Below are 57,671 nucleotides of genomic sequence, written 5' to 3' on the forward strand. Positions count from 1 at the left end.
CGACTGCCCGAGCGCAGGCCCTTCGCGGACTACGCCGCCTGGCTCGCCGCCCGCGACCCGGCCGGCGCCGAGGAGCACTGGCGCGCCGTGCTGGCGGACCTGACCTCGCCCACCGCGCTGCCCTACGACCGCAGGCCCGCCCAGGACAGCACGGCGCGATCCGGGAGCTGGCTGTCGCAGCGGCTCGGCGACACCGAGACCCACCGGCTCCAGGAGTTCGCCCGGCGGCACCGGATCACCCTCAACTCCCTGGTGCAGGGCGCCTGGGCGCTGCTGCTGTCGCGCTGGAGCGGGGAGTCCCGGGTGTGCTTCGGCACCACCGTGTCCGGCCGTCCGGCCGACCTGGCCGGCGCCGACACCATCGTCGGACTGTTCATCACCACGCTGCCCGCCCGGGTCACCGTCGACGGCGCGGCGCGCTGCGGCGACTGGCTGCGCGCGGTGCAGGAGGCGGCGGCCGAGGACCGCCGCTTCGACCATATGCCGCTGACGGGGGTACAGGCCCTGAGCGGGCTGCCCGCCGGGACGCCGATGTTCGACAGCCTGGTGGTCTTCGAGAACTACCCGGTCGGCGAGACCACCGCCGGTGCGCACGGCCTGCGGATACGGGACCTGGACGCCAGGGAGGCCACCAACTACCCGCTCACCGTGGTGGTCTCGCCCGGCGACCGGCTCAGCGTGGAGCTGGGCTACGACCCGAGGTACTTCGACCCCGGCACGGCCGCCTCGCTGGCCGACCAGCTGCTGCACACCCTGTCCGCGCTGGCCGACTCGGACGGCAGCACCCGCCTGGACGAGGTGGACGTGCTGCCGCCCGGGGAGCGCGAGCGGGTGCTGCGCGGGCCGGTGCGCCCGCCGCTCGGCCCGGTGGCCGCGGCCACGCTACCCGCCCTGGTCGAGGCCGCGGTGGACCGGTGGCCGACGGCGGCTGCGCTGAGCGCTCCGGGTCTTGAGCTGTCCTTCGCCGAGGTCGAGGACCGCGCCGACCGGCTGGCGCACCGGCTGATCGCCCGGGGCGCGGGGCCCGGCGACATCGTCGCCCTGCTGCTGCCGCGCTCGGCCGACATGGTGCTGGCCCAGCTGGCGGTGGTGAAGGCCGGCGCCGCGTTCCTGCCGGTCGACCCCGGCTACCCGGACGCCCGGATCGAACTGATGCTGCGTGACGCGGCGCCCGTCCTCACCCTGGACGCCAAGGAGGTGGCCGGGCTGCTGGCCGCGCCGTCGGGCGATCTCCCGGCCCACCGGCCCAGCGATGCCGACCGGACCCGCCCGCTCGACCTGGACGACCCGGCCTATGTCATCTACACCTCCGGCTCCACCGGCACCCCGAAGGGCGTGGTGGTCACCCACCGCGGGCTGGCGGCCTTCGCCGCGGCCGAGGCCGCGCACTACCAGGTGGCGCCGGGGGACCGGGTGCTGGCCTTCGCCACCCCCAGCTTCGACGCCTCGGTCCTGGAGCTGTGCATGTCGCTGCCGCACGGCGCCCGGCTGCTGGTGCCCGCCCCCGGTCCGCTGCTCGGCGCCCAGCTGGCCGAGGTGCTGCGGGAGGAGCGGATCACCCACACCCTGCTGCCGCCGGCCGCCCTCGGCACCCTGCCGTCGGACACCCCGGGCACGCTGCCCGGGCTGAAGACACTGGTGGTCGGCGCGGACGCCTGCGGCGCCGAACTCGTCGCCCGCTGGGCCCCGCGGCACCGCATGGTCAACTCCTACGGGCCCACCGAGGCCACCGTGGTGGCCACCTGGTCCGCGCCGCTGGTCCCGGACGGAGCGGCGCCGCCCATCGGCCGCCCGCTGCCCGGCACCGGCGCCTACGTCCTCGACGCGCGGCTGCGGCCGGTCCCGGACGGCGTGCCGGGGGAGCTGTGGCTGAGCGGACCGTCCCTGGCCCGCGGCTATCTGGGCCGGCCCGGCCTGACCGCGACCCGCTTCACCGCCGACCCGTTCGGGCCGCCCGGCACCCGGATGTACCGGACGGGCGACCTGGTGCGCCGCGACTCCGCCGGGGAGCTCTCCTACCTGGGCCGCAGCGACCACCAGCTCAAGCTGCGCGGACACCGGATCGAGGCGGGCGAGGTGGAGACGGCCCTGGTGCGCCACCCGGCGGTGCTGGACGCGGTGGTGAGCGTGCGGGAGGACGATCCTGGGCTGCCGAGGCTGGTCGCCCATCTGCTCGTGGTCCCCGGCGCCGAGGCTCCGGCCGGTGCCGAACTGCGGGCGCTGGTGGCCCACTTCCTGCCGGGCTGGATGGTGCCCTCGGCCTTTGTGGTGCTCGACCGCTTCCCGCTGACCGAGAACGGCAAGACCGACCGGGCCGCCCTGCCCGCGCCGGAACCGGCCGCCGAGGAGCCGGTCGGCCACACCGCGCCCCGCACACCCACCGAGCAGGCGGTGGCGGCCATCTGGGAGGAGACCCTCGGCACCGCCGTGGGCGCGGAGGACGACTACTACCTGCTGGGCGGCGACTCCATGCGCGCCCTGCTCATCGCCTCCCGCGCCAACGACGCCTTCGGCGTCACGCTCACCCCCCGCGACGTGCTGGTCGGCCGCACCGTGGCCGCACTCGCGGAGCTGGTGGAGGAGCAGGTCCTGAGCGAACTCGAAGACGCCGCGAGCGGCGGCCCCGACCATGACGAACGGTGAGGACCCGACCATGACGTCTTCGAAGCGAGACCGCGCCGCCGCCCTGCCCGGGGACCTGCAGGAAGCCCTGCGCCGCCGGCTGGCCGGACGGGCCGGTGGTGGGGCCGCCGCCGACCGGTCGATCCCGCACGCCGACCGCAGCCGCCCGCTGCCGCTGTCCTTCGTCCAGCAGCGGCTGTGGTTCCTGGACCGGCTGCGCCCCGGCGACTCCCGCTACAACAGCGCGGTCGCGGTGCGGTTCACCGGGCCGCTGGACCGCGAGGCGCTGGCCGGGGCGCTTGATCTGGTCGTGGTGCGGCACGAGGGGCTGCGGACCACCTTCGAGGAGACCGACGGGCTTCCGGCGCAGATCGTGCGACCGGCGGAGCCGCTGCCGGTTCCGGTCCGGGAGCTCGGCGCGCCGGAGCTGCTCGACGCGGTGCTGCTGGAGGAGTACTCCCGTCCGTTCGACCTGCGCCGGGGGCCGCTGCTGCGTGCGGTGCTGGTGCGCGAGTCGGCGGACTCGCATGTGCTGCTGCTGACGGCGCATCACATCGTGACTGACGGCTGGTCGATGGGCGTGGTGCTGGACGAACTGTGCACCGCCTACGACGCGCTGGCGCGGGGTCTCGAACCGAGCCTGCCGCCGGTGGCCACGCAGTACCCGGACTTCGCGGTGTGGCAGCGCAAGGAGCTGTCCGGTGCGGTATTGGAAAAGCAACTCGCTTATTGGAAAGCCCAGTTGAATGGCGCGGTGGCGCCGGAACTGCCGCTGGACCGGCCGCGGCGGGGGGAGGAGGCCGGGCCCGGGGCGGTGCACAGCTTCACCGTCCCGGCCGAACTGACGGCCCGGCTGCGGGCGCTCGCCACCCAGCAGCACACGACCCTCTACGCCGCGCTGGTGGCCGCCACCCAGGCGCTGCTGGCCCGCTGGTCCGGCCGGCAGGACATCACCGTCGGCTCGCTGACCTCCGGGCGGTCCCGCACCGACCTGGAGCGGGCGGTCGGCTGCTTCGTCAACACGGTGGTGCTGCGCGGTCGGGTGGACCGGTCCGGGTCCTTCCGCGAGCTGCTGGCAGCCACCGCCGACACCGTCAACGAGACCTTCGCGCACGGCGACACGCCCTTCGAGCGGATCGTGGAGGCGGTGCGGCCCGCGCGCGAGGCGGGACGCAACCCGCTGTTCGACGTGATGGTCCTGCTGCACCCGGCCCCGCCCGCCGCCAACGCTCCTCAGGGGCTGGACACCACTCTGGTCGCGGTGCCCCGGCAGGCCGCCACCTTCGACCTGAGCGTGGAGTTCGTGCCGGAGGGCGAGGGGCTGACCGGGCTGCTGGAGTACCGCAGCGACCTGTTCGGGCCCGCCACGGCGCAGCGGACGGCGGAGCAGTTGCTGCGGCTGCTGGAGGGACTCGCCGCCGAACCCGACCGGCCCCTGGGCAGTCTGCCGCTGCTCTCGGCGCAGGAGGTCCGCCGGGTGACGCGGGAGTGGAACGCCACCGCGCTGCCGGTGCAGGACCTGACGTATCCGCAGATCCTGGAGCGCCGGGCGGTGTTGACCCCGGACGCGCTTGCCCTGGTCGCCGGGGCCGAGCGGCTGGACTATGCGACGCTCAACGCCCGTGCCAACCGGCTGGCCCACCATCTGATCGCCCAGGGAGCCGGGCCGGAACGGCTGGTCGGATTGCGGCTGCCGCGCACCGCCGACATGGTCGTGGCGATCCTCGCCGTCTGGAAGTCCGGCGCGGGTTACCTCCCACTGGACCCGGCCCTGCCGGCCGAGCGCATCCGCTATCTGCTGGAGGACGCGCGACCGGCGCTGGTGCTGGACCAGGCCGCGCTGCGCGCGGTGCCGGCCTCGCTGCCGGACACCGACCCCGGCGACGCCGACCGGCTCGCCCCGCTGCATCCTGACAACACCGCCTACGTCATCCACACTTCCGGTTCCACCGGCCGCCCCAAGGGCGTGCTGGTGACGCACCGCTCGATGGCGCACCTGCTGGCCGCGCACCGGGCCGGCTTCGTCGCCGACGCGGGCGGCGGCCCGCTGCGGGTGGCGCTGACCGCGTCGTTCTCCTTCGACACCTCGCTGGAGGGCGTGCTGCTGCTGGCCGACGGCCACCCGCTGCACCTGGTGGACGAGGTGACCCGGATGGACCCGGCCGCCCTGGTCGAGTACGTGGTCCGGCACCGGATCGACTTCCTCGACGTGACCCCGTCCTACCTCGGTCAGCTGCTGCCCGCCGGGCTGCTCACCGACCCCCGGCACAGCCCGCGGGTGCTGATGATCGGCGGCGAGGCGGTCGGGCCGGGGCTCTGGCGCGAGCTGGCCGGACACCGGGGCGTGGCCGCCTACAACTTCTACGGACCGACCGAGTGCACCATCGACGCGCTGGCCTGCCGGATCGAGGGCGAGGACCGTCCGCTGGTGGGCCGCCCGCTGCCCAACGTCCGGGCCTACGTCCTGGACGGGCGGCTGCAGCCGGTGCCGGTCGGGGTGGGCGGGGAACTGTATCTGGCGGGGCAGCAGGTCGCTCGCGGTTACGCCGATCGTCCCGGCCTGACCGCGGCGCGGTTCCTGGCCGACCCGTTCGGCCCGGCCGGTACCCGGATGTACCGCAGCGGCGACCTGGCCCGGTGGACCGCCGACGGGCGGTTGGACTACCTCGGGCGCGCCGACGACCAGGTCAAGGTGCGCGGCCACCGGATCGAACCGGGGGAGATCGAGGCGGCGCTGCTGGAGCTGCCGGGGGTTGCTGCGGCTGCGGTCGTGGCCGTTCCCGACGCGCAGGGCCACAGCCGGTTGGCCGCCTATGTCGTATCCGGTACCGCGCCTTCCGAGCTGCGGGCGGCGCTGCGGGAGGTCCTGCCAGACCATATGGTGCCGTCCTCGTTCACCGCGCTGGACGCGCTGCCGCTGACCGTCAGCGGCAAGCTGGACCGTCGTGCGCTGCCCGCACCCGATCTCGAAGGGGAGGGCAGGACAAGGGAGTTCGTCGCTCCGCGCACTCCCGACGAGGAGACTCTGGCCGGGATCTGGACCGAGGTGCTCGGTGTGGCGAGAGTGGGGGTCACCGACAACTTCTTCGAGCTGGGCGGCGACTCGATCCTGAGCATCCAGGCCGTCTCCCGGGCCCGTGCGGCCGGTCTGCGGCTCAGCTCACGTGATGTCTTCCGGCACCAGACCGTGGCCGACCTCGCGGCGGCGGCCGGTCAGGTCACTGCTCCTGCCCCTGCGCGGAGGCCGAGCGAGGACGGTCCCGCGCCGCTGACACCCGTGCAGGAGTGGTTCCTCGCCACCCACGGCCTGCTGGGCCACTTCAGCATGTCGATGCTGCTGGACCTGCCGCGCGACCTGGACGAGCGGGCGCTGCGGCAGGCGCTGGAGGCGCTGGTGGACCAGCATCCCGCGCTGCGCACCCGGTTCACCCGCAGCGGGGACGGCTGGCGGCAGCAGGCGGTGGCCGGTCCGGCCGCCGGGCTGCTGAGCCGTCATGAGTCGGCCGACGGCGAGGACGTCCGGGCGGCTCTGGACCCGAGCACCGGCGCGCTGCTGCGCGCGGTCCTGGTCCCGGGGCCGGTCCGGGCCCAGCTGTTGGTGACGGTGCATCACCTGGCCGTGGACAGCGTCTCCTGGCGGGTGCTGCTCACCGATCTGGCCTCGGCCTATCAGCAGGCGGTGGCCAGGGAGTTGCCGCGGCTGGAGCCCGAGCACATCGCGTTCACCGACTGGGCCGTCCAGCTGGCCGAGCGGGTGCGCGCCGGGGACTTCGACGACGACCTGCCGTACTGGACGGCCGAGGCGCTGGCCCCGCCCACCCCGCTGCCGGTTGACGGCCCCGGGGTTCCCCTCGCCGGGTCGGTGCGCACCGTCCGCAGCCGGGTGGACCGCGCCACCACGGAGGCGCTGCTGCGCCGGGTGCCCGGGGTCTACCGCACCCAGGTCAACGATGTGCTGCTGAGCGCGCTGGGCCGGGCGCTCGCCGACTGGGCCGGCACCGAGCGGGTCACCGTCGCGCTGGAGGGCCACGGCCGGGAGGACCTTTCCCAGGACATCGACCTCTCCCGGACGGTGGGCTGGTTCACCACCCAGTACCCGGTCACCCTGGTCCCGGCCGGTCCGGCCGACGCGCCGGACTGGGGCGCCACGCTGAAGGCGGTCAAGGAGCGGCTGCGGGCCGTGCCCAGGCGCGGGCTCAGCTACGAGGCGCTGGCCCGCCTCGGCTCGCCCGACCCGGCCGCCCGTGCTCTGCGGGAAGTGCCGCTGCCGCAGGTGTCCTTCAACTACCACGGGCAGTGGACCGCTGCCGAGGGCGGGGACTTCGCCCCGGCCGGGGAGGCACCGGGCCCGGACGTCGCCCCTGACGAGCCGTTGGACCACCTCCTCGATGTGACCGCCGTGGTGGTAGACGGCCGACTGGAGATCACCTGGCACTACAGCGACCAGGTCCACGAGGCGGAAACCGTCCGCGCCCTGGCGGACGCCATGACGGCCGGGCTGGCCGCCATTGCCGCGCTCTGCGCCCGTCCCGACGCGGGCGGGCGTACTCCCTCCGACTTCCCGCTGTCCCGGCTGGACCAGGCCGGGGTGGACCGGCTCGTCGGCGACGGGCGGGAGGTGGAGGACGTGCTGCCGCTCACTCCGCTCCAGGAGGGGATGCTCTTCCACCGCCTGGTCGGCGGAGCTGACGACGTGTATGTCGACCAGGCCGTGCTGTTGCTGGAGGGCGTGGACGACCCGGAGGCCCTCGCCGCTGCCTGGCAGCGGGTGGCCGACCGCACACCGGCCCTGCGTACCTCGGTGGTGTGGGAGGGCGTGCCCGCGCCGCTCCAGCTGGTGCACCGGGCGGTGCGGGTGCCGGTGGCCCAGCTCGACCTGCGGGCGGCGGACCCGCGGCAGCGCGCCGACCGGCTCGACCGGCTGCGCGCCGACGACCTGGCCCAGGGCGTGGACATCGGCGCGGCGCCGCTGATGCGGCTCACCCTGGTCCGGCTGCCCGACGCGCGGATGCAGCTGCTGTGGACCTCGCACCATCTGATCCTGGACGGCTGGAGCCTGGCCCAGGTGCTCACCGAGGTGTTCGCGGAGTACGCGGCGCTCACCACCGGCGCGTCGGTCCCACCGCCCGTGCGCAGGCCCTACGGCGACTATGTGCGCTGGCTGGCCGGACAGGACGGCGACGCCGCCCGCGCCCACTGGCGCGAGGTCCTCGGCGGCTTCGCCAGTCCGACCCCGCTGCCCGTGGACCGGGTCCGGCGGGAGGTCCACCGGGCCCGGTCGGCGGAGGTGCACACGGCCGGTCTTTCCGACGAGGTGTCAGCGCGGCTGGCCCGCACCGCCCGGCGGGCCGGGCTGACCATCGGCACCGTGCTCCAGGGCGCCTGGGCGCTGCTGCTGGCCCGCTCCAGCGCGGAAACCGACGTGCTGTTCGGGACCACGGTCTCCGGGCGGCCCGACGAGCTGCCGGGCGTCGAGTCGATGATCGGCATGTTCATCAACACCCTGCCGACCCGGGTCCGGGTGGACGCCGACCGCAGCGCTGCCGACTGGCTGCGGGAGCTGCAGGAGGCACAGGCCGAGGCGCGGCGCTTCGCCGCGGTGTCGCTGGCCGAGCTGACCGGCTTCAGCGAGGTGCCGTCCGGCAGCGCGCTGTTCGACAGCATGGTGGCCTTCGAGAACTACCCCTTCGACCAGGCCCGCGCGGCGGAGTCCGGTGTGCGCCTGGTCGACGTCTCCTCGCGTGATGCGACGAACTATCCGCTGGTGCTGCGCGCCTACCAGGGGGAGCGCTTGGGCTTCGACCTGGCCTACGACCCGGAGCTGTTCGAGGCCGCGACCGTGCGCACCCTCGCCGACCGGCTGTGCCTGCTGCTCACCGAGCTGGCCGCCGACCCGGACCGCCCGCTGCGCGCCCTGGCCTGGACCACGGCCGAGGAGCGGCGGCGGATGCTGGTCGACTGGAACGGCACCGCGCAGGGCCGTCCCTCCGAGACCCTGGTGGACCTGTTCGAGGCGCAGGCCGCCCGCACCCCGCAGGCCGAGGCCGTCTCCTTCGGCGAGGACCGGCTCGACTACGCCACGCTGGACGCACGGGCGGGCCGGCTGGCCCATCGGCTGGCCGAACTCGGGGCGGCCCCCGAGCAGTTCGTGGCGCTGGCGCTGCCGCGGTCCGTCGATCTGGTGGTGGCCGTGCTCGCGGTCCTCAAGACGGGCGCGGCCTATCTGCCGGTCGATCCCGCGCTTCCGCCCCAACGCGTCGCCCAACTGCTGTGGGACGCCGGGCCGGTGGCGCTGGTGACGCTCTCCGGGGACAACGCGGCGGGGGCCCGGGCCGCCGGGGCGCCGGTGCTGTCGCTGGGCAGCGCGGAGGTGCGCGCCGACCTGGCGCGGCGTCCGGCCACCGGGCCCGTGCCGGCCCGGCGACCGCTGCCGGAGAGCCCCGCGTACGCCATCTTCACCTCCGGCTCCACCGGGCAGCCCAAGGGCGTGGTGGTGCCGCACAGCAATGTGGTGCGGCTGTTCAGCAGAACGGACGACTGGTTCGGCTTCGGCACGGACGATGTGTGGACGCTGTTCCACTCCTACACCTTCGACTTCTCGGTGTGGGAAATGTGGGGCGCGCTGCTGCACGGCGGCCGGCTCGTGGTGGTGCCCGAGGACACCGCGCGCTCCCCGGAGGACTTCCTGCGGCTGCTCGCCGACGAGCAGGTCACCGTCCTCAACCAGACCCCGTCCGCGTTCTACCCGCTGATCCGCGCGGACGCCGAACACCCCGCGATCGGCGACCGGCTGGCGCTGCGCACGGTGGTCTTCGGCGGCGAGGCACTGGACGTGACCCGGCTGGCCGACTGGTACGACCGCCACCCGGACACCGCCCCGCGCCTGGTCAATATGTACGGCATCACCGAGACGACCGTGCACGTCAGCTACGCCCCGCTGGACCGGGCGGCGGTGCGCGGCGGCGGCGCCGGACCGATCGGCAGCGGCATCCCCGACCTGCGGGTGTATGTGCTGGACTCCGGCCTCGACCCGGTGCCGCCGGGCGCGGTGGGCGAGCTGTTCGTGGCGGGGGAGGGGCTGGCCCGCGGCTACCTCAACCGGCCCGGACTGACCGCCACCCGCTTCCTCGCCGACCCGTTCGGGCAGCCGGGGACGCGGATGTACCGCACCGGCGACCGGGCCCGCTGGCGGGCCGACGGCACCCTGGAGTACCTGGGCCGCGCCGACCAGCAGGTGAAGATCCGCGGCTACCGGATCGAGCCCGGCGAGATCGAGGCCGCCCTGCACGGCCACCCGGGCGTGGGCGCCGCCGCGGTGGGTGTGTACGAGGACGCCTCCGGCACGCGACGGCTGGTGGCCCATGTCGTCGGCAGTGCGGACGCCCCTCCGGCCGCCGCGGACCTCCGCGGGTACCTGGAGCGGCTGCTGCCCGCGTATATGGTGCCCGCCGCCTATGTGCCGATGGCGGCGCTGCCGCTCACCGTCAACGGCAAGCTGGACCGGCGCGCCCTGCCCGCGCCCGGCCCGGACGGCTTCGCCGCGGGCCCGGAGCGCACCGCTCCGCGCACCGACGCCGAACGGCTGGTCGCGGCGGCGTGGGCGGACGTCCTGGACACCGACGAGGTCGGCGCCGAGGACAACTTCTTCGCCCTCGGCGGCGACTCCATCCTCGCCATCCGGGTCACCTCGCGGCTGCGGGCCTCGTTCGGCGCGGACATCTCGCCCCGGCTGCTGTTCACCCACTCCACGCTGATGGACCTGGCCGCCGCCCTCGGCGATCCGGCCGGGGACGGGAGCCCCTCGGCCGACGCCATCCCGGTCGCGGAGCGGGGGGATGAGCCGCCGCTCTCCTACGCCCAGCAGCGGCTGTGGTTCCTCGACCGGTTCGAGCCCGGCAGCACCGAGTACACCATCCTGTCCGTGCTGCGGCTGACCGGCCCGCTGGACGTGGGCGCGCTGAGGACCGCGCTGGACGGGCTGGTGGCCCGGCACGAGGCGCTGCGGACCACCTTCGCCGAACAGGATGGGCGTGCCTGGCAGGTGGTCGGCCCGCCGTACCCGGTCGAGCTGCCCTGCGAGGACCTGGCCGGGGAGCCCCCGGCGGCTCTGGACGCGCTGGTGGAACGGGCCGCGGCGACCCCGTTCGACCTGGCCGCCGGGCCGCTGCTGCGGGCCCGGCTGGCGCGGCTGGGCGAGGACCGGCAGGTGCTGGTGCTGGCCGTGCACCACATCGCCACGGACGGCTGGTCGATGGCGGTGCTGGGCCGGGATCTGGGCGAACTGTATGCGGCAGCGCGCGAGCACCGCCGTCCCGAACTGCCCGAGCTGCCGGTGCGGTACACCGACTACGCCGCCTGGCAGCGCGCCCGGGCCGACCGTGTGGAGGAGGATCTCGCCCACTGGCGCCGCGCCCTGGACGGTCTGGTGCCGCTGGAGCTGCCCACCGACCGGCCCCGGCCCGCCGTCCGCACCCGTGGCGGGGCTCTGGTGACCTTCACCGTGCCCGCCGCGCTGACCGCACGGCTGCGCGAGCGGGGGCGGGAGGCCGACGCCACCCTCTACATGACCCTGCTGGCGGCCTGTCAGATCCTGCTCGCCCGGTGGGCCGGTCAGCAGGACCTCACTGTCGGCACCGTCACCTCGGGTCGGGAACGGCATGAACTGGGCAATGTGGTCGGCATGTTCGTCAACACCCTGGTGCTGCGCGGCCGGGTACGGCCGGAGCTGACGTTCCATGAGCTGCTGACCGAGGCGCGCAGCACCGTCCTGGACGCCTTCGCCCACCAGGAGGTGCCGTTCGAGCGGTTGGTGGACGCGCTGCAGCCCGAGCGGGACACCAGCCGTACCCCGCTGTTCCAGGTGATGGTGGCCCTGCACAACCTGGGCGCCGAGGTCCCGCCGCTGCCGGGCCTGGAGGTGGAACCGCTGGCACCGCCGATCCGTTACGCCACCTTCGACCTCGCCTTCGACTTCATCGAGCGGGACGGCGGCCTGACCGGCTACCTGGAGTACAACACCGGCCTGTTCGACGCGGACACCGCCGAGCGTCTGGCGGCCAGGCTGGGGATCCTGCTGGAGGCCGCGGCCGAGGATCCCGGAGTCGCGGTCGGCGCCCTGCCGCTGATGACGGCCGAGGAACGGGCCGAGGTGCTGCGGCTGGGGGAGGGCGAACGGCTGCCGGAGTCCGCCAGCACGCTGACGGATCTGTTCGAGGCGCAGGCTGCCCGCATTCCGCGGACCACCGCTCTGGTGGCCCGGGACACCACCCTCGCGTTTGCCGAGCTCAACGAGCGGGCGAACAGGCTGGCGCACCATCTGGTGACGCTGGGCGCCGGTCCCGAACGGGTGGTCGCGGTGCGGCTGCCGCGTACCTCGGAGCTGCTGGTGGCGGTGTTCGCGGTGCTCAAGTCGGGTGCCACCCTGCTCTGCCTGGATCCGGAACTGCCCGAGGAGCGGGTCGGATTCCTGCTGGACGACGCCCGGCCGCAGACTCTGCTGACGCTTGATCAGCTGCGCGAGGTGCCGTGGGACCGGCTGCCCGCCCACGACCTCACCGACGCCGACCGGACCGGCCCGCTGCTGCCGCAGCACACCGCCTACATCGTCTACACCTCCGGCTCCACCGGCCGCCCCAAGGGCGTGGCGGTGGAGCACCAGCAGTTGGCCAACCTCTGCCACGACCACCGCGAAGGACTGGTCGTCCCGCACACCGGGGACGGGCAGCGGCTGCGGTTCGCGCTGAGCGCCTCGTTCTCCTTCGACACCAGCTGGGAGGGCCCGCTGCTGCTCGCGCTCGGCCAGGAAGTCCACCTCGTGGACGAGGACGTGCGGCTGGACCCGGAGGCGTTCTGCGCCCGGATCGCCGAACGCCGCCTGGACCTGGTCAACGTCACCCCGTCCTTCCTGCGCGAACTCACCTCGGCCGGGCTGTTCGCCCCCGGCCGTCACCACCCCCGGGTGCTGCTGGTCGGCGGCGAGGCCGTCTCCGCCGCCAGCTGGCAGGAACTGTGCGCGGTGCGAGGGGAGCTGGGTGTCACCGCCTACAACATCTACGGGCCCACCGAGTGCACCGTGGACGCCTTCTACGGCCCCTGTGCCGACCATCCAGACCGCCCGGTCATCGGCCGGCCCGGCCGCAACCTGCGGGCTTATGTGCTCGACGGCGCGCTGCGCCCGGTGCCGATCGGGGTGCCGGGAGAGCTGTACCTGGCCGGGGCCCAGGTGGCCCGCGGCTATCTGAACCAGCCCGGTCTGACCGCCGCCCGCTTCCTGGCCGACCCCTTCGGGGCCCCGGGGGCCCGGATGTACCGGACGGGGGACCGGGCCCGCTGGGACGGGGGAGGACTGCTGGAGTTCCTCGGCCGCGTCGACGAGCAGGTCAAGATCCGCGGGTTCCGGATCGAGCCCGGCGAGGTGGAGGCCGCGCTGCTGGAGCACCCGGATGTCACCGACGCCGTGGTCACCGCGCGGGAGCACGCCGGCCGGCTGATGCTGGTCGCGTACCTGGTGCCCGCCGGGGACCGGGTCCCGCCGTCCGACGAACTGCGGGTCCGGCTGCGGCGGACGCTGCCGGACCACATGGTGCCGGCCGCGTTCGTCCCGCTGGCCCGGATCCCGCGCACCACCAGCGGCAAGACCGACCGCGGCGCGCTGCCCGCCCCGCCCGTCCAGCCCGACAGCAGCACCCCGTATGTGGAGGCCAGGCCCGGGACGGAGGCCCGGCTCGCCGCGATCTGGGCCGAGGTGCTGGGCGTGGAACGGGTGGGCGCGCGGGACAACTTCTTCGCGCTGGGCGGCGACTCCATCCTCAGCATCCAGATCGTCTCCCGCGCCCGTGCCGCGGGGCTCGCGCTGACCACCAAGGACGTCTTCCGGTACCAGAGCGTGGCCGAACTCGCGCTCCAGGCAGGCGAGGTGGTGACACGTCAGGAGATACCGCTCGGTGAGGCGCCGCTCGCTCCGATCCAGCACTGGTACCTGGACGGCCGCAGGCCCGGCGACCCGCTGCGCTTCACCATGACCCAGCGGCTGGAACTGGCCCCGGGCGCCTCGTCGGCCTTGGAGCAGACGGCCCTGGCGCTGACCCAGCGTCATCCGGCGCTGCGGACCCGGTTCCGGCACGGCCGGACGGGGTGGTTCCAGGACGTCCTGGCTGAGGCGCCGGGGGGCGTCTTCAGCCGGCACGACGTGGCGGAGCTGGAGCCGGTGGCGCTCGAGGCGGAGGTGCAGCGCCTGGCCGAGGAGGCCCAGGCCGCACTGGATCCGACCGAGGGCCGGATGGTGCGGGTGCTCCTCTTCGACCGGGGCACGGAGCAGCCGGCACAGCTTGTGGTCACCGTCCATCACCTGGCCGTGGACGGTGTCTCCTGGCGCATCCTGCTGGCCGACCTGGCGGGGGCGGGCGACAGTCCACCGGCGGGAACCTCCTTCGGCCACTGGGCGACCCGGCTGGAGCAGCACACCCGCTCCGGCGCGCTGGACGGCGACCTGGAGTACTGGACCGAGACCGGTGCGGCTCCGGCCGACCTGCCCGCAGGGCGGCCCGGCCCCAATACCCACGGCAGCGCCGCGACCGTCACGGTGGCGCTGGACGCCGGGACGACCGACGCGCTGCTGCGGCAGGTGCCCGCGGTCTACCGCACCCAGGTCAATGACGTGCTGCTCAGCGCGCTGGGCCGGACCCTGGCGGACTGGTGCGGGCGGGACACCGTGCTGGTCGGGGTGGAGGGGCACGGCCGCGAGGACCTGTTCGAGGATGTGGACCTGTCCCGGACGGTGGGCTGGTTCACCGCCGAGTTCCCGCTCGCGCTCCGGGTCTCGCCCGGGGCGGGGTGGCGGGACACGCTGCGCTCGGTCAAGGAGCAGCTGCGCGCGGTCCCGCTGCACGGGCTGAGCTACGGCGCGCTGCGCTACCTGCTGCCGGAAAGTCCGCTGGCCGGGGCGGCGGCGCCGAGGGTGGGCTTCAACTACCACGGGCAGTGGGACGGCGGTGGTGCGTCCGGCGCCCCGCTCGCCCCGGCGGGCCGCGACAGCGACCCGGACCAGCCCCGCCCTTACCTGCTGGACATCACCGGGGCGGTCGAGCGGGGACGGCTCGAACTGGGCTGGACCTATCCGGCCGCCGTCTACGACGAGGCCGTCGTCCGCGGGCTGGCCGAGGGGATGTGCGACGCCCTGCGCGAGATCGTGGCGCACTGCGCCCGGCCCGGGGCGGGCGGGCGCACCCCGTCCGACTTCCCGCTGGCCGGCCTCGACCAGCAGCAGCTGGACCGGCTGGTCGGCGACGGCGGGCAGGTGGAGGACGTCCTGCCGCTGACTCCGCTGCAGTCCGGGATGCTCTTCCACGGGCTGGTCGACACCGAGGGGCTCTACTTCGACCGGACGGCGGTGCGGCTGTCCGGGGTGGCCGATCCACGGGTGTTCGCCGAGGCCTGGCAGCAGGTCGCCGACCGGACTCCGGCGCTGCGCACCAGCGTGCACTGGCAGGGGCTGCCCCACCCGGTCCAGCTGGTGCACCGGCAGGTCGCCCTGCCCGTCACCCAGCTGGACTGGCGGGCCCTGACACCCGATCAGTGGTCCGCGCAGACCGAGCAGTTGCTCGCCGCGGACCGCGCTGCGGGAATGGAGCTGACCACCGCGCCGCTCACCCGGCTCACCGTGGCCGCGCTGCCCGGCGACGAGGTGCTGCTGCTGTGGTCCACCCACCATCTGATCCTGGACGGCTGGAGCACCGGGCAGTTGCTCACCGATGTGTGCGAGCAGTACGCCGAGCTGACCGGCGGCCCGCAGGTGCCGCACCCGGTGCGGAGGCCGTTCGCGGACTTCCTGCGCTGGCTGGCCGACCAGGACGAGGCCGCGGCGCAGCGGCACTGGGCCGAAGCCCTGGCCGGCTTCACCGCGCGCACCCCGCTGCCGTACGACCGGGTGCCGACCGAGGCCCACCGCGCCCGCTCGGCCGCCGCTGTGCACCGGGCCCTGGACGAGACGGTGTCGCGGCGGCTGCGGGAGACCGCGGCCGGGGCCGGACTGACCGTCAACACGGTGGTGGAGGGCGCCTGGGCGCTGCTGCTGGCCCGCTGCGGCGGGGGCGGGGACGTGGTGTTCGGCACCACGGTGTCCGGACGGCCGGCCGAGCTGCCCGGGGTCGAGTCGATGATCGGTCTGTTCATCAACACCGTGCCGACCCGGGTCCGGATACCCGACGGCGGGGTGCTGCCCTGGCTGCGGGAGCTGCAGCAGCGGCAGAGCGAAGGACGGCGTTTCGACCATCTGGCGCTGTCCCGGATCCAGGCGCTGAGTGGGGTTCCGGCCGGTGAGGCGCTGTTCGACAGCATGCTGGTGTTCGAGAACTACCCCGTGGACGAGTCGGTCACGGCCAGGACCGGTGTGGGGGTGGAGGAGGTGCGGGCGGACGACGCCACCACCTTCCCCTGGTGCCTGCGCGCCCATCTGGCCGAGCGGCTGGGCTTCGACCTGGCCTACGACCCCGCGCTGTTCGACCGTTCCACCGTGGAACGCGCGGCGGACCGGCTGGGCGTCCTGCTCACCGCCCTTGCCGAGGGCGTCGGCGGGGAGCTGGGCGAGTTGGAGCTGCTCACCGGGGCTGACCGGGGGCTGCTGGCGGGGTGGAACGCCACCGCCCGCCCGCCCGCTCCGGACAGCCCGGTGCGGCTCTTCGCTGAGCAGGCCGACCGCACCCCCGACGCGGTCGCGGTGCGGGACGGTGTGCGGGAGTTGACCTACCGCCAACTCGCGGACTGGTCGGACCGGTTGGCCGTCGGGTTGCTGGCGGAGGGGCTGGCCGCCGAGGGGCGGGTGGCGCTGCTGATGGATCGCTCGGCCGAGCTGGTGGTCGCCCAGCTGGCCGTGCTCAAGGCGGGCGGCGCCTATCTGCCGGTGGACGTCCGGGCGCCGGAAGAGCGCCGCCGGGTGCTGCTGGCCCAGGCGGGCGCGGCTGTGCTGCTCACCGCGGACCGGGTCGCCGCCGCCCGCACCGGCGATTCGGCGCTGGTGCCGACGGTGGACCCGGACCGGCTGGCGTATGTGATGTTCACCTCCGGATCCACCGGCCAGCCCAAGGCGGTCGCGGTGCGGCACCGGGACGTGGCGGCGCTGGCCACCGACAGCCGCTTCACCGACGGCAGCGCGGCCGGGGTGCTGCTGCACTCGCCGGTGGCCTTCGACGCCGCGACCTTCGAGGTGTGGGCGCCGCTGCTCAACGGCGGCTGCGTGCTGGTCGCCCCTGACGGGACGGTGGACGGGCCGCTGCTGCGCAGGCTGGTCGGCGACGGCGGGCTGACGGCGCTGTGGCTGACCGCCGGACTGTTCCGGCTGCTGGCGCAGGACGCGCCGGACTGCTTCGCGGGCCTGCGTCGGCTGTGGACCGGCGGCGACGTGGTGCCCGCCTCCGCCGTCCGCCGGGTGCTGGCCGCCTGCCCGGGCCTGAGCGTGGTGGACGGCTACGGCCCCACCGAGACCACGACCTTCGCCACCTCGTTCGTTCTGACGGACCCGGCGGCGGTTCCGGACACCGTGCCGATCGGCCATCCGCTGGACGATATGCGGGTCCATGTCCTCGACGGCCGTCTGCGGCCCGTCCCGCCGGGCTGCGCGGGCGAGTTGTTCCTGGCCGGAGAGGGCCTGGCGCGGGGCTACCTCGGCCGTCCCGGGGAGACCGCGGCGCGCTTCCTCGCCGATCCGTCCGGCCCGGTGGGGGCAAGGATGTACCGCACCGGGGACCTGGCCAGGCGGCGGACGGACGGCGCGGTCGAGTTCCTGGGCCGGGCGGACGACCAGGTGAAGATCCGCGGCTTCCGGGTGGAACCCGGCGAGGTGGAGGTGGTGCTCGCGGCGCACCCGGGCGTGGCCGACGTCGCCGTGCTGGCCCGCGAGGACCGGCCGGGGGCGAAGCGGCTGGTGGCCTATGTGGTCGGCCCGGCCGGGGAGGACCCGGACGAGCTGCGGGCCTTCGCCGCGCGTGCGCTGCCCGACTACCTGGTGCCCAGCGCGTTCGTCCCGCTGGCCGCCCTGCCGTTGAGCGGCAATGGGAAGGTGGACCGGGCGGCCCTGCCGGCGGCGGAGGGGGAACGGGGGGTTGGGCCCCGGGAGCGGGTCGAGCCGCGCAGCGAGGCCGAACGCCGTGCGGCGGAGGTCTTCGGCGAGGTGCTGGGCACCCCGCCGCCCGGGGTGGAGGACGGCTTCTTCCAACTCGGCGGCGACTCCATCCTCAGCATCCGGCTCGCCTCCCGGCTGGCCGAGGCTTTCGGCACCGACCTCACGCCGCGGGCGGTGTTCACCCATCCCACACCGGCCGGGCTGGCCCGACTGCTCACCGGGCAGCAGGACGGGGCCGTGCGCAGGCCCATCGTCCCGGTGGCCCGTGACACGGCGGTGCCGATGTCGTACGCCCAGCAGCGGCTGTGGTTCCTGGAGGAGTTCGCCCCCGGTGGCACCGAGTACGTCACCGCGCTCGCCCTGCGCCTGAGCGGGCCGCTGGACATCCGTTCGCTCGGCGCGGCCCTGCGCGCCCTGACCGTCCGTCATGAGTCGCTGCGGACCACCTTCGACAGTGTGGACGGGCAGGGCGTCCAGCTGGTCCATCCGCCGGAGGAGGTGTCACTGCCGCTGCCGCTGCACGACCTGTCCCAGCTGGACGAGGAGTCGCGCCGGACCGCGTTGCGCGGGCTGCTCGCGGGGGAGCGGGCCCGTCCCTTCGACCTGCGCGGCGGGCCGCTGCTGCGGGCCGGGCTGGTGCGGCTGGCGGGGGAGGAGCATGTGTTGGCGCTGAGCCTGCACCACATCGTCACCGACGGCTGGTCGACCTCGGTCCTGCTCAATGACCTGGCCCAGCTCTACCGCGCCGAACTGGGCTCCACCGAGCCGCCGTTGGCTCCGCTGCCGGTGCAGTACGCCGATTTCGCGCACTGGCAGCGGGCGGTGGGTGCTACGGAAACGGACAAGCAGCTTGTCTATTGGAGCGAACAGCTGCGGCACGCCGAGCCGCTCCGGCTGCCGACCGACCGGCCCCGTCCCGTGGTGCGCACCAGCAACGGCGCCACCGCCCGGCTCGAGCTGTCCGCCCGGACCGCCGCCCGGCTGGCCCGGGTCGGCCAGCGGCGGGGAGCCACCCTGTTCACCGTCCTGGTGGCCGCCGCCCAGGCCTACCTGGCCCGGCTCAGCGGCGACACGGACGTGGCGGTCGGCACCGTCACCTCGGGCCGCGACCGGGTCGAGACGCAGAACCTCATCGGATTCTTCGTCAACACCCTGGTGCTGCGCTCCCGGGTCGAGGCACGGCAGCCCTTCACCGCGTTCCTCGACAGCGTGCGGCAGACGGTGCTGGACGCCTTCGCCCACCAGGAGATCCCGTTCGAGCGGGTGGTGGACGAGCTGCACCCGGTCCGCGACCCCAGCCGCAGTCCGCTGTTCCAGGTGCTGGTGGTGCTGCAGAACACCCCCGCGGCGGACCTGGACCTGCCGGGCCTGTCTGTCACGGAGGTGGAGGCCGAGCTGGAGCAGGCCGCCTTCGACCTCACCCTGGAGTTCGCCGAGGCGGACTCGGGGGCGCTGCACGGCCTGATCACCTACAACACCGACCTGTTCGACGCGGCCACGGCCGAGCGGATGGCCGATCAGCTCGGCACCCTGCTGGCCGCCGTCGCGGAGGACCCGGACCGCCCGGTCGGCGCGCTGCCGCTGGCCCCGGGCGACCAGGTGAAGGCGCTGCAGGAGCAGGCGCAGGGCGGGTTCGGCCCGGTGCCCGCGGCGACCCTGCCGCAGCTGTTCGAGCGTCAGGCGGCCCGTACCCCGGACGCGCCGGCGCTGCTGGACGGCGGCCGGGAGCTGACCTACGCCGAGCTGGAGCGGGCGGCCAACCGGCTCGCCCACCGGCTGATCGCGCGGGGCGTGGGGCCGGAGCGGGTGGTGGCGCTGGCGCTGCCCCGGGCCGCGGCGGCGGTGGTGGCGCAGCTCGCGGTCACCAAGGCCGGCGGCGCCTTCCTGCCGGTGGACCCGGACTATCCGTTGCAGCGCCGGGAGTTCATGGTCCGCGACGCCGGCGTCCAGCTGGTGCTGGACGACCCGGCCGAGGTGTGGGTCGCGGACGGGCCGGAGACCGCGCCCACGGACGCCGAGCGCAGCAGCGCCCTGCTGCCGTCCCATCCGGCCTATGTCATCTACACCTCGGGCTCGACCGGCACACCCAAGGGCGTGGTGGTGACCCACCGAGGGCTGGCGGGCTTCGCCGCGTCCGCCGCCGCGCAGTACGTCGCGGGCCCCGGCGACCGGGTGCTGCAGTTCGCCTCGCCCAGCTTCGACGCCTCGGTGCTGGAACTGTGCACCGCCCTGCTCGGCGGGGCCGCGCTGGTCACCGGTGAGGAGGGGCCGCTGGTCGGCGAGCGGCTGGCCGAGGTGCTCGCCGACCGGCGGATCAGCCACACGCTGATCCCCCCGGCGGTGCTGGCCACGGTGGAACCGGGCAGCGCCGCCACGCTGTCCGAGCTGCGCACCCTGATCGTCGGCGCCGAGGCCTGCCCGGCCGACCTGGTGGACCTCTGGGCGCCGGGACGCAGGATGGTCAACTCCTACGGGCCCACCGAGGCCACGGTGGTCGCCAGCTGGACCGGCCCGCTGTCACCGGGCACCGGCACCCCGCCGATCGGCCGACCGGCCGGCGCCACCCGTTGCTACGTCCTGGACGCCGCCCTGCGTCCGGTCCCGACCGGGGTGACCGGGGAGCTGTATCTGGCGGGGCCCGGCCTCGCCCGCGGCTACCTGGGCCGCCCGGGCCTGACCGCCCAGCGGTTCGTCGCCGACCCGTACGGCGCGCCGGGGGAGCGGATGTACCGCACCGGCGACCTGGTCCGGCGGCACGCGGACGGCGAGCTGCGCTTCGCCGGACGGGCGGACGACCAGCTCAAGCTGCGCGGGTTCCGGATCGAGCCGGGCGAGATCGAGAGCGCGCTGCGCCGCAGCCCCCTGGTCCGCGACGCGGTGGTCACCGTGCACGGCGCCCGGTTGGTGGCCTACGTCGTCCCCGCGGACGGGTCGGCCGACCCGGTTGAGCTGCGCGGGTACCTGTCCGGGCTGCTGCCGCCGCACATGGTGCCTTCGGTGTTCGTGCCGCTGGCCGTGCTGCCGCTCACCCCGAGCGGCAAGACCGACCGGCGGGCGCTGCCCGAGCCCGGGCTGCCGCAGGCCGCCGCCGGGTCCCGCGTGGCACCGCGGACCGAGACCGAGCGCCGGGTGGCCCGGGTCTGGGCCGAGGTGCTGGGCGTCGAGGAGATCGGCGTCGACGACAACTTCTTCGTACTCGGCGGCGACTCCATCCTGAGCATGCAGGTGGTGTCGCGGCTGCGCCGGGACGGACTGCAGCTGGCCACCCGGGACCTGTTCACCCATCAGACCCTGGCCGAGCTGGCCACCGTGGTGCGGATCCCCTCCGGGGGAGGGAGTGACGGGCCGGTCACCGGGGAGGTGCCGCTGACGCCCATTCAGGAGTGGTTCCTGACCACGCCCCGGGCGGCTCCGCAGCACTTCAACCAGTCGACCCTGCTGGAACTCGACGGGACCCCCGATCCGCGCGCCCTGGCCGACGCCCTGGACGCCCTGCTGGAACACCACGACGCGCTGCGCATGCGGTTCACCCGGGACGAGGACGGCTGGCACCAGTTCAACCCGCCGCCGACCCGAGGCGCCGACGTCCTGGTCCGCCACGACCTGACCGGGCAGTCGCCGGAGGAGGCCGACGCGGCCATGGCCAAGGCCGCCGACGAACTGCACGCCCGCTTCGACCTGGCCCGCGGGCCGCTGCTGCGGGCGGCACTGTTCACCGGTGATCCGGGGAGGCCGGTCTACCTGCTGCTGGTCGCCCACCACCTGGTCGTGGACGCGGTCTCCTGGCGCGTCCTGCGCGACGACCTGGAACTCGCCTACCGGCAGGCCGTGCGGGGCGAGCCGGTCGACCTGGGGTTGCGCGGCACCTCGTTCCGGGAGTGGGCGCAGACCCTCGCGGCCCATGTCGCCGAAGGCGGCCTGGACCATGAACTGCCCTACTGGGAGCAGGCGGTGACGGAAACTCCGGCCCCGCCCGACCACCCGGCGTCCGCGGAGACCGGCGCAGTGACCGTCGAGCTGGGGGAGGAGGACACGGCGGCCCTGCTGCGGGCCGCGCCGGCGGCCTACCGCACCCGGGTCAACGACGTGCTGCTGGCGGCGCTCGCCCTGGCGCTGGCCCGCTGGACCGGGCGGCAGCGGGTCCGGCTGGACCTGGAGGGACACGGCCGCGAGGACCTGGTCGAGGGGGTGGACCTGTCCCGCACGGTCGGCTGGTTCACCACCGTCTACCCGGTCGCCCTGCACGTGTCCGAGCCGGAAGGGGACTGGCGCGCGCTGGTCAAGTCGGTGCGCCGGCAACTGCGCGCGGTGCCGGGGAACGGGCTGGGCTTCGGCGCCCTGCGTACCTTCGGGCCGCCCGCGGTCCGCAAGCGCCTCGCGGCCGGTGCGGGGAGCCAGTTGGTCTTCAACTACCTCGGCCAGTGGGACGGCTCCCCGGGGGCCTCCGACGGCGGCCTGGTGCGGACCGAGCACGGCTCGTTCGGCCAGGACCACGACCCCGGGAACGCCGGGTCCCACCCGGTGGAGGTGGTGGGAGCGGTGCTGGACGGCCGCCTCGTCTTCACCTGGCGGCACCGCCCCGCCGTCCACGACACCGCGACCGTGCGCCGGGTGGCCGAGGACTTCGCCGGGGCACTGCGCCACATCGCCCGGCACGCCCGGGCGGACCGATGACAACAACGAAGGAGAACACCATGGACGAGAACACCCGCTACCAGGTCCTGCGCAATCACGAGGAGCAGTACTCGCTGTGGCCGGTGGACCTCGAGGTGCCCGCCGGGTGGCAGCCCGTCGGCCAGGAGGGCACCGAGGCCGAGTGCTCCGCCTACGTCGACGAGGTCTGGACCGACATGCGCCCGCGGAGCCTGCGCGAGCGCATGGAGAACGCCGAAGCCTGACCGCCGCGGGGCCGGGGCGCCGCCGGCGCCCCGGCCCGCACCCCGCCGAGAGGAGTACGTCAATGACCCCGATCCTGCGCACCGAACACCTGGAATTCCTCCCGTACCGGCCCCAGGACGAGGACCACTTCGTCGACCTGCTGCGCAATGAGGAGGTGTGCCGCTGGATGGGCCAGGAGCGCGCACCCGAGCAGGACATCCGCGCGCTCTTCCGCGCGATCCGGACCGATGTGTATCCCACGAACCTGTTCGACGTCTGGGGCCTGTGGCTGGACGGCGCCTACGTGGGACACGCGGAGCTGAAGAAGACCGGGAACGTCGACGGCCACGAACTGATCACCGCACTCGTCCCGGAGTACTGGGGCCGGGGCCTGGGCACCGAGGTCGCCCGCGGCCTGCTGCGCTACGCCGCCGAGGAGCTCGGCCTCAAGGAGGTCTACGGCATGGTGGGCGCGGAGAACACCGCGAGCCTGGCGGCATGCCGGCGCCTGGGCTTCCGCCACGTCCGCGACGTGGTCGACGACGACGGCGCGGTGACCAGGATGCTGGTCATCTCCACGACCGAACCACCAGTCGACTGAGGCGTCCCCAGCGGCTCCCAGGGGCCCGGCTCAGTCCTGGGCCAGCAACTGGGTGCGGAGGCCGGTCAGGATGCGGGAGAGCAGGCGCGAGACATGCATCTGGGAGAGGCCGAGGACGGCGCCGATCTCGGACTGGGTCATCTCGGCGCCGAAGCGCATGGACACGATCGCCTTGTCGCGCTCGCCCAGTCGGGCCATCAGCGGCTTCAACGACTCCAGGTCGACGACCAGGTCCATGCCGGGGTCGACCTCGCCCAGGCGGGCGGTGAACGCGGATCCCTCGCCGCTGTCCTCGTCGCCCGGTGAGCCGGCGTCGATGGAGCTGACGGTGTAGCCGTTGGCGGCGACGAGTCCCTCGCGGACCTCGTCCTCGGTGAGCTCCAGGTGGGCGGCGAGCTCGGCCGGGGTCGGCGGCCGGCCGACGGTGAAGGCGAGCTCGTCGGTGGCCTTGGCCAGGGTGAGCCGCAGTTCCTGCAGCCGGCGCGGGACGTGGACGGCCCAGCTGGTGTCGCGGAAGAAGCGCTTGATCTCGCCGATCACGGTCGGCATGGCGAAGGTCGGGAACTCGACCTCCTGGCCGAGGTCGAACCGGTCGATGGCCTTGATCAGGCCGATCGTGCCGACCTGGACGATGTCCTCCATCGGCTCGCTGCGGGTGCGGAAGCGGCGGGCGGCGAACTTGACCAGGGTCAGGTTCAGCTCGATCAGGGTGTTGCGCACGTACTGGTACTCGTGCGTGCCCTCCTCCAGCTCCGCCAGCCGGGCGAACAGCACCTTGGACATCGCCCGCGCGTCGGGCCCGCTGGCGTTCCGCGGGTCCGAAAGGTCCAGCTCGGGGAACGCGGCAGCGCCGGACGCGGCCCCGGGCACGGCCTCGGTCTGCTCGACCGTCAGCGGTGCGCGCGGGCTTGCGAGGGGAGCGGCCGGGGAAGCGACGCTGGGTGCCATCGGAAGTTCTCCTTCGGTGGACGTGAGCGTCGTATACCCCCGTGCGCCAGGTTATGCATCTCGGCACCAAATGATTTTTCACGGTGATTGCGGACAGGAGCGTGCTGTGCTGAGAATTCTGTGGGTTCTGACGGTGGGTTGCTTCGCGCTGGCCGGTGTCGTCCTGGCGGTGGCCGTGTCGCCGTGGTGGTGGTTCGCCGGGGCGCCACTGGCCGCGCTGCTGGCGCTGGCGTTGTGGGACCTGCTGCAGCGGCGGCACTCCGTGCTGCGGAACTATCCGGTGCTCGGCCATCTCCGGTTCATCCTGGAGAGCGTCCGCCCGGAGCTGCAGCAGTACTTCGTGGAGCGCAATGTCGACGGCAGGCCCTTCGACCGCGACACCCGCAGCATCGTCTACGAGCGGGCCAAGGGCACCGCCGCGGAGGAGCCCTTCGGCACCGAGCGCGACCTCTACGAGACCGGCCGTGAGTTCCTGGTCCCCTCGATGGCCCCGCGGCCGGTGCGCACCGAGGTGCCGCGGGTGCGGATCGGCGGCCCCGACTGCACCCGGCCCTACGACATGGCGCTGCTGAACGTCTCCGCGATGAGCTTCGGCTCGCTGTCGTCGAATGCGATCCTGGCGTTGAACACCGGGGCGGCGCTGGGCGGCTTCGCCCATGACACCGGTGAGGGCGGCCTGTCGGAGTACCACCTGCGGCCCGGCGGCGACCTGGTCTGGGAGATCGGCACCGGCTACTTCGGCTGCCGCACCGACCAGGGCGGCTTCGACCCGGCGGGGTTCGCCGACAAGGCCGCCCACGAGCAGGTGCGGTGCGTCTCGCTGAAGCTCAGTCAGGGCGCCAAGCCCGGCATCGGCGGGGTGCTGCCGGGTGCCAAGGTGAACGCCGAGATCGCCCGGGTCCGCGGCGTCCCGCAGGGCGAGACGGTGATCTCGCCGCCCTTCCACCAGGTCTTCTCCACCCCGCGTGAACTGGTGGCCTTCGTGGCGCGGATGCGCGAGCTGTCCGGCGGCAAGCCGACCGGGTTCAAGCTGTGCGTCGGCTCCCGCAGCCAGTTCCTCGCGGTGTGCAAGGCCATGCTGGAGGAGGGGGTCACCCCGGACTTCATCATCGTCGACGGCGCCGAGGGCGGCACCGGCGCCGCGCCGCTGGAGTTCGCCGACAACGTGGGGACGCCGCTGACGGAGGGTCTGACCACGGTGCACCAGGCCCTGGTCGGCACCGGGTTGCGGGACCGGATCAGGATCGGGGCCAGCGGCAAGGTCGCCACCGGCAGCGACCTGGTCAAGCGCCTGCTCCAGGGCGCCGACTACACCAACTCGGCCCGCGCCATGATGTTCGCGATCGGATGCATCCAGGCCCAGCGCTGCCACACCAACACCTGCCCGGTCGGGGTCACCACCCAGGACCCCCGGCGGGCCCGCGCGCTGGAGGTCGGCGACAAGTCGCAGCGGGTCCATCGGTTCCAGGAGGCCACCGTGAAGAGCGCGCTGCAGATCATGGCGTCCATGGGGGTGGACCATCCATCCGAGCTGGGCCCGCACATGCTGCGCCGCCGGATCGACCCGGTCACCGTCCGTTCCTACGCCGAGCTGTATCCGGCGCTGCAGACCGGCGAGTTGCTGCACCAGGTACCGGAGTCCTGGGCGGCAGACTGGAAGACCGCGGACCCGGACCGCTTCACCGTCTGACTCACCGTCTGAACCGGAGGAACCTTCCTGTGGCACGAACCGTGGCCCGTGTGATCGTCGACGCCCTGCAGGACCTGGGGGTCGGTCATGTCTTCGGCGTGGTCGGCGACGCGCTGAACCCGCTGACCGACGCCATCCGCACCACCGAGGGCCTGGAGTGGGTGGGCTGCCGGCACGAGGAGGCCGCCGCGTTCGCCGCCGGCGCCCAGTCCCAGCTCTCCGGCACCCTCGGGGTCTGCATGGGCACGGTCGGGCCGGGCGCGGTCCACCTGCTCAACGGCCTCTACGACGCCGCCAAGAGCCGCACCCCGGTGCTCGCCATCGCCGGACAGGTGCCGCTGGCGGAGATGGGCAGCGACTACTTCCAGGAGGTCGACAACGACCTGCTGTTCCGCGACGTGGCCGTCTACCGGGCCACCGTCACCTCCCCCGACCAGATGCCCCGGCTGCTGGAGGCGGCCGTCCGCGCGGCCGTCGGCCACGGCGGCGTGGCGGTGCTGACCGTCCCCGGGGACCTGGGCGACCAGGAGCTGACCCAGGACCGTCCGGCCCGCTTCCCGCGCGCCCGGCAGCTGACCCGCCCGGACGAGCCGGGCATCCTTGAGGCAGCCGAGATCATCAACGCCGGCTCCAAGCTGACCCTGCTGGTGGGCCGGGGCGCCCGGGACGCGCGCCAGGAGGTGCTGGCCCTGGCCGAGCACACCGGCGCGCCGATGGTGCTCACCCTGAAGGCCAAGGAGGGCTTCGAGGGCGACAACCCGTACCAGGTGGGCCAGACCGGCCTGATCGGCAACCCCGCCGCGGCGCACGCCCTGGACGGCTGCGACACCCTGCTGATGCTCGGCACCGACTTCCCGTACCGGGACTGGTACCCGACCGACTGCCGGGTGGTCCAGATCGACACCCAGGAGCAGCACCTGGGCCGGCGGGTGCCGATCGACGCCGGACTGGCCGGCGACGTCGGCGCCACCCTGCGCGCCCTGCTGCCGCACCTGGACGCCAAGCCCGACCGGGACCACCTGGACGCCGCCCGCAAGCGGTTCGACACCTGGCGCACCGGCCAGCAGCGGCTGGCCGAGCCCGCCCACGACACCAGGAGCTGGACCGGACGGCTGCGCGGCAAGGTGGACAACCGCGACCACGACATCCGGCCCGAGGCCCTGGCCGCCGCCGTCGACGCCTGTGCCGACGCCGACGCGATCTTCACCTCCGACACCGGCATGGCCACCGTCTGGCTCTCCCGCTTCGTCACCATGCACGGCGACCGCCGGCTGATCGGCTCCTACAACCTGGGGTCGATGGCCAACGCCATGCCCCAGGCCCTCGGCGCCCAGCTCTGGGCGCCGGACCGCCAGGTCGTGGCGTTCTGCGGCGACGGCGGACTGAGCATGCTGCTCGGCGACCTGATGACCATCAAGACCCATCAACTGCCGGTGAAGCTGGTGGTCTTCGACAACCGCCGGCTGGGCATGGTCAAACTCGAACAGGAACAGGCCGGTCTGGCCGAGTTCGGAACCGTCCTGGACAACCCCGACTTCGCCGCCGTCGCCACCGCCCTGGGCCTGACCGGGATCCGGGTGACCGACCCGGCCACCCTGACCGACAGCGTCCGCCGCGCCTTCGCCACCCCGGGTCCGGTCCTGCTCGACGTCCTGACGAACCCGCAGGAGATCGCCGTCCCCGGCAAGCCCACGGTCCAGCAGGGCTGGGGCTTCGCCATCGCCAAGGTCAAGGAACTCCTCGAGAGCCACGAGAACTGACGGTAGGGTGAGTCACAACCACTGGTTGTGGCTTACGGAGGAAGACGGGAGACATGGACGGGAAGGAACGGTTCGACTGCTGGCGGGAGCTGATCGGGCGCAGCCGGGCCAGTGAGGTCACCAGTGCCCACACCGAGGACTTCGAGGCGGAGATGCGGCGGCTGGAGCTGGGGCCGGTGACCCTGCTCAGGACCTCCTTCCCGGCGGCGCGCTTCCGGCGCACCGCGCGCATGGTGCGGCAGACGGACCCCGAGGTGTACAACCTGACGCTGCTGCTCGACGGGGGCATGGCGCTGACGCAGGACGCCGACCCGACGACCGCGTTCGGGCCGGGCGACCTGCACCTGGTGCACAGCTCCCGCCCGTTCGACCTGCGGGCCTTCGGCGCCCGCGGCAGCGGCCGGGAGGAAGGCCGGGTCGAGGCGGTGGGCATCGACTTCCCCGTGTCGATGCTGCCACTGCCGCCGCACCGCCTGCGCAACGTGCTGGGCCGGGGGTTCTCCGGGCGGGAGGGCACGTCCGCGCTGCTCGCGGAGTTCCTGGTCGGCCTGGACCGGCAGGCCGCCGTCCTCGGGCCGGCCGAGGCGCCCCGGCTGGGAGCGGTCGTGGTCGACCTGGTGGCCACCCTGCTGGCCCGGGAGCTGGACGCCGAGGCCGCGGTGCCGGAGGACGCCCGGCGGCGGGTCATGGTCGAGGAGGTCCGGGCGTTCATCCGGAGGAACCTGCACGATCCCGAGCTGACGCCGTCCGTGGTCGCGTCCGCGCACCACATCTCCGTCAGCTATCTGCACCGGGTCTTCACCCAGCAGTCGGAGGGCGAGACCGTCGCCGCGTGGATCCGCGGCCAGCGGCTGGAGCGGGCGTGCCGCGACCTGGCGAACCCCGCGCTGTGCACCATGCCGATCCACGCCGTGGCCGCCCGCTGGGGCATCCCGCGCGCCTCGGACTTCAGCCGCGCCTTCCAGGCCGCGTACGGTCTCCCGCCCAGCGAGCACCGGCAGCGGGCGCTGTCCGGCAGTGGGGCTTCGGGCGAGTAGACGCAAAGACAAGGAACTGTCGACGCAGCGCCAACACGGTGGAACGGCGCGCTGGCATCCTCGACGGGGGCAGGAGGGCGACGCTCGGCCTTCCGACCAGGTCCGCAAGGGAGCGTGCCGGGCGCCGGCCCGGCGCGCTCCCTGGGGAATCCGTCACAACCAGATGTTGTTCCCCTAGGGTGGCGCCATGGATCTCGAAACCGTCCGGACCTTCGTCGCCGCCGCCGACGCGGGGCAGTTCCAGGAGGCCGCCGCCGAGCTGGAGGTCACTCAGCAGGCCGTCTCCAAACGCATCGCCACCCTGGAGCGCAACCTCGCCGTTCGACTGTTCACCCGTACTCCGCGCGGCGCCGAACTCACCATCGACGGGCAGGCATTCCTGCCCCACGCGCGCGAACTGCTGCGGGTGGCCGAGCGCGCGGTGGCCTCGGTGCGCACCGGCCGCCGTCCGCTGCGGATCGACGTGCTCGCCTCGCGCAGCGCGCAGTCCGGCCTGATGCGCGGCTTCCACCGGGCGCACCCCGAGATCGAGCTCGACGTGCTGATGCTGTTCGACATCGAGACGGCCGTCGCCGCCATCCGCTCCGGTGCGATCGACGCGTCCTTCCGCGCCGTCTCCGTGCCCGGCCGGCCCCTGCCCGAGGACGTCGAGTCCGTCCGGGTGCTGGACGAGCCGCTGCAACTCCTCACCGGCCCCGCCCACGCACTGGCGGGCGCCCGCTCGGTGACGCTGGATCAACTCGCCGGGCACCGGATCTGGATGCCCGGCATCGTCCCCGGCACCGAGTGGGCCGCCTACTACGACGACCTCACCGCCGAGTTCGACCTGACCATCGAGGCGACCGGCCCCAACTTCGGCTCCGACGCGCTGCTTGACACCATCGCCGACACCCCGGCCCTGGCCACCTTCATGGGCGAGCACACCCGCCTGGTCTGGCCGGCCGACCACGGCCTGCGCCGGATCCCGATCACCGACCCGACCCCGGTCTACCCGCACTCGCTGCTCTGGCACCGCGACAACCCGAACCCGGCGCTGGCCGTGCTCCGTGCCCACCTCGCCACCGCGGCGGCCGGCCACGGCGCCGCCGGCACCTGGATCCCGCGCTGGGCGGCGCCGCGCTGAGGGCGCTGGGCCGAGGGTGCTGCGCCGGGCCCGGCAAGCCACACGCGTTCGGGACCGCGCTGCGTCCTGGGTGTGATCCTGGGCGTCGAGACTTGCCGTATGCCACGGGGGATGATGCTGCGTCAGGCAGCGCGAAGACGAGCGGCCGCGGTGCTCACCGCGCTGGTGGTGCTGACCGTGCTCACCGGCTGCGGCTACTGGCGCCCCTTCAACGACGCGGTGGTGGGCCGGACGCAGACCGGTGTCGAGGTCGTCGAGTTCGGCGGTGCCGGCACCGTCTACCGGGGCCGGGCGCTGACCACAACGGACGGGCAGACCTGGCGGAAGGTCCTGGTCCCGGAGGTGACCTTCTCGTCCGGGCTGCCGGGGCTGCGGGTGCGCACCGAGGACTGCGTGCCGGGGCAGCCGGAGCACTGCTACCGGGTGGTCCCGGGGCAGGCCCGGGTCCAGGAGACCGCGGACGGCGGCCGGCACTGGACGACGGCCTGGGAACTGACCGCGGGGCGCACCCTGTTCCTGCGCCGGGGCGACGGCTACGGCGCGGACAGCACCGGCGCCGCGCCGCGCCTGGAATCGACCTCGCTGGTGCTCCTGCCAGCCGCCGCCGGGTACACCGTCGTCGTCGCGGACCAGAACGACGGCCTGGTGCTGCGCCGCCCGGACGGCCGGTGGGCCCGGGTCGGCCCTGGGGGGTGTCTGACGGATCTCCGCGGCGTCGCGGGGCCCGGCACGCACGCTCGCCGCGTTGGCGAACCACCCTGGTAGCTCCGCTACAAGGGCGCTCCGCCGCCTTGCGATCGCACGCACCGGACCCCGCTCCTTCATCCGCGGAGATCCGTCAGACACCCCCTACCGGCGAGGCGGACGACCCCGGGGGCGCGGTCCCCGACACCGGCCTGGGCCGCAACATCGGCAAGGAGTACCTGCTGGCCCTGAGCGCGGCCGGGCTGGCCCTGCTCGCCGGGCTCGGCGCGGCCCGGCTGCGCCGCCCGGCCGGGCGTCCGCGCCGTGCGGTCCTGGCCGCCGAGGGCGCGCGGATGCTGCTCGGGGCGCTGTGGGCGGCCGGGCTCGACCTGGCCGACGGCTTCTCCGGGGAACCGGGCACCGGTGCGGCGGCGGTGATGCTCCTGCTGACCTGCTGCGTGCTGACCGCGCTGGTCCTGCTGCGCAGGACCTGGCCGGCCACCCGCGCGCTGAGCCTGGTCCTGGCCGGATCCGCCCTGGTCGTCGGCACGCTGACGCTCCTTCCCTTCCTCGGCTGGACCGTGGCCCGCCCCGACAGCTACACCCTGGCCTGCTGGCTGGCGCTGGGCCTGGCCGGCTGCGGCACGGCCGTCAACTGGCTGCTCGGCCACCGCCTGTCCGCGGCGGCGCGGCACTAGGGTCTGTGGTCGGACCGCGAGCCCGTGCTCCTTCTCCTTCGATTCTCCTTCGATCCCTGAACCTGGACAGGTGACCCAGATGACCGTCTCCGCCTTCCGCGCCCTGCACCGGGGCCGCACCGCCGACCACCCGCTGGTCCTCCCGGGCCCGTGGGACGCGGGCAGCGCCCGGGTCTTCGTCGACGCCGGCTTCCCCGCGCTCGCCACGCCGAGCGCCGGCGTGGCCGCCTCGCTGGGCTACGCGGACGGCTCGACCCCGCCCGAGGAGATGTTCGCCGCGGTGTCCCGCATCGTCCGGGCCGTCTCCGGCGCCGTGCCGGTGTCCGCGGACATCGAGGGCGGCTACGGCCTCGCCCCGGGGGAGCTGGTGGGCCGGCTGCTGGAGACCGGGGCGGTCGGCTGCAACCTGGAGGACTCCGCGGCGGACGGCACGCTCAAGGACCCCGGGCAGCACGCGGACTGGCTGGCCGAGGTCCGCGCGGCGGCGGGCGACGCCCTCTTCGTCAACGCGCGCGTCGACACCTTCGTGCACGGCACGGGCGACCTCGCCGACGCCGTGGCCAGGGCCCGGCTCTACGTGGCCGCCGGAGCCGACTGCGTCTACCCGATCCTGGCGCCGATCGCTGTGCTCCCGGCCCTGCGGGCGGGGATCGAGGGCCCGATCAACATGGCCGCCGGTCCGGACAAGGACTCGGTGGCCGAGCTGGGCCGCCAGGGCGCCACCCGGATCACCTTCGGCCCCGGCCTGCAGCGCTCGGCGATGGAGGCGACCCGCGCCCTCGCCGAAAGCCTGCGCGGCTGAGGCGCCCGCCCTCTGGATCTCTGAGCCTCCGGGCTTCCAGTGCTAACGGGAGCACGTTAGCGATTTGCCGATTTACCGCTAACGTGTTTCTGTTGACAGTGGAAACAGCAGCGCTGCCGCGCTGCCCCACGCTTGGAGGCTGCCATGATCGTCATCACTGCTCCCACCGGCCAGATCGCCCACCAGGTCCTGGACACGCTGGTCGCCGAGGGCCGACCGGTCCGGGTGATCGCCCGCGACCCGTCCCGGCTGGCCCGGGGGACACGTGAGCGGGTCGAGGTCGTACCGGGCTCGCACAACGACCCCGCGGTCCTGGCCGAGGCCTTCGCCGGCGCCGACAGCCTGCTGTGGCTGGTGCCGCCGAACCCCGGCGCCGGCGACATCCACGAGCACTACCTCGACTTCACCCGCCCGGCCGCCGACGCCGTCAAGGCCCAGGGGGTCGAGCGCATCGTCGGCATCACCAGCCTGGGCCGCGGCTACGGCCGGCACGCGGGGCTGCTGTCGCCCGCGTTCGCGATGGACGAGCTGATCGAGGGCACCGGGGCGCACTACCGGGCCCTGGCCATGCCGTACTTCATGGAGAACCTGCTCAACCAGGTCCAGGCGATCAGGACGACGGGGACGTTCTTCCTGCCGAACGCCGCCGACCGGCCGCTGGCGACCGTCGCCACCCGCGACATCGCCGCAGCCGCCGCGGGCCTGCTGCTCGACGACACCTGGACCGGCCAGGAGAGCGTCCCGGTGATCGGCCCCGACGCCCTGTCGCCCGAGGGCATGGCGCAGGTCCTGTCCGAGGTGCTGGAGCGCCCGGTGCGCTTCCAGCAGGTCGAGGACCAGGCCTACCGGGCCACGATGCTCCAGTACGGGATGACCGAGGCCTGGGCGCAGGGGCTGGTCGACATGGCCACCGCGCAGAACGACGGCATCTACGACGCCGAGCACAAGTCCCTGGCCGCGCCCGCCCCCACCGGCTTCCGCCAGTGGTGCGAGGAGGTGCTCAAGCCCGCGGTCCTGGGCTGAGGAGCCCGCGCCGCGTCCTATGCTCGGGGCATGACCATTCAGCGGATGGACAACGTCGCCATCGTCGTCGACGACCTGGACGCGGCTGTCGTGTTCTTCACCGAGCTCGGCATGGAACTGGAAGGCCGGACGGAGGTCGAAGGCGTCCTGGTCGACCGGATCGTCGGGCTCGACGGTGTCCGGAGCGAGATCGCGATGATGCGGACCCCGGACGGCCACAGCAAGCTGGAGCTGACCCGCTACCGCAGCCCCGCGGCGGCCAAGGCCGAGCCGGAGAACCCGCCGCCCAACACGCTGGGCCTGCACCGGGTCATGTTCGCCGTCGACGACATCGACGACACCGTCGCCCGCCTGCGGGCCCACGGCGCCGAACTCCTCGGCGAGGTGACGCAGTACGGGAGCGTGTTCCGGCTCTGCTACCTCCGCGGGCCCGCGGGCGTCATCGTCGCCCTGGCCGAACAGACCGGCTGAGGGCCGGCTAGGGCCGGACCGTGCTCGGGGCCAGCGGCCGTTCGAAGCACAGCGAGTTCTCCACCCCGGCGTAGGACCCGAAGTTCGGGATCCGGGTGTATCCGGAGCGTGTGTAGAAGCGGACGGCGTCGGGCTGGGCGATCCCCGTCTCCAGCCGAAGGCTGGTCCAGCCCCGGTCGCCGGCCCACTGCTGCAACGCGTCCAGGATCCGCGGCGCGACTCCCGTGCCGCGGAAGGCGGGGGAGACGTACATCCGCTTGACCTCGCCGACTCCGTCCCCGAGGTGGCGCAGCGCCCCGCAGCCCACCGCGGTGCCGTCCTCGTCGCGGGCCACCAGGAACACCGCGATGTCCGCCGCCGAGGGCGGCACCCCGGGCTCGCTGTCCGGCGTCCCGTACCGCTCGGCGATCTCCGCCCGCTGCGCCGCACGCAACCGGGCGCCGTCCGGATCCGCCCACGGAACCTCTTCGACCTTCATGCCGAGAGCTTCTTCGTCAGCAGCTCGAACTGCAGGTCGTCACGGGTCGGCAGGTCGAAGCGCTCGTCCCGGCGCGGGAAGGCGGTCAGCTGACCGGTGCGGACGTAGCCGCGGCGGACGTACCAGGCGACCAGTTCCTCGCGGAGCGAGATCACCGTCATATGCATCTCGGCCACGCCCCACTCCTCCAGGGCGAACCGTTCCGCCTCCGCGATGATGACCTTGCCGAGACCGCCGCCCTGGAGCGTGGGCCGCACCGCGAACATGCCGAAGTAGGCGTGGTCCCCGCGGTGTTCGAGCTGGCAGCAGGCGATCAGTTCGCCATCGCGCTCGACCGCGAGCATGCGGCTCCCGGGCCTGGCGATGACGGCCGCGACCTCGTCCCGGTCGGTGCGGCGGCCTTCCAGGAGGTTGGCCTCGGTCGTCCAGCCGGCCCGGCTGGAGTCGCCCCGGTAGGCGGATTCGATGAGGTCGACCAGGGCGGGCACGTCGTCCGGGACGGCGGTGCGGAACACGGGACGGGCTGCGGCGGTATCCACGGCAGAAGGCTAACCGACGCCACCGGGAGCGCCGACCACCGGATCACGGCCGGCCGACCGTAGCATGACGCCATGACGATGGATCTCTTCGCGGGCATCCCGGTCCGCGGCTACACCGAGGCGGTGGCCTGGTACGAGCGGCTGCTCGGTGCCACGCCGTCGTTCCTGCCCAATGACACCGAGGCGGTCTGGGAACTGGCCGAGCACCGGTACCTGTACATCGTGGTCCAGCCCGAGCACGCCGGGCACGCGCTGCACACCGTCTTCGTCGACGACCTCGAGGACCGCCTCGCCGGGATCGCCGCCCGGGGCCTGGCACCCGCCGTACGCGAGACCTACGCCAACGGCGTCCGCAAGGCCACCTTCCACGACCCCGACGGCAACCGGATCAGCTTCGGCGGCAGCCCCGTCTGAGCGGACGGACGCCGCCGAGGAGCTCAACTCAACCGGCTCCGTCGCCGGGCCCGTCGACCTCCGGTTCCAGCAGTCCGCTGGCTGCGGCGATCACTCCTCCCTGGAACCGGCTGTGGGCTCCGAAGGAGTCGAGCAGGTCGGCGATGTGGCCGCGGCAGGCGCGGACGGACAGACCCATCCGCTTGGCGATGACCTCGTCCTTGAGGCCGTTGGCCATCAGCGTGAGGATGGACCGCTTCATCTCGGTGACCGCACCGCGGGCTGCCGCGGGGCCGGTCTGGTAGGGCGCGCCGAGGTTCCAGGCCTGCTCGAACGCGGAACACAGGTACTCGATGATCGACGGCTCGCGGACCACGACCGCCCCGAAGCGGTGTTCGCGGTGCGGCAGGAACGCGGTCTGACGGTCGATGATGATCATCTGGCCGGGGATCTCGGCGACGGTCCGGATCCGGGAGCCGGCGGCGAGCACGGTCTCGGCATAGGCCTGGGTCGCGGTGTGGAACCGTGCGGTGTGCTGGTAGAGGCTGCGCAGGGTGATCCCGCGCTTCAGCAGCTCCAGGTCGCGGGGCAGTGCGTCGGCCAGGGCGGCCGGCGGGCGGCCGCCGCCGGGCTGGCAGGCCATGAGCTCTCGCTCGCAGGTTGCGCTCAGGTCTGTGATCAGCGCGCGGACGGCGAACTTGTCCTCAAGCACGTCCACCCCGCTGGAGGTCCGCGAGGCGTGCGGATCGCGGTAGTGGGCGGTCACCGCCGCGATCCGCGAACGCAGCCGCTCGGTCCGGGCGCGCTCGGCCGCGAGGTCGCTCTCCGCCTGCCGGTTCGCACTCTCCCTGGGGCCCACCAGGGCTGCGGTCGCCACGGCGGGGCTCACGGCGGTGAGACCGTCCGGGCCGGGAACCAGGACGTGGCGGTCGATGAGCGCCGCCACGGCGTCCCGGCACTCGTCCTCGCCGCAGCCCAGCTCACGGGCGATCGACGGTATGTCGTCCGTCACGCACCGGCCCTGCGCCGCGGCCCATGCGTAGACGTCGGACAGGACGTCGTCCTGCGTATGCATCACGCCCCCGTACTCCGTCCCGGATTTGTCCGGTTCGGATGTGTATGCCTTCCCTCCTGTTTTCTCCACGTCACATGATGACCCATCGTCAGCATGGCGAAGAGATCCCCGGGGGCGGCAGTGTTGGTTCCGGCCGAGGGGCGGGCAGCCTCCGGCCGGACAGTGTTCCGTCGATCGAATCCTAGGGGGAAGGCGTCATGCGCAAGCTCGCGCTGTTCGGACTGGTGGTTGTCGCGATGCTCGGTGTGACCTCCGGCGTCCGCGCCGGGAGTACCGACCACATCCGCTCCGCCAGTGTCCTGGCGGACAGTGGCTGGGGCGACCCCTGCCGCCCCTTCTCCCTGGGGTCGTGCGGCGGTCACTAGACCCCCGGGCAGTCGCCCGGGTGCGAGGTAACGGCGGCAGCCAGTCGTCGACGGGCGGGAGGCGGGACCTCGCGCTCCGGGTGACTGCCAGTCCCATCGTCCCGGGTTCTCCGGTCGATGATGCTTTGTATACGAACAGAAGAAGAAAGCGGGAAAACCATGAAACTCCGGGCCATCTACACCCTGCCGGTCATAGCCTGCCTGGCGTCCGCGGCGCTGACCGCGCCGGCCGCGCACGCCGCCACGAAGACGCCCGACATCCGGGTCTGCAACGCGGGCGACGGCTACACCTTCTCCAAGGGCGCCCGCCACTTGAACGTCAAGTGGACCGGCCTCGACCACAACGGGACCGGCTCCTCGACCACCTTCACCTTCAGCAGCACGAGCACCAGCACCGTCAGCAGCACGCTGTCCGCGAACTTCAGCGTCGACATCGGCTTCCTGCTCGAGAGCGCCAGCGCGACGTTCGGAGCCTCGTACACCAAGACGCAGTCCCTCGCGTTCACCAACAGCGCTCCGGTGAGCACCCCCGCCGGCTGGTACGCGCACGGTGAGTACGGCGAGTGGCAGCAGACCATCTACGTCGACTACGTGTACACCAACACGTCCTGCGCGCAGTCCATCATGGGGACCGGCACGCTCCAGGCGGATTCCGGCGCGGGGTGGGACACCTGGACCACCTCGTCCTGAGCCGTCTCAACCCGCCCGGCGGCCGGGTTGCCCCCGCACCTGAAGCCCAGGACCGAGACATCCCCCATCCGGGCGGGGGATGTCTCCGCCACCCGGCCCTTCTTCCCGGCTGCGGCTCCGGCCCGGGTCGGGGTGGCCATGGCCGGCCCGGGCATCGTCCGGCTGGTCCATGCCGAGACCGGGTCCTTCGGGGCGGCCGGACTGCTCGTCGGCTCGTTCGCGGTGGCGGAGACCCTGGTGGGCCCGCAGACCGCCCGCCTGATGGACCGTTTGGGACAGCCGCGCGTCCTCCTCCGGCCCCTGCCCACCCACGCCGTGGCGACCGCCGCCCTGGGCGAAGTCGCCCTCCTGCGCGGTCCCGCCCTCGCGGTACTGGCGGCAACCCAGTCGCACCCGGCACCCGCCGTACGCGAGACCTACGCCAACGGCGTCCGCAAGGCCACCTTCCACGACCCCGACGGCAACCGGATCAGCTTCGGCGGCAGCCCCGTCCGACTGATGTCCGCTCGGCCGCGACGTGGCTCGGCGGCGTTTCAGTCAAAGTCACCGGCGGAAGTGAGGCCCTCGACGAAGGACGCGAAGTCCGGGGCGAGGGCCAGCTCCACGTCGGCGTCAGCGTCGAACCACGCCACTGACGGTTCCCCGTGTCGCCCGCGCGCCCGGTAGTCCAGCGCGACCCAGCAGGGTCCGTCACCCCAGAGGAGCACGACGGGCGAGGGCAGACCCCATTCCTCGACCAGGTAGGGGCTGTCGAGCAATGAGATCGTGCGCTCGCGGTGGCCGATGCCCATCACATGGTCGAACGGGACGTGGTCCTTGCTCCAGGAGGTCGGCCTATCCGTACGGAAGGCGTTGCGAGCGGCTGTGACTTGGCCGCCGTTTTGGGCGCGCAGCAGATCGAGCAGCGAGGCTGGGAGCGTGACATCGAGCAGGTGCTCGGCTTCCCGCACAGCCCGGTCGGTCAGCGGCTGCTGCACCCCGTAGCCGCCGTCGGCGTCCCAGAACGCGGGCTGCACGTCATCGGAATGAGACATGACTCGCATCGTAGGCGTTGTGCGCTGCGGCGGCCGGGATTCCGTGGCCGGTACGTGGGGTTGGCGCCACGGATGACCTGGGCCGCAGTGTGTGGTCGGTGAGTGAGACTTGGGGCATGCTCGTCATTGTTTGCGGCTTGCCCGCTGCCGGGAAGACCACGCTCTCCCGCCGCGTGGCGCGTTGTCTTGGGGCCGTCCTGCTGCGGATCGACTCGATTGAGCAGGCGGTTGTGCGGTCGGGGGTGGCTGGGCACCCGGTCGGTGCGGTGGGCTATGTCGTCGCGCACGCCGTTGCGGCGGACCAGCTTCGGCAGGGGCTCAGCGTGGTCGCCGAGTGCGTGAACCCTGTCGCGGCCAGCCGTGACGGCTGGCTCGGACTGGCGACCGACCTCGGCGTGCCCTTCGCCGAGGTGGAGGTGATCTGCTCGGACGAGGTCGAGCACCGCCGGCGGGCGGCCGAGCGCACCGTGGACATTCCGGACCTGCCGCTGCCCTCCTGGGAGCAGATCATCGGCAGCCCCTACGAAGCCTGGGAACGCGAACACATCGTCATCGACACCGCGCACCGGAGCGTCGAGGACTGCGTGGCGGCGGTGCTCAAGGAGATCAGGCTGATCGCCTGACTCGTGGCCGCCGCCCTGGGGCACTTCACTTCGTTCGCTCGCCGATCAGCCTGCGGCGCAGTTCCTTCCGCCGCCAGCGGTCCGGGTCGGAGCGCCAGGCACTCTCGCGGCCCACAGCGCCACGCCACCGAGCGGGGTCGAGCGGCTAGGGGACGTGCGCACCGGGTGGGTGACGGGTCGTCAGTCGAACTTCGCCGCAGGGTGGACCCGACCGCAGGGCCGTGACTACGGTGCTGGCCGGCTCGGGGGGATCAGGGCGCGGATCACTGTGGCGGTGTAGCCGACTCCGGAGACGGTCAGCAGCAGGAAGTCCTCCGGGCGCAGCGTGCACATTCGCCAGGTCGCGGCGCAGAGCCAGAGCAGCGCGGTGCTGCCGCTCCAGCCGATCAGGCCGAGGCGCAGCCGGTGCCGGCCGCTGCCGGACGAGGCCGCTCCGGTCGGCTGCCAGCCCTCGGGCCTGCGGCGCAGCAGGTCGGTGATCGCGAAGACATGGGCCCAGCAGCAGACCAGTTTGGCCGCCCAGGCTTCCAGCCCGTAGCGGCAGCGGTGCCAGCGCGGGAAGACGACGGTGGTGTAGAGGATGGCGGGCAGCGCCAGCAGGGAGTTCTCGAAGCGCATCTGGTGGGGCAGCGCGAACAGCAGGGTCAGCGGGACCAGTGGGGCCATGAACACCGACGCGGCGGTCTGGATGTAGTGCAGGAACCCCGAGGCGTAGCAGAGCCGGGCGACCGGCCGCAGCTTGGTGCGCCAGAAGGCCGGGCTGGTCATCATCGACAGCGAGCCGGTGCACCAGCGGTACTGCTGCCGGTAGAAGGCGGTCAGGTTGTCCGGGCACAGTCCGGTGGCCAGCACCAGCGGGACGTAGCGCAGCTTCCAGCCCGCCGCCCCGAGTGCGAAGCCGGTGTGGACGTCCTCGGAGTGTTCGATCAGGGCGGTTCCGCCGATCTCGTCCAGGGCCGCGCGGCGGTAGACCGCGCAACTGCCGACGCAGATGGCCGCGCCGTGGTGCTGCCGGGAGACCTGCACATTGCGGTAGAAGAGCTCCTGGATGGCCCCGGCCCCGCGCTCGATCCAGTTCTGCCCGGTGCTCAGCACACGGAAGTGCTGCGGGGACTGGACGATGCCGATCCGGGGGTCGGCGGCCAGGTAGGGCAGCAGTTCGTCGAGCAGGTCCGCGCTGGGGCAGAAGTCGGCGTCCAGGATGAGGATGAAGTCGCCGTCGCTGCGGGCGAAGCCGTGCCGCAGGTTGCCGGCCTTCTTGAACCAGCCCCGGTCGGGGCGGGTGGTGTAGTCGAAGTCGAACGAGGCGGCCAGTTCCCGTACCTCGGCGGACGCGGAGTCGTCCAGGACCATCGGCCGGACGGTGCCCGGGTAGCGGTGGGCGAGCAGCCGTACGTGGTGCCAGGTGTTGTGCAGCACCGCGAGCGGTTCCCCGCACACGGGCAGGAACACGTCGACGGACGGGTGGACGGCGGGCTGCCAGGCGGCCACCACCTGCTCGTGCTCCCGCAGCCGGAAGGAGCGCCCGAAGCCGTTCACCCAGAGCGAGGCCAGGAAGTACACGGTGGTCAGCGCGAAGAACGGCAGGTAGAGCAGGAGCCAGGGGGAGGTCGCCATGAAGTTGACCTGGGACAGGCCCAGGCAGCCGAAGCTGACCAGCGAGCAGAGGGCCAGGGCGCCGGCGTTGCGCCGCAGGTAGGTGAAGCGTTCCGCCACGCTCGGGGAGGGGAAGAGCGGAGCCCCGAACTCCTCCAGGGCCGTGGGGTCGCCCAGGGCCGTGAGGTCACCGCCGGATTGTGCCCCGGGACGGTAGTGGTCGTCCACCGCGCTCATAACGCGTGCCTCCGGTGCATTGCGTGCAGGGACTGCAGAGAAAGGGCCTGGTGCGCTCTTTCCTAGCAGCCGGTCGAACAGCACCGGGACACGCGCGACGATAGGCATATCAAAGTCACTCGCGTGGTCCCGCGATGATGCGGCCGATTGGCCCAGTGGAATGCCGCGCTGGTGTCGGAACGCTGCTCCATTCCCGCTCCGGGTTATCTTTCCTGCGCACCGCCCGGTCATGGAAAGGAACGTGATGGCCCTGTTCGCTCGAAGCCGCCGACGGGCTGCCGGAATTGCGGCGGCTGCCCTGGTCGCCCTGGTCGCCCTGATTCCGCTTTCCGGTGCCGCGGCAGCGGGGAAACCCCTGCCGCACCCCCAGCCGCGCCCCGAGGCCCCCGGGTCGGCGGTCGCGTCCGCGCTGCTGCGCCCGTCCTCCACGCACAGGTACCTGGGCCTGGCCCAGAGCGGTGTGCCGCAACAGGCGGACCTGCTCCGGGAGGCCGCCGGGCGCATCGGCAAGACGCCCAACCTGCTGGAGTACTACGCGAGCTTCCAGGAGAACTTCAACGTCCAGGCCACCCGAAACGCCTGGAACCAGGGCGCGTTGACGCTCCTGACCTGGGAGCCCTTCACCGTCCCGCTTGCCGACATCGCGGCCGGCAAGGACGACGCCTATCTGCGGAAGTTCGCCGGCCAGGTGCGCGCCGCGAACATCCCGGTGGCCCTCAACTTCGGCCATGAGATGAACGGGTTCTGGTATCCCTGGGGCACGCGCAACAAGGCATCCGACTTCGTCCTGGCCTACCGCCACATCCACCAGGTCTTCGACCGGGTCGGGGCGAAGAAGGTGGTCTGGGTCTGGACGGCCAATATCGTCAACCACATTCCCACGGTGAAACTCGCGCCGCTCTACCCGGGCGATGCCTATGTCAACTGGATCGGAATGTCGGGTTACAACGAGGACTGGGAGCACTGGACTTTCGGTGACGTCTTCGGCCGCACCGTCGCCCAGATCCGCACCTTCAGCAGGAAGCCGCTGCTGATTGCCGAAACGGGGGTCGACGCCACGGCGGACCAGGCGGCTCGCATCTCCGACCTCTTCTCCTATGTGGCCGCCAGCCACGACATCATCGGATTCGTCTATTTCAACTACAACCAGCGCATGGACTGGCGTTTCGACGCCGATCCGGCGTCGGGCGCCCTGGCCGCCTTCCAGCAGGGCGCCGCTTCGCTGCAATTCGGCTTCGACGTAAGGAATTCCGCCGCGCACGGCTGAGCTGACCGGGGCGGCGGCCCCCCGATCAGGTGTGCCGGACGGTGAAGATCGGCGCCTGCGCCTCCAGGTCAAGCCCCGGCGTCCCCGGCGCGGTCGCGGTGTTGGCCGCGCCCATCCCGCCGTCGGCGCTCGCCGCGTTCAGGGACACGAAGCCCCTGCCCAGGCAGGAGGCCAACGTGCCGGGGACGGCCAGCCGCAACTGGACCACCATCCGCTGCCCGGCGTCCAGTTGCACCGTGTCCAGCAGCGGCCAGCCGGCGCCCAGCGACGCGGTGTGCCAGGGCCCGCCTTCCGACCAGCTGAACGTCCGGAACGGCGTGAAGTCGCAGCTCGGGGTGGAACCCCCGGCCTGCGCCCGCAGTTGGACCCCGTAGTACGGGGCGCCGGTGGTGTTGTCCAGGGTGAACGAGAAGGTGCCGGAGGCGCTGCCGGCGCTGACCGAGGCCGGACCGGTGGCCGTCAGCGACGGATCCACCAGCGGCAGCGTCTTCGTCCGGACGACGGCGGGTCCGCCCGGCGGGCTGAGCCGGACGCCGAAAGTGACGCTCTTGCTGCCGACCGGGACCACCCACAGGCGCTCGGTCGCGGTGCCTCCGGCCGGGAGCGCCAGGCGGTAGGCGGCGGTGTCGGTGAAGCCTTCCGTGCCGCTGGTGTAGGAGACCGGCAGCGCCTGCACGGCTCCGGTGGCCGGGTCCTGGCGCTGCACCACGGCCCGCTCGTCCGGCGCGGTCGCCCCCGGATGCGCGGAGGCCGGGCTGCCCAGGTCGAGCAGGACGTCCACGGTCCGGGCCGGACCGGGGTTGGAGACGGTGAAGCCCACCGGGTTCACCGCCCCCTGGGCCAGCTGCGAGGGGAGTTGCAGGGCCAGCACCGGGGCGCCCGCGGGTGCCGTCCCGGTCGGCCCGGACCCGGAACCGGACGAGGTCGGGTCCGGGATCGCGCTCGGGGCCGAGGACACGGGCGCGGGTGAGCTGCTGCTCGGGGGCACCACCGCCGGCCCCTGCCCCGAACCGCCCCCGGTCGTGCACGCGGTGCCGATCCCCGCGACGGCCACGGCCAGGGACAGGGTGGACAGGGCGATGCGTCGGCGCACGGTGCGCCTCCTTCCTCTCGAGCGGGCCGCCTCCGGGCCCTGCGCACGCGCTGTACGGGCTGCGCTCCCCGCCAGTGCGGCGAGCAACTGGTCAACACGGTCCGGCACCTGTTCGGTCATCAGAAGCGCTCCTCTCCGGCGGCACGCACGCCATGGGACTTGCCGCCGCGGACACCGGACGGCTCGGCGAGTCCTCCGCCCTCCGGCCCCTCGGACAGGTGCGGGGCCAGCGCCCGGCGCCCGCGCGCCAGCCGGGCCTTGACCGTGCCCGTGGGAGCGCCGGTCTGCTCGGCGACCTCCTCCACCGAGAGCCCGACCAGGTGGTGCAGGACGATCGCCTGCCGCTGCTCCGACGAGATCCGCCGCAACGCGGCGACCAGCGCCAAGTGGTCGGGCCCCAGTCCGGGCAGCTCGGGATCCTCCCGGCTGCGCCGGTGCGCGGTCAGCCGGTTCACCGCCTTGCGCCAGGAGGAGACGGAGATCCGGTAGGCGACGGTCCGCACCCACGCCTGCGGGTCGGCGTAGCCGGACACCCGCGGCCAGCGCTGCCAGGCGCGGGCGTAGGCCTCCTGGACGCAGTCCTCCGCCTCGGCCAGGCTGCCGGTCATGGCATAGACCTGACCCACCGTCTGCCGGAATGTCGCCGCGTAGAAGCCGTCGAAGCTCTGCTCCCGACTCTCGTTCCGGCTCTCGTCCCGCTCACCCGCCACCCTGGTGCCCCCTCCGTCCCGCACTCGTCGAAGGGGTCACGCGGGGGAGGGGGGTCCAGTTGCACGCGGGGGCCGGTTTTCTGCCGACGGGGAGCGGTCAGGCGCTGCGTCCGTCCAGTTCGACGGCGAGCCGGTCCAGTTCGTCGCTGGTGCCCCCCTCGCGCCAGTCGGCGCGGTCGTGGCCGTCGAGGTAGGCGCCGTGGTCGGTGAGGGTGAGACGGGTGCCGTCCCCCTCGGCGTCGAACTGGATGCTGACCAGGTTGACGGAGATGGGGGTGGCGTCGCTGTGCATGTGGTTGGTCAGGACGATGCGCTCGTTCGGCACGATGTCGCGGAAGCAGGCTTCGTAGGTGAACACGGGCCCGCCCTCCTGGTTGGTGAAGCTGCCGCGTTCGATTCCGCCGACGCGGAAGTCCACCTCCAGGGTGGCGGCGTCCGGGTCGGCGGTGTCGACGCCGGCGAACCAGCGGTTCTTGGCCTCCTGGTCGCCCCAGGCGGCGAACACCCGTGCGGGCGGGGCAGGGAACACCCGCTCGATGGTGAACGTGGAGTGGGTGACGAATCGATCGGTCATGACTCTCCCTCTGTGTGTGCCGGGGTCGTGCTGTTGCTGGTGCTGCCGGCCGAGCCTTCGTCCAGGAAGTCGCCGAGCCGGTCGAGGCGGCTCTCCCAGGTGGTGCGCTGCGCGACGATCCACCCTTCGGCCGCCCGCAGGGCGGACGGCTCGATCCGGCAGGTGCGCACGCGCCCGACCTTCTCGGAGCGCACCAGGCCGGCGGCCTCCAGTACTTGCAGGTGTTGGACGACAGCAGGCAGGGACATGGGCAGCGGCTTGGCCAGTTCGCTGACCGAGGCCGGGCCACGGGTCAGCCGCTCGACCAGCGTCCGGCGCGTGGGGTCGGCCAGAGCGTGGAAGACCCGGTCGAGCGGAACCTCATGGTTAAGCATGTACTTAAGTATTGAGGCAGTCGGTGCCCATAGTCAAGGAAGTGCTTAAGCAATGGCGGCCAGGGGGTCGCCGGCCCACGTCACCGCGCGCTCCAGACCCTGCACCCGGGAGCGTGGACCGTCAGCAAAACCACTGTGCCGCCGGCGAGAACCTCCCGGGTCCGGGTGACCGCGCAGCAGGCGTACGGTGCCCGCGCCTGCTGCGGCGCGGCAGTGGAGAGGGCAGTCGAAGGAGCAGAGGAGGGAGCAGAGGAGGGGAAGGGGCTCTCGTCCCGGTCCGGCAGTTCCGTGCGCGGCCACGCGGGCTCCACCACCGGGGGCCGCGTCGGCCGGGGCTTCGGGTGGCGTCTGGCCTGCTCGAGCGGGACCCCGAGGGCCCGTGCTCGGGCGTGCAGGCGGCGGCGTTCGCGTCGTTCGGACATGGCGACACTGTGCCTCGCCGCACCCGGTCCGCGCCAGCGCGGCTCGCCCGGCGCCGCTGCCGGGCCTCAGTCGGATCTCACTCGGGGGCGGTCGTCCGCTCCTCGCGGTTGAGCTCGACCGTGAACTGGGCTCCGGCCAGCAGCGCGAGATTGGAGACCCAGAGCCAGACCAGGAACACCACCACCCCCGCCAGCGAGCCGTAGAGGCGCCCGTAGGAGCCGAAGTTGGCCGCGTAGCCGGCGAAGGCCGCCGAGGCCGCGAGCCAGAGCAGAGCGGCGAGCACCCCGCCGGGCAGGGAACGGCGGACGCCCTGTGAGGCGGACGGTCCTGAGCGGAACAGCACCAGGACCAGCAGCGCCACCAGGAGCAGCAGGGTGGGCCACTTGAACACGGTCCAGGCGGCGCCCCCGGCCCCACCCAGGCCGACCGCGCTGCCCAGGGCCTGCGCCAGCGGCCCGCTGAGGACCAGGATCAGCGCACTGGCGAGCAGCAGCGCCAGCAGGGCCGCGGCGGTCAGCACGATCACGTGCGCCTTGCGCCAGGCCGGGCGGGTGTCCTTGACCCCGTGCACGACGTGCAGGGCGCGCCGGAACACGGCGAGGTAGCTGGAGGCGGACCACAGGGCGCTGGCACCGCCGGTGGCGACCAGGACCCACGCGGCGGAGCGGTCCGCCGCGCCGCCCAATGCCTGCCGCAACGCCGCACCGGACTGGGCCGGGGCCCACATGCTGACATGGTCCACCAGCGCGTCCGTCGTGGACCGGCTGACCAGGCCGACGATCGAGACGCTCACCAACAGCGCCGGCAGCAGGGCCAGGACGGCGTAGTAGGTCAGCGCGGCTGCCCAGTCGGACACGTCGTCGTTCCACATCGACACCGGTGTCCTGCGCAGCGCCGCCCACCACCTGCCCATCGACCGACGCGGCGGCTGGCGAAGCGGTAGGGCGGGGCGCCGCGCGGCCCCGGCCCCGGCATCGACGGAGGACTGCGGTGCTGCGGTGTTCCCCGGCGCCATGCCCGTCCTCCCGTGGTCGTCGCTGCGCTTCCGGCCGCTGATGGTTGGTCAGGTGGGCGACGACAAATGCCTGACAGCGCGCTCATGCCCCTGCGATCAGCGATTACTCCCACGACGGCCCGGTCCTCGCCCGAACGGCCTACGTTCCTGCGGCCACCGCGGCCAAGGGATGTCGCGCCAGGGGGTGTCGCGTCGGGCCGCGATCGACTCTGGCAGACTCGGCGGATGGCCAGAGACAGACGGAAGTCCCAGCAGCGGCACGTAAGCGAGAGACGCTCGAGCAGTGGCTGCGTCAGCCTGTGGGCGGGCTTGTCGAAAAGATGATGTGCTATCAACGAACCAGCTTGAGCCCGTTACGGGACGCTATGGGAGGAGCCGCGTGACCGAGCATTCCGAGACCCTGGTCGAAGCCATCGGCGGGACCGAGGCACTGCGCCGACTGAGCAACACCTTCTACGCCGCTGTGCTGGCCGACCCCCTGCTCGCACCCGTCTTCGTCAACTTCACCCCCACCCACATCGAGCACGTCGCCGTCTGGCTCGCCGAGATCTTCGGGGGCCCGACCCGCTTCACCGACGAACTCGGCGGCCACCCGGCCCTGCTGGGCGCCCACCTCGGGCTTTCGATCACCGAGGAGCAGCGCCTGCGCTGGATGGAGCTGATGGGCGGCGCCGTCGAGAAGGAACTTCCCGACGACGCGCTGCTGCGGCGCCGGGTGATGGAGTACTTCGACTGGGGGACCAGGATCGCCCGCGACGTTTCCGCCGAACCTGTGGGCGCGGAACTCGGCGACCCGGGACCGACGCCCCGGTGGAGCTGGGACGGTCTGGTCAAGGCCGAGGACCGCGACTGAGCCGGGCCGGGTGTGCGCCCGCAGGGCCCGGGTAGCCGCTGACTGACCGTATGCCGAGGACAGTTGACGGACCTGAGGAGACAGCATGGCCACCGCATCGATACGCAGGGCCCTGGCCGGGACGACCATGGCCGGGGCGATGGCGCTGGCCGGGTGCGCGAGTACCGGGACCGGCGCGGCGGGTGCAGGAACGGCGTCGGCGAGCGGGTCGGCGTCAGCTGCTGGGAGCGCCGGCAGCTCGTCCAACGACTCGTCCGGGGACGGTGCCGACGCCGCCAACGCCGCCGCGCTGCAGGCGGCCTCGGCCGCCACGATCGCGACCGGGTCGGCCAAGCTGGCCCTGGACGAGACCGTGCAGAGCGGCAAGCAGTCGATCAGCGTCACCGGTACCGGCAGCACCCAGCTCAGCGGCAGCGGCAGCGGCGGAAGCAGCGACGGTGAGTTCACGCTCACCGCCGCCGGCCAGAGCATCCAGATGCGGGTGATCGGCAAGGTGCTCTACGAGATGCTGCCGCCCGCCGCCCGTGCCAAGGTCCCCGGCCAGAAGCCCTGGGTGCGGATCGACCTCGCCAAGGCCGCCGCGGGCGCCGGCGGCACCATCAGCGCGCCCGACACCTCGCAGGCCCTCGGGTACCTCAAGGACGCCAAGGACGTCACCAAGGTCGGCACCGAGACCGTGGACGGGGCCAGCGCCACCCACTACCGGTTCCAGGCCGCGTTGCCGCAGAACAGCGGATCCATGCTCGGGGTGTCGCTCCCCAGCAGCATCCCGGTGGACGTCTGGGTGGACGCGTCCAACCACATCCGCGAGGAGAAGATCCAGTTCACGGTCTCCGCCTCGGCCACCGGCGCGGCCACCGCCACCGCCTCCGCTCCGGCCACCGGCTCGGCCTCCGCCTCCGCCGGTACCGGGGCGCAGAGCGCCAGCACCACCACGGACCTGCACCTGAGCGGCTTCGGCACCCCGGTGACGGTGACCGCGCCGCCGAGCGCGCAAACCACCGACCTGACCGGCGCGGCAGCCTCCGCCGTCGCCAAGGGCTGAGCCGTCCCACCGCGCTCCACCGGCTGGGTGCTTCGCGCTGCCGTGGCCGCGGGCGGCCAGCAGACTGGGTGTCATGGCTGATGGCGAGGTTGCTGCGGGTGAGGTCCTCGACCTGGTGGCCCGGCTGGCCGGACTGCTGGTGGCGGGCGGCTACGAGGGCACGCTGCGGGCCGAGGAACGGCTGACCGCGGTCGCCGCCGCCTACGGGGCGCGGGTGGAGGCGAGCGTGTCGGCGGAATCGGCGGTCGTGTCCATCGGCGGCGCGACCCGGGTCCTGGCGCATGCGCCGGAGATCCCGCAGCTGGACCGGGTCAGCGCCCTGAAGCCCTGGCTGGCCCGGGTGACGGCCGGTCAGCTGCCGGTCCGTCAGGCCCGGGCGCAGTTGGAGGCCATCGCCGCCTCACCTCCGCCCTACCCGCCGTGGCTGCGGGTGGCCGGGGTGGTGCTGTTCTCCGTCGGTTTCGGCGTGTCCATCCAGCCGACCTGGCAGGAGGCGTGGATCACCGCGCTCCTGGGGCTGGCGGTCGGCCTGATCCAGGCGGGCGTCCAGCGGTCGCGGCGCCCCGGCTGGCTGGCCCCGCTGTGTGCCTCCACCGTCGTCGGCACGGTCGTGCTCACCGCCTCCCACCAGGGCTGGGTGCACGGCGGCACGATCGCGCTGATGATCCCGGCCCTGTTTGTGTTCATCCCCGGGGACGCCATCACCATGGCGATGCTCGAACTGTCCGCCGGCCGCTATACCCCAGGCGCCGCCCGCATGGCCCAGTCGCTGGCCGCGCTGGGCACCCTCGCCTTCGGTCCGGTCCTGGCCGCCGCGGCCCTCGGCCTGGACCAGAGCGAGATCTTCGACCAGCCCGTCGCCCCCACCCTCGGCCCGGTGGCCGGCTGGCTGGGCTGGGCGGTCTTCACCGTCGGCGTGATGCTGGTCTTCGGCATGCGCACCCGCGACCTGCCCTGGGCCCTGGCCCTGGCGCTGGGCACCTACGGCGTGCAGCTGCTGACGGTCCGTACCCTCGGCAGCCTGGCCGGCACCTTCCTCGCCGCCGCAGCGATGGCAGCGGCCAGCCTGCTGCTGGGCCGCCGCCCGCGGACCCCGCCCCCGTATGTGCTCTACCTCGCCGCGTTCTTCGTGCTGACCCCCGGCTCGCACGGCCTGCGCGGCCTGGACGCCTGGCTCGGCGGCCACCCGGTGCAGGGACTGCACGATCTGGCCCAGATGTTCGCCCTGCTCGCCGCCATCGCCCTGGGCATGCTCACCGCCGCCTGCGTGCTGCCCACCGCCCGCCCCGGCGCCCGACGATCCTGGGGGTGAGGTGCTGGGGCGTCACATCGAGCCCGCCAGGAGGCCACCGGGGCCCGCATGCTAGGCCACGGTTCCCACGACGGCCCCAGCCAGGGCGGTGGAGGGCAGCGACTGGTCCGGCTCGCCCCCCTCGGTGGTCGTCGACGCCGGGTCGGTTTGTGGACGGCGTACCGATGTCCGGTGTTCACGCGGGCGGACGAGAGTGTCAAGGGTCCGGTGCACCGATCGTGCACATCCGGTCGACTCTGTGGAGGACACTGTGAGCTCCGAGGACAGCAGCCCCAACGTCCACGCCCCCGCCCCGGCGGAAGAACCCTGTGAGCAGCACGCCCTGGACCGGCGCCGGATGCTGCTCGGTGTCACGGCCGGAGCGGCGGCGATCACGCTCGCGCCGATCGTCTTCGCTCCGGTCTCCTCCGCGCGGGCGGCCGACGGTGCGTCAGCAGTGCCGCCGGCCCGGCCCCCGGCCCCCGGGTCGACGGTCACCCGCACGGTGAGCGGCCATCTGGACACCGGCGCCGCCGACTTCGTCCACCTCCCGGTCGAGGTCCCGAAGGGGGTGCGGCAGATCGCCGTCCAGTACTCCTACGACAAGCCCGCCGTTCCGGCCGGGACCCCGGCGAACTCCTGTGACATCGGGGTCTTCGACCAGCACGGGACCGCCCTCGGCGGGAAGGGCTTCCGCGGCTGGTCCGGCGGCTTCCGCACGTCCTTCGAGATCAGCAACAGCGAGGCCACCCCGGGCTACCTGCCGGGCCCGGTCGGCGCGGGGACCTGGCACATCGTCCTCGGCCCGTACCAGGTCGCGCCCCAGGGCCTGGACTACCAGGTCCAGGTGACGCTGACGTTCGGGGCGCCGGGCCCCGCCTTCGTGCCGAACTACCCGCCGCAGCGGGCCAAGGGCCGGGGCCGGGCCTGGTACCGGGGCGACGGCCATCTGCACACCGTCCACTCCGACGGCCGTCGGCTCCCCGCCGAGGTCGCGGCCGGGGCCAGGGCCGCGGGGCTGGACTTCATGGTCTCCACCGACCACAACACCACGTCCTCGCACGCGGTCTGGGGCGAGTACGCGGGGCCCGACCTGCTGATCGTCACCGGCGAGGAGGTCACCACCCGCAACGGCCACTGGCTGGCGCTCGGCCTGCCCGCGGGGGAGTGGATCGACTGGCGCTACCGCTCCCGCGACAACGCCTTCCCCAGGTTCGCCGGGCAGGTGCGCCGCTCCGGCGGCCTGGTCGTGCCGGCGCACCCGTACTGCCCCTACATCGCCTGCCAGTGGAAGTCCGGCTATGACGACGCCGACGCCATGGAGGTCTGGAACGGGCCCTGGACCTACGACGACGAGTCGGCGGTCGACACCTGGGACGCCCGGCTCGGCGAGGCCGTCCGCACCGGTCGGCGCTGGACCCCCGCCATGGGCAACAGCGACGCCCACAGCGTGCCGCAGGTCATCGGGCTGCCCCACAACGTGGTCCTCGCCGACGACCTCACCACCCCCGACGTGCTGGCGGGCATCAAGGCCGGCCGCAGCTGGATCGCCGAGTCCTCGGCGGTCGGGCTCGACTTCACCGTCACCGGGGGCGGCCGGCAGGCCGGGATCGGCGGCACGCTCACGGCGGCGGTCGACGCCCCGGTGGACGTCAGGCTCGACGTTTCCGGCGTCCCCAGGGGCACGGTCCGCTTCATCACCGACGAGGGCCAGCTGCACCAGGAGTCGCTGCCCGACTCCGGCACCGGCACGGTGGTCTGGCGGACCACCGCCTCACTGGCGGCCTACGTCCGCGCCGAGGTCCGGCACCCGATGGTCGACGGCACGCCGGGACAGGGCAACACCATGGGCCCGGCCCTGGTCTGGGGCCCGATGGCGGCGCTCACCAACCCGGTGTTCCTGCGCATCGCCTGACGGCGGCAGGAGACCCCGGTGGCGGAACGTCACACGTAGGTGCGGAAGCTGCGCCACGCTCCGACCTTGAGCACGGCCTGCGCCGCGGTCTCGGTGGGCACGTAGATGCCGGGGGAGCCGTCGGGGTTGGCGCAGTCGGGCCCTTGGAACATCAGCAGGTCGGCCAGGGTTCCGTTGTCCACCGAGGCGACCTCCGCGGGGCCGAAGCTGTGGCACGTCCCCCCTTCGGGGTTGGTGACCGCCCCAGCGGCGCCCCGCACGGTCGTGAACGCAAGGGTCCCGTTGACGGGCCCCTTGCCGCTGCACGCTGTCAGGGCCACGGCGGACAGCAGGGCAGCCCCGACACACAGGGCACGGGTTCGCTTCGTACGCACAGAGGCTCCTGCTGGGGCTCGGGGGGCTGGACTGTCAGCAGCCTCACCCGAATCCCCCGCCCCGGCGACACAGCCTGCGCCGACCGGGTGAACCCCACCGCACCTGGGATCCGTCCGTACGGGGGCCTGCTGACCGCCCGTCAGGGGGTCGTGGTGTGGGTCTGGATCAGGTCGAGCATGGCGTCGAGGGCGACTTCCAGGGGTTTGACCCGGCGTTGCAGCTGGGTGAGCAGGAGGCCGCCCTGGAGTGCGGCCAGGGTGGCCAGCGCGAGGTCCTCGGGGTCGGTGTCGAGTTCGCCGCGGGCGTGCATGGTCTGCAGGCCGCCGCGGATGGCCGACTCCCAGCGCAGAAAGCCGGAGGCGACGGCGAGCCGGGCCTCCGGGTTGTTCTCGGCGACCTCGCTGCCCAGGGAGCCGATCGGGCAGCCGCCGCGGCACTGCAGCCGCAGCTGGTACTCGACCATGGCGTCCCGCCACTGCCGCAGCCCGGCCATGGTGTCCAGCGCGGCGAAGTGCGGCTGCTGCATCTCCAGGACCGCCTGGGTCTGGTGCTCGATCACCGCGAGCAGCAGGGCCTGCTTGTCGGCGAAGTAGTGGTAGACCTGCGAGCCGCTGACCCCGGCGGCGGCGCGGACGTCCTCGAGGGTCGCCTCGGTGAGGCCGCGTTCGTACATCAGCTGGGCGGCTGCGGCAACGATGCGGGCCCGGGTCTCCTGGCCCTTGCGGGTGAGTCGTCGTGTCTGGGTTTCCACCCTTCCTACGTTACCAGATTCTGGAATGGACAACCCATTTTTTGCCGAGCATTCTGAGTCAGGTAACCCAGTTTTGGGCCGGATCACGGCCCGACCTATGGAAGGACTCCCCTCATGGAGCTCACCGGCAAGATCGCTCTGGTGACCGGATCAACCGCTGGAATCGCTGCCGAGACCGCCCGGTTGCTGGCCGCGGCCGGCGCCGAGGTCGTGGTCTCGGGTCGCAGCGCCGAGCGCGGCGCGGCGACCGTCCGGACCATCACGGACCAGGGCGGGCTGGCCCGCTTCGTGGCCGCCGACCTCAGCGACCTGGACTCGCTGCACCACCTGGCGGCCGAGGCCGGCGCCGTCGACATCCTGGTCAACAACGCGGCCATCTTCCCCGGCGCACCGACTGTGGCCCAGGACGTCGCGTCCTTCGATGCGTCCTTGGCGACCAACATCCGGGCCCCGTACTTCCTCACGGCGGCCCTGGCGCCGGCGATGGTCGCCAAGGGCTCCGGCAGCATCGTCAATGTGAGCACGATGGCGGCGAAGGTCGGCATGCCCGGACTGTCCGTCTACAGCGCCACCAAGGCCGCGCTGGAGTCGCTGACCCGTACCTGGGCGGCCGAGTTCAGCCCGGCCGGGGTACGGGTGAACACCGTGGCTCCCGGTCCGACCCGGACCGAGATGGTGCTCGCCGCCATGGGCGAGGAGGGCGCGCAGCAGGTCGCCAAGACCACCCTGCTGGGGCGGCTCGCCACACCGCGTGAGATCGCCGAGGTGATCTTCTTCCTGGCCACGGACCGGGCCGGCTACCTCACCGGGGCGACCATCGCCGCCGACGCCGGCCGAACCGCCGCCTAGGGTCCCACCCGTCGGAGCGTCAGGTCCGGGCCCTCGCCGCGGTTTCGGTGTGGGCCCGGACCGGGTCGGTGCAGGGCCCGGACCGAGTCGGTGCGGGAACCGCTCGCGCCGCCCCGGCCACCGCCCGGGCGGGCGACGGCCGCGCCCGGATGGCTGCGTCCGTGAGGCGCGGCGGAGTGGGGCATGTGAGGTTGAGCGCATGTCGATCTACTTGTTCCGCCTCGCCCAGTGGGCCTATCGGCGGCGTCGTCTGGTGCTGAGCCTGTGGCTCGTCGTCGCGGTCGCCACCATCGCCATCTCGGTGGCGAGCGGCGGCAAGACCAACGACAACTTCACCATCCCCGGCACCGAGTCGCAGCGGACCGCGGACCTGCTCAAGGCGAAGCTCCCGGCCCTGGCCGGAGGCCAGACCCAGGTGGTCTTCGCCACCCACGGCACGGTGAAGGTCACCAACCCCGAGCAGCGGGCCGGGATCGAGGCCGCGGTCGCGAACCTGGCCAAGGTCTCCCAGGTCGCCTCGGCCGCGAGCCCGTTCCAGACCAATGCCGTCTCGGCCAACGGCCAGGTCGCCCTCGGCCAGGTGATGTACACCGCCCAGCCCGCCGACGTCACCGACGCCACCCTGGACGCGATCCAGGACGCGACCGCCCCGGCCCGCGACTCCGGCGTGCAGGTCGAGTACTCCGGCAGCGTCTACCCCGGCTGGCGGCTCGCGCCCTCGGAACTGCCCGAGCTGGTCGGCATCGTCATCGCGTTCATCATCCTGCTGGTCACCTTCGGCGCGTTCGTCGCGGCCGGACTGCCGATCCTGACCGCCGTCATCGGTGTGGCGATCACCATCACCGGCGTCACCGCCCTCGCCTCCGTGGTGACCATCGCCTCGGCCTCCACGACCGTGGCCCTGATGCTCGGCCTGTCCTGCGGCATCGACTACGGCCTGTTCATCCTGTCCAGGCACCGCAACAACCTGCTCCAGGACCACGGGCTCGAGGAGTCGATCGGCCTGGCCGCCGGCACCGCCGGGAGCTCGGTCGTCTTCGCCGCCCTGACCGTGATCATCGCCCTGTGCGGGCTGTCGGTCGTCGGCATCCCGTTCCTGACCGTCATGGGCCTGGCCGCGGCTGCCGCCGTGGCCATCGCGCTGCTGATCTCGTTGACGCTGCTGCCCGCCATGCTCGGCTTCGCCGGCGACAAGGTCACGAACTTCATCAATACGCCGCTGCGCCCCGGCCACCACGGCGAGGTGGCGATGACGGCGGCCACCGAGCCCCACAAGACCTTCGGCGCGGCCTGGGCCCGGTTCGTGGTCCGCTACCGGGTCCCGGTGCTCATCGGCGGCGTCGGCCTGCTGGTGCTGCTGGCCGTCCCGGCCCTGTCCGTTGAGCTCGGCCTGCCGAGCGGTTCCTCCAAGCCGACCTCCGACACCTCGCGCCGGGCCTACGACCTGACGACCGCGGCCTTCGGGCCGGGGTTCAACGGCCCGCTCCAGGTGGTGGCGGACGGGGTCACTTCGCAGCAGACGGTGCAGAACATGGCGCAGGAGCTCGGCAAGCTGCCCGGGGTCGCGGCGGCGACGCCCGCCACCGCCACCGTGTCCCACGGCATCGGGGTGATCCGCGTCGTCCCGAAGACCGGGCCGAGCGACCCGGCCACCGCCGACCTGGTCACCAGCCTGCGCGACAACCGGGCGGCGATCGAGGGTTCCAGCGGCGCGAAGATCCTGATCGGCGGTGTGACCGCCTCGAACATCGACGTGTCCTCGAAGCTGTCCTCGGCGCTGCCGGTGTTCCTGGTGGTGGTGATCGGCCTGGCGTTCATCCTGCTGACGTTCGCGTTCCGGACGATCCTGGTGCCGATCAAGTCGATCATCGGCTTCCTGCTGTCAGTGGCCGCCGCGTTCGGCGCGCAGGTGGCGGTGTTCCAGTGGGGCTGGGGCGAGAAGATCTTCGGCATCACCAAGGCGGAGACGATCAGCTTCCTCCCGATCATCATGCTGGCCATCATCTTCGGCCTCTCCAGCGACTACGAGGTCTTTGTCGTCTCCCGGATCAAGGAGGACTTCACCAAGACCGACGACGCCCGCGGCGCGGTCGAACGCGGCACCGGGCAGTCGGCGCGCGTGGTCACCGCCGCCGCGCTGATCATGTTCTCGATCTTCGTGGCCTTCATGTTCAGCAAGGACGCGACCATCAAGGCCATCGGCTTCAGCTTCGCCGCCGGGGTGTTCCTGGACGCCTTCGTGGTGCGGCTCACCTTGGTGCCGGCGGTCATGGCCATGGTCCGCGGGAAGCTCTGGTACCACCCGCAGTGGTTCTCCAAGTACGTGCCGGACCCCGACATCGAGGGCGAGAAGCTCCAACACCGCCTCAGCGGCGGCTGATTCCGGGCCGGCGACGGGCCTTGACGTCTGCGTGGACATGACACTACGGTGACCGGTTCCGGGTGTGAATCGAGGCGAGTGCCATGTCCTTGCGCGGCGCCGACATCGTTGTCGGCCTTTCCCGACTGCTGAAGCTCCTGTTGGCCGCCGCGCTGGTGGCCGTCGCCCTGGTCCCCGCGGCGACCCCCGCCGCCGCTGCCACCACCGTGTGCGTCCTGGCGTGCGACACCCTGGACCCCTCGCTGGCCAAGCAGGAGACCTTCCCGGTGCCGAACCTGAACCTGAACCTGAACGGCCGTCGCGTCGAACTCCATGTGTCCGACGCCGACGACATGGCGTGGGCCAGCATCGACGGCGGGGTGACCGGCGACTCGGTGTGGCTGGACCGCTCCTGGGACGGCGGGGCCAGCTGGGACGGGCTGCTGGGCAAGGCGAGCATCCCGGGCACCTGGACCGGCACCCGGACGCTGATGTACAACATCACCGACCCCCGGGACCACAAGCGCGGCCTGGTCCGGGCCTGCGGCGACGCCGCCGGCGTCAGCTGCACCAGCTGGGTCTACGCCACCGTCTGCGACGTGCTCTGCGACGGCACGGACCTCGCCCGGGCGGCCGGCGACACCCAGCCGGTGGCGTCGACCACCCTGTACGGCCGCACCATCCGGCTGCATGTGGACCAGAAGAACTCCATGGCCTGGGCGAGCATCGACACCGGCGGCGCCGGGGACGAGATCTGGCTCGACCGCTCCTGGGACGGCGGCGCGACCTGGCCCGACGGCTCCTCACTGGGCCGCACCAGCACCCCGTCGGGAGCCACCGGCACCCGGACCGCGATGTTCGCCACCCGTGACCCGCGCGGCCTGCTCTACGGTGGCGCGGTACGCGCCTGCGGCCGGGAGGCCAGTCACCAGGAGGGCAGCTGCACCGCCTGGGTCCGCCCGGCGCCGACTCCGGCGCGCGGGGCGGCGGACGCCCTGATGTCCTCCTACGACCCCTACAACGGCTGGTGGCCCAGCAGTTGGTGGAACTCCGCCGCCACCCTCACCGCCCTCGTCGACTTCGCCAAGGCCACCGGGACGCACGACTACGACTGGGTCATCGGGCGCACCTTCGACCAGAACAAGGGCGTCTTCGCCGCCGGTGCGCGCAGTTCGGACCCGGTCGAGGGCGACTTCATCAGCCGCGCCAACGACGACGCGGGCTGGTGGGCCATCGCCTGGCTGGACGCGTACGACTACACCGGCGACTCCCGCTATCTGGGCGAGGCCGTCACCATCACCAGCTACCTCCAGCAGTACTGGGACACCGGCACCTGCGGCGGCGGCATCTGGTGGGACCGCGAGCGGACCTACAAGAACGCGGTGACGAACGGTCAGTATCTGTGGCTGACCACGGCATTGCACCAGCGCATCCCCGGCGACACGGTCTGGCTCCAGCGGGCGACCACGGCTGCGGCCTGGTACCGGTCCAGCGGGTTGATCGACTCCTCGGGCCTGGTGAACGACGGGCTGACCTCCGGTTGCGCCAACAACGGCAGCACCGTGTGGAGTTACAACCAGGGCCTGGCCATCGGCGGGTTCACCGAGCTGTGGCGGACCACCGGGGACAGCTCGCTGCTGGCCACCGCGCGCACCCTGGCCGACGCCGCCGTCAGCAACCCGGCGCTGACCAGCGGGGGAGTGCTCACCGAGTCCTGCGACACCGGCGCGGCGTCCTGCGACGACAACCAGAAGCAGTTCAAGGGCATCTTCATGCGGAACTTCGCCGATCTGGCGAAGGCCACCGGCTCCAGCAGCTATCTGAACTACATCCAGCATCAGTCGGCCACGCTGTGGGCGCGGGACCGCAGCTCCCTCAATGTGCTCGGCGAGCGCTGGGCCGGCACCAGCCCGAACCCGGCCGACTGGCGCACCCAGGCCAGCGCCCTCGGCGCGCTCACCGCCTCAGCCGGCTGAGGCGGTGAGCGCTGCCCTCACGTCGGAGTCAGCGAGCGGTGGGGGCTATTGGACGTAGCAGAGCTTTGCCGTGCCGGGGACGGGGTCGCCGAACACGGTGTTGCCGCAGGCCGTTCCGCCGCTGAAACTGCCGTAGTAGTACTGGCCGTTGGCGCCGTAGGCGACTTCGTGCGTGCCGCTGAAGGAGCAGGTGCTGTTCTCGGTGGCGCAGGAGGTCCAGCTCGTGAAGGACGGTGGCGGCCCAGTCACATAGCAGGACTTGACGCTGCCGGACGCCGGGTCTCCGAAGGTGGCGTTGTTGCAGGAGGCGCCGTTCGGC

39 protein-coding genes (2 of these 39 only partly in view) are annotated in these 57,671 nt (G+C 73.0%); 25 read left to right on the plus strand and 14 right to left on the minus strand.

Going from position 1 to position 57,671, the window contains the following annotated elements; all coding sequences use genetic code 11:
* The 4 genes from ACEZDG_RS21795 to ACEZDG_RS21810 all read left to right on the plus strand — a co-directional run.
* Positions 1–2,643 carry the end of a non-ribosomal peptide synthase/polyketide synthase gene (locus ACEZDG_RS21795; RefSeq protein WP_380512146.1) on the plus strand. Its footprint begins 14,691 nt before the window's first position, so 2,643 of the gene's 17,334 nt are visible here — the last part of the coding sequence; its start codon lies beyond the left edge, outside the window; its stop codon occupies positions 2,641–2,643.
* A gap of 10 nt (positions 2,644–2,653) precedes the next feature.
* Positions 2,654–22,411: a non-ribosomal peptide synthase/polyketide synthase gene (locus ACEZDG_RS21800; RefSeq protein ID WP_380512148.1), complete on the plus strand. Its 19,758-nt coding sequence runs from the start codon at positions 2,654–2,656 to the stop codon at positions 22,409–22,411.
* 20 nt (positions 22,412–22,431) lie between these two features.
* Entirely contained in the window at positions 22,432–22,635 is a 204-nt protein-coding gene (locus tag ACEZDG_RS21805; protein ID WP_380512150.1) for an MbtH family protein, read from the plus strand.
* A 62-nt stretch (positions 22,636–22,697) separates the two neighbouring features.
* Complete coding sequence (locus tag ACEZDG_RS21810) at positions 22,698–23,216, plus strand: GNAT family N-acetyltransferase (RefSeq protein WP_380512152.1); 519 nt, start codon at positions 22,698–22,700, stop codon at positions 23,214–23,216.
* Between the two features lie 30 nt (positions 23,217–23,246).
* Here ACEZDG_RS21810 and ACEZDG_RS21815 read toward each other — a convergent pair whose 3' ends face one another.
* The gene (locus tag ACEZDG_RS21815; protein WP_380512154.1) at positions 23,247–24,164 is read right to left on the minus strand and encodes an RNA polymerase sigma factor SigF; all 918 of its coding nucleotides are present in this window, start codon (positions 24,162–24,164) and stop codon (positions 23,247–23,249) included.
* 70 nt (positions 24,165–24,234) lie between these two features.
* On the opposite strand from ACEZDG_RS21815, the gene ACEZDG_RS21820 reads away from it, so the two are divergent.
* The 9 genes from ACEZDG_RS21820 (at position 24,235) to ACEZDG_RS21860 (ending at position 33,452) form a co-directional block, all read left to right on the plus strand.
* Positions 24,235–25,854, plus strand: a complete 1,620-nt coding sequence (locus tag ACEZDG_RS21820; RefSeq protein ID WP_380512156.1) for an FMN-binding glutamate synthase family protein — start codon at positions 24,235–24,237, stop codon at positions 25,852–25,854.
* 29 nt (positions 25,855–25,883) lie between these two features.
* Positions 25,884–27,614, plus strand: coding sequence for a thiamine pyrophosphate-dependent enzyme (locus tag ACEZDG_RS21825; protein ID WP_380512158.1), 1,731 nt, complete (start codon positions 25,884–25,886; stop codon positions 27,612–27,614).
* A 53-nt stretch (positions 27,615–27,667) separates the two neighbouring features.
* Entirely contained in the window at positions 27,668–28,651 is a 984-nt protein-coding gene (locus tag ACEZDG_RS21830) for an AraC-like ligand-binding domain-containing protein (protein ID WP_380512160.1), read from the plus strand.
* Positions 28,652–28,838: 187 nt separating this feature from the next.
* A complete protein-coding gene (locus ACEZDG_RS21835) occupies positions 28,839–29,774 on the plus strand; it encodes a LysR family transcriptional regulator (protein ID WP_380512162.1) in 936 nt (311 codons plus the stop codon).
* Positions 29,775–29,885: 111 nt separating this feature from the next.
* Positions 29,886–30,539 (plus strand): hypothetical protein, encoded by a 654-nt coding sequence (locus ACEZDG_RS21840; RefSeq protein ID WP_380512164.1) that lies wholly within the window; start codon positions 29,886–29,888, stop codon positions 30,537–30,539.
* Between the two features lie 26 nt (positions 30,540–30,565).
* A complete protein-coding gene (locus tag ACEZDG_RS21845; RefSeq protein ID WP_380512166.1) occupies positions 30,566–31,156 on the plus strand; it encodes a hypothetical protein in 591 nt (196 codons plus the stop codon).
* 79 nt (positions 31,157–31,235) lie between these two features.
* Entirely contained in the window at positions 31,236–31,958 is a 723-nt protein-coding gene (locus ACEZDG_RS21850; RefSeq protein WP_380512363.1) for an isocitrate lyase/PEP mutase family protein, read from the plus strand.
* A 144-nt stretch (positions 31,959–32,102) separates the two neighbouring features.
* Positions 32,103–32,981, plus strand: coding sequence for an NmrA family NAD(P)-binding protein (locus tag ACEZDG_RS21855; protein ID WP_380512168.1), 879 nt, complete (start codon positions 32,103–32,105; stop codon positions 32,979–32,981).
* 30 nt (positions 32,982–33,011) lie between these two features.
* Positions 33,012–33,452 (plus strand): VOC family protein, encoded by a 441-nt coding sequence (locus tag ACEZDG_RS21860; protein WP_380512170.1) that lies wholly within the window; start codon positions 33,012–33,014, stop codon positions 33,450–33,452.
* A 7-nt stretch (positions 33,453–33,459) separates the two neighbouring features.
* Here the strand turns inward: ACEZDG_RS21860 and ACEZDG_RS21865 are convergent, their stop codons facing one another.
* The gene (locus ACEZDG_RS21865; RefSeq protein ID WP_380512172.1) at positions 33,460–33,930 is read right to left on the minus strand and encodes a GNAT family N-acetyltransferase; all 471 of its coding nucleotides are present in this window, start codon (positions 33,928–33,930) and stop codon (positions 33,460–33,462) included.
* The gene (locus tag ACEZDG_RS21870) at positions 33,927–34,469 is read right to left on the minus strand and encodes a GNAT family N-acetyltransferase (protein WP_380512174.1); all 543 of its coding nucleotides are present in this window, start codon (positions 34,467–34,469) and stop codon (positions 33,927–33,929) included. Before ACEZDG_RS21870 ends, ACEZDG_RS21865 begins: the two co-directional genes overlap by 4 nt.
* 72 nt (positions 34,470–34,541) lie before the next feature.
* Between ACEZDG_RS21870 and ACEZDG_RS21875 the strand changes: the two genes are divergently transcribed.
* Positions 34,542–34,883 (plus strand): VOC family protein, encoded by a 342-nt coding sequence (locus ACEZDG_RS21875; RefSeq protein WP_380512176.1) that lies wholly within the window; start codon positions 34,542–34,544, stop codon positions 34,881–34,883.
* 28 nt (positions 34,884–34,911) lie between these two features.
* On the opposite strand, the gene ACEZDG_RS21880 is transcribed toward ACEZDG_RS21875, so the two are convergent.
* Complete coding sequence (locus tag ACEZDG_RS21880) at positions 34,912–35,940, minus strand: LuxR family transcriptional regulator (RefSeq protein ID WP_380512178.1); 1,029 nt, start codon at positions 35,938–35,940, stop codon at positions 34,912–34,914.
* A 194-nt stretch (positions 35,941–36,134) separates the two neighbouring features.
* Between ACEZDG_RS21880 and ACEZDG_RS21885 the strand changes: the two genes are divergently transcribed.
* A complete protein-coding gene (locus ACEZDG_RS21885) occupies positions 36,135–36,302 on the plus strand; it encodes a hypothetical protein (protein ID WP_380512180.1) in 168 nt (55 codons plus the stop codon).
* 159 nt (positions 36,303–36,461) lie between these two features.
* Positions 36,462–36,992 (plus strand): hypothetical protein, encoded by a 531-nt coding sequence (locus tag ACEZDG_RS21890; RefSeq protein ID WP_380512182.1) that lies wholly within the window; start codon positions 36,462–36,464, stop codon positions 36,990–36,992.
* Positions 36,993–37,525: 533 nt separating this feature from the next.
* On the opposite strand, the gene ACEZDG_RS21895 is transcribed toward ACEZDG_RS21890, so the two are convergent.
* Positions 37,526–38,026, minus strand: a complete 501-nt coding sequence (locus ACEZDG_RS21895) for an SMI1/KNR4 family protein (RefSeq protein WP_380512184.1) — start codon at positions 38,024–38,026, stop codon at positions 37,526–37,528.
* 116 nt (positions 38,027–38,142) lie between these two features.
* Between ACEZDG_RS21895 and ACEZDG_RS21900 the strand changes: the two genes are divergently transcribed.
* Complete coding sequence (locus tag ACEZDG_RS21900; protein ID WP_380512186.1) at positions 38,143–38,649, plus strand: AAA family ATPase; 507 nt, start codon at positions 38,143–38,145, stop codon at positions 38,647–38,649.
* Positions 38,650–38,874: 225 nt separating this feature from the next.
* Here ACEZDG_RS21900 and ACEZDG_RS21905 read toward each other — a convergent pair whose 3' ends face one another.
* A complete protein-coding gene (locus ACEZDG_RS21905; protein WP_380512188.1) occupies positions 38,875–40,482 on the minus strand; it encodes a glycosyltransferase family 2 protein in 1,608 nt (535 codons plus the stop codon).
* Between the two features lie 160 nt (positions 40,483–40,642).
* Between ACEZDG_RS21905 and ACEZDG_RS21910 the strand changes: the two genes are divergently transcribed.
* Positions 40,643–41,749 carry a glycoside hydrolase family 26 protein gene (locus ACEZDG_RS21910; protein ID WP_380512190.1) on the plus strand — a complete coding sequence of 369 codons (1,107 nt, stop codon included), beginning with the start codon at positions 40,643–40,645 and terminating at the stop codon, positions 41,747–41,749.
* A gap of 25 nt (positions 41,750–41,774) precedes the next feature.
* Here the strand turns inward: ACEZDG_RS21910 and ACEZDG_RS21915 are convergent, their stop codons facing one another.
* The 5 genes from ACEZDG_RS21915 to ACEZDG_RS21935 all read right to left on the minus strand — a co-directional run bounded on the left by ACEZDG_RS21915 (position 41,775) and on the right by ACEZDG_RS21935 (position 45,836).
* On the minus strand, positions 41,775–42,842 hold the full coding sequence (locus ACEZDG_RS21915; RefSeq protein WP_380512192.1) for a hypothetical protein: 1,068 nt from the start codon (positions 42,840–42,842) through the stop codon (positions 41,775–41,777).
* A gap of 119 nt (positions 42,843–42,961) precedes the next feature.
* A complete protein-coding gene (locus ACEZDG_RS21920) occupies positions 42,962–43,552 on the minus strand; it encodes a SigE family RNA polymerase sigma factor (RefSeq protein ID WP_380512193.1) in 591 nt (196 codons plus the stop codon).
* Positions 43,553–43,649: 97 nt separating this feature from the next.
* A complete protein-coding gene (locus ACEZDG_RS21925; protein ID WP_380512194.1) occupies positions 43,650–44,126 on the minus strand; it encodes an SRPBCC family protein in 477 nt (158 codons plus the stop codon).
* Entirely contained in the window at positions 44,123–44,500 is a 378-nt protein-coding gene (locus ACEZDG_RS21930; RefSeq protein ID WP_380512196.1) for an ArsR/SmtB family transcription factor, read from the minus strand. The genes ACEZDG_RS21925 and ACEZDG_RS21930 overlap by 4 nt, the downstream gene beginning before the upstream one ends.
* 499 nt (positions 44,501–44,999) lie before the next feature.
* Positions 45,000–45,836 (minus strand): YihY/virulence factor BrkB family protein, encoded by an 837-nt coding sequence (locus ACEZDG_RS21935; RefSeq protein WP_380512197.1) that lies wholly within the window; start codon positions 45,834–45,836, stop codon positions 45,000–45,002.
* A 481-nt stretch (positions 45,837–46,317) separates the two neighbouring features.
* Between ACEZDG_RS21935 and ACEZDG_RS21940 the strand changes: the two genes are divergently transcribed.
* The 4 genes from ACEZDG_RS21940 to ACEZDG_RS21955 all read left to right on the plus strand — a co-directional run bounded on the left by ACEZDG_RS21940 (position 46,318) and on the right by ACEZDG_RS21955 (position 51,042).
* A complete protein-coding gene (locus ACEZDG_RS21940; protein WP_380512198.1) occupies positions 46,318–46,791 on the plus strand; it encodes a group II truncated hemoglobin in 474 nt (157 codons plus the stop codon).
* Between the two features lie 85 nt (positions 46,792–46,876).
* Positions 46,877–47,836, plus strand: a complete 960-nt coding sequence (locus tag ACEZDG_RS21945; RefSeq protein WP_380512200.1) for a hypothetical protein — start codon at positions 46,877–46,879, stop codon at positions 47,834–47,836.
* A gap of 73 nt (positions 47,837–47,909) precedes the next feature.
* Entirely contained in the window at positions 47,910–49,148 is a 1,239-nt protein-coding gene (locus ACEZDG_RS21950; protein WP_380512202.1) for a threonine/serine exporter family protein, read from the plus strand.
* A 337-nt stretch (positions 49,149–49,485) separates the two neighbouring features.
* Positions 49,486–51,042 carry a CehA/McbA family metallohydrolase gene (locus tag ACEZDG_RS21955; protein ID WP_380512365.1) on the plus strand — a complete coding sequence of 519 codons (1,557 nt, stop codon included), beginning with the start codon at positions 49,486–49,488 and terminating at the stop codon, positions 51,040–51,042.
* A gap of 29 nt (positions 51,043–51,071) precedes the next feature.
* Here the strand turns inward: ACEZDG_RS21955 and ACEZDG_RS21960 are convergent, their stop codons facing one another.
* Positions 51,072–51,416, minus strand: a complete 345-nt coding sequence (locus ACEZDG_RS21960; RefSeq protein WP_380512204.1) for a hypothetical protein — start codon at positions 51,414–51,416, stop codon at positions 51,072–51,074.
* A 140-nt stretch (positions 51,417–51,556) separates the two neighbouring features.
* Positions 51,557–52,168, minus strand: a complete 612-nt coding sequence (locus ACEZDG_RS21965) for a TetR/AcrR family transcriptional regulator (protein ID WP_380512206.1) — start codon at positions 52,166–52,168, stop codon at positions 51,557–51,559.
* 114 nt (positions 52,169–52,282) lie between these two features.
* Here ACEZDG_RS21965 and ACEZDG_RS21970 point away from each other — a divergent pair, with 114 nt between their 5' ends.
* The 3 genes from ACEZDG_RS21970 (at position 52,283) to ACEZDG_RS21980 (ending at position 57,352) form a co-directional block, all read left to right on the plus strand.
* Positions 52,283–53,017: an SDR family NAD(P)-dependent oxidoreductase gene (locus ACEZDG_RS21970; RefSeq protein WP_380512208.1), complete on the plus strand. Its 735-nt coding sequence runs from the start codon at positions 52,283–52,285 to the stop codon at positions 53,015–53,017.
* Positions 53,018–53,216: 199 nt separating this feature from the next.
* On the plus strand, positions 53,217–55,397 hold the full coding sequence (locus tag ACEZDG_RS21975) for an MMPL family transporter (RefSeq protein WP_380512210.1): 2,181 nt from the start codon (positions 53,217–53,219) through the stop codon (positions 55,395–55,397).
* Positions 55,398–55,480: 83 nt separating this feature from the next.
* Positions 55,481–57,352 (plus strand): glycoside hydrolase family 76 protein, encoded by a 1,872-nt coding sequence (locus ACEZDG_RS21980; protein ID WP_380512212.1) that lies wholly within the window; start codon positions 55,481–55,483, stop codon positions 57,350–57,352.
* 45 nt (positions 57,353–57,397) lie between these two features.
* Here ACEZDG_RS21980 and ACEZDG_RS21985 read toward each other — a convergent pair whose 3' ends face one another.
* Positions 57,398–57,671 carry the final stretch of a glycoside hydrolase family 16 protein gene (locus tag ACEZDG_RS21985; RefSeq protein ID WP_380512214.1) on the minus strand. The gene runs 1,166 nt beyond the window's last position, so the window shows 274 of its 1,440 coding nt (coding positions 1,167–1,440); its start codon lies beyond the right edge, outside the window; its stop codon occupies positions 57,398–57,400.

This window comes from Streptacidiphilus alkalitolerans (assembly GCF_042511045.1).
Taxonomy (GTDB): domain Bacteria; phylum Actinomycetota; class Actinomycetes; order Streptomycetales; family Streptomycetaceae; genus Streptacidiphilus; species Streptacidiphilus alkalitolerans.

Coding starts and splice junctions, on each gene's coding strand:
- ACEZDG_RS21820 (WP_380512156.1), top strand. CDS start 24,235: ATGATTTTTCACGGTGATTGCGGACAGGAGCGTGCTGTGCTGAGAATT.
- ACEZDG_RS21925 (WP_380512194.1), bottom strand. CDS start 44,126: ATGACCGATCGATTCGTCACCCACTCCACGTTCACCATCGAGCGGGTG.
- ACEZDG_RS21905 (WP_380512188.1), bottom strand. CDS start 40,482: ATGAGCGCGGTGGACGACCACTACCGTCCCGGGGCACAATCCGGCGGT.
- ACEZDG_RS21930 (WP_380512196.1), bottom strand. CDS start 44,500: ATGCTTAACCATGAGGTTCCGCTCGACCGGGTCTTCCACGCTCTGGCC.
- ACEZDG_RS21835 (WP_380512162.1), top strand. CDS start 28,839: ATGGATCTCGAAACCGTCCGGACCTTCGTCGCCGCCGCCGACGCGGGG.
- ACEZDG_RS21865 (WP_380512172.1), bottom strand. CDS start 33,930: ATGAAGGTCGAAGAGGTTCCGTGGGCGGATCCGGACGGCGCCCGGTTG.
- ACEZDG_RS21945 (WP_380512200.1), top strand. CDS start 46,877: ATGGCCACCGCATCGATACGCAGGGCCCTGGCCGGGACGACCATGGCC.
- ACEZDG_RS21900 (WP_380512186.1), top strand. CDS start 38,143: ATGCTCGTCATTGTTTGCGGCTTGCCCGCTGCCGGGAAGACCACGCTC.
- ACEZDG_RS21860 (WP_380512170.1), top strand. CDS start 33,012: ATGACCATTCAGCGGATGGACAACGTCGCCATCGTCGTCGACGACCTG.
- ACEZDG_RS21980 (WP_380512212.1), top strand. CDS start 55,481: ATGTCCTTGCGCGGCGCCGACATCGTTGTCGGCCTTTCCCGACTGCTG.
- ACEZDG_RS21885 (WP_380512180.1), top strand. CDS start 36,135: ATGCGCAAGCTCGCGCTGTTCGGACTGGTGGTTGTCGCGATGCTCGGT.
- ACEZDG_RS21810 (WP_380512152.1), top strand. CDS start 22,698: ATGACCCCGATCCTGCGCACCGAACACCTGGAATTCCTCCCGTACCGG.
- ACEZDG_RS21935 (WP_380512197.1), bottom strand. CDS start 45,836: ATGGGCAGGTGGTGGGCGGCGCTGCGCAGGACACCGGTGTCGATGTGG.
- ACEZDG_RS21805 (WP_380512150.1), top strand. CDS start 22,432: ATGGACGAGAACACCCGCTACCAGGTCCTGCGCAATCACGAGGAGCAG.
- ACEZDG_RS21840 (WP_380512164.1), top strand. CDS start 29,886: ATGATGCTGCGTCAGGCAGCGCGAAGACGAGCGGCCGCGGTGCTCACC.
- ACEZDG_RS21815 (WP_380512154.1), bottom strand. CDS start 24,164: ATGGCACCCAGCGTCGCTTCCCCGGCCGCTCCCCTCGCAAGCCCGCGC.
- ACEZDG_RS21955 (WP_380512365.1), top strand. CDS start 49,486: ATGCTGCTCGGTGTCACGGCCGGAGCGGCGGCGATCACGCTCGCGCCG.
- ACEZDG_RS21895 (WP_380512184.1), bottom strand. CDS start 38,026: ATGTCTCATTCCGATGACGTGCAGCCCGCGTTCTGGGACGCCGACGGC.
- ACEZDG_RS21830 (WP_380512160.1), top strand. CDS start 27,668: ATGGACGGGAAGGAACGGTTCGACTGCTGGCGGGAGCTGATCGGGCGC.
- ACEZDG_RS21890 (WP_380512182.1), top strand. CDS start 36,462: ATGAAACTCCGGGCCATCTACACCCTGCCGGTCATAGCCTGCCTGGCG.
- ACEZDG_RS21850 (WP_380512363.1), top strand. CDS start 31,236: ATGACCGTCTCCGCCTTCCGCGCCCTGCACCGGGGCCGCACCGCCGAC.
- ACEZDG_RS21950 (WP_380512202.1), top strand. CDS start 47,910: ATGGCTGATGGCGAGGTTGCTGCGGGTGAGGTCCTCGACCTGGTGGCC.
- ACEZDG_RS21970 (WP_380512208.1), top strand. CDS start 52,283: ATGGAGCTCACCGGCAAGATCGCTCTGGTGACCGGATCAACCGCTGGA.
- ACEZDG_RS21800 (WP_380512148.1), top strand. CDS start 2,654: ATGACGTCTTCGAAGCGAGACCGCGCCGCCGCCCTGCCCGGGGACCTG.
- ACEZDG_RS21875 (WP_380512176.1), top strand. CDS start 34,542: ATGACGATGGATCTCTTCGCGGGCATCCCGGTCCGCGGCTACACCGAG.
- ACEZDG_RS21910 (WP_380512190.1), top strand. CDS start 40,643: ATGCCGCGCTGGTGTCGGAACGCTGCTCCATTCCCGCTCCGGGTTATC.
- ACEZDG_RS21975 (WP_380512210.1), top strand. CDS start 53,217: ATGTCGATCTACTTGTTCCGCCTCGCCCAGTGGGCCTATCGGCGGCGT.
- ACEZDG_RS21855 (WP_380512168.1), top strand. CDS start 32,103: ATGATCGTCATCACTGCTCCCACCGGCCAGATCGCCCACCAGGTCCTG.